Here is a 43,825-nt window from a genome sequence, read left to right as displayed (position 1 = left end):
TCGAACGTGTACGCGTAGGTGCGGTCCAGGTAGGTGCCGTGGTTGTCGGCGTCCATCGTGCGGGCGACGTCGGACGTGCGGTTGCCGTTGGCGTCGTAGCCGATGACGTGCGAGGCGACCAGGGTGCCGTCGGACTTGGTCTCTTCCTGCCGCTCGAGCAGGCCGTCGAGGAAGTACTCGTAGGCGACGGTGTTGCCGTTCGCCTTGACCTCGGTGGCGGTCTGCCCGCGCGGGGTGTATCCGAACGTGGTGACCTTCGGGTCGGGGTCGGCCGCGGTGTCGGCGTTGCTGACCTGCTCGACCAGGTCGCGGACGTCGTAGGCGTAGGTGGCGTACTGGTCGTCGTGGTCGCGGGTGAGCGGGTTGCCGTTCTCGTCGTAGGTGTAGCTGGTGGTCTTCTGGACGACCCCGGCGGCCAGCTCCTGCACCGACAAGACCTGGTTCAGCCCGGTGTAGGCGATCTGGTAGGTGTCCACCGACGCACCCGACCCGCTATCGGTCAGCGTCACCAGGTTGCCGTTGGCGTCGTAGTCGTAGGTGAAGTCCTTGGCCTCGGTGTCGGTCTGGCCGGTGGTGTCGCGGACCAGCTTGACCGCGTCGGCGAACACCATCCCAGAGGCGGACGTCCCCACCGTGACCGTGTGCGCTCCCGCTTCGGTGAAGGCGTAGCTGCCCAGGCTGACCCACTGGCCGCCGCCCTGGGCCTGGTTCACCGTCCGGGTCGTGGTGCCGCCGGCGTGGGTGATCTCGAACGGGGCGTCGGTCGCGGCGCCGCTCACCCCGGCGGGGTGTCGCACGAACACCTCGTAGGTGCCGTCGGCGGGGATCCGCAGCGTCCAGGTGAACTTGTCGGCGCCGCCGCCGTGACCGGCGGCGTGGCGGCGGTAGTCGTAGCCCTGGAACCCGGTGCCGTCGGCGAGGACGGACCAGACTCCGGTGGCCGCGGCGTTGCCGGTGTCGCTGTTGTCGGCCAGGACCACGTGTTGCCCGACGGGGACACCGTCGTCACCGCGACCGGCCAGCTTGCCGTCGGGGAAGTACACCCACGACATCGACCGCGACGACGATCCGCCGGCGCTGGTCACCGTGCGCAGTGTCTGCTGGCCGAGCTCGTTGTAGTCGTAGGTGGTGGCGATGTCCCACGCGTCGATGGTCGAGGCGACCCAGCCGTTGTCGAAGTGCGTGTACGTGGTGGTGTTGCGGACCGTCTGGTTCTCCGACGGCGGCGCGGACACCTGGGTGAGGTTGCCGACCAGGTCGTAGGCGTAGGTGACCGACTCGGGCGTGTTGTACCGGGGGTCGGCGGAGTCGTAGGGGAACACTTGCTCGATCGGCCGGTTGAGCGCGTCGTAGACGGTCTCGTGGACGAACGCCTCCGGGTCGCCGGACTCCACGCCGCGCGGGGTGATGACCCGGGTGCGGTTGCCGGCCTCGTCGTACTCGTAGCGGGTGGTCCGGTAGGTGATGCCGCCGGCGCCGTCGTCGTCGTGCGGCACCCGGACCTCGCGTTGCAGGCCGCGCTCGTCGTAGTCGACGAGGGTGGTGTTGCCCTCTTCGTCGGTGGCCTCGGTGACCAGGCCGTCCAGGTCGTACCTGGTGGACCGCGTCTCGCCGGCGGCGTCGGTCACGCTGGTCGGCCGGTGGTTGGCGTCGTAGGCGTAGGTGGTGGTGACGTCGGCGGGGTCGGCGGTCGCGTTCTTGCGCGGGTCGACCACGGTGACGAGGTTGCCGACGGCGTCGTAGCGGTAGCTGATCTGGTGCCCGTCGGCGTTCGTCACGCTGGTCAGCTGGTAGATCGGGTCGTAGCCGTAGCGGGCGACGAAGTCGTCGGGGTCCGACGGGGTCAGGGTGCCGTTGGGCTCGGTGGCGGCCAGCAGGTTGCCGACCAGGTCGTACTCGTAGCTGCTCACCCGGGCCGGGTCACCGGCCTCGTCCGCCGGCAGGGTCGTCGTGAGCATCCGGTCGGCCGGGTCGTAGGTGTACGTGGTGACCGCGCCGTTGGGAGCGGTGGCCTCGACGACGTTGTCGTTGGCGTCGTACACCGGGGCCGGGGTGACGATGTAGACGCCGGCGTCGGCGTCCTTCGGCACCTGCGACTCGCCCGGCCGGCCGAACACGTCGTAGCCCTGCGTGCTGGTGTTGTCGTTGGCGTCGGTGACGGTCAGCACGTTGCCGCGGTCGTCATAGGTGAACTCCGTCGCCCGGGTGAGCGCGTCGACGATGCGGCCGGGGAACCCGGTCGGGCCGTAGTCACGGTACTGGGTGAGGTTGCCGTTGGCGTCGGTCGCGTCCAGCAGCTGCCCGAACCCGTCGTAGGCGTACGTGGTGGTGTAGTCGCCCGCAGTGGCCGTCGCCGTGCCCGCCGGGTCGGTCACCGACGTCAGATTGCCCACGGCGTCGTAGCCGAAGCTCCACGCCCGACCCTCCGGCGACACTTTGCCGGTCAGGTCGGCGACGTGCCCGTTCAGGTCGGTGCGGTACGACAGCGTCGTGGCCGGCGTGCCGTTCGCGTTCGCCTCGGCGTCGGTGATGGACGTCGGGTAGCCGGTGTTCGGGTCGTATGTCCAGCTGCTCCTCGCCCCGTTGTCCTCCACCAGCTGTACGACGTTGTGGTCGTCGTCCCAGGTGAGCGCGGTCGTCTCGTCCTTGGCGTTGGTCGCCGTGAGCGGGCGGCCGAACCCGTCGGTCAGATACGTCGTGGCGTTGCTCTTCGCGTCGGTGACGGTGGTGGACACCTGCGCGCCCGCCGATCCGTCGGGGTCGACGTAGGCGAACGACGTGGTGCCACCGGCGCGGTCAGTCACGCTCTGCAGCAGCCACTTGGCCTTGGGATCGGTCGTCGCCTCGAAGAAGGTGAGGTCGGTGTCGTTCCCCCGGGGGTCGATCACCTCGACCAGCTTGGTGTTCTTGTTGGTGTTGTCCGCCTCATACACGAACTGGAACGTCTTCGCCTCCGGTGTGCCGTGCCCGTCGACCATGCGCGCCAGCAGGCCCTTGTCGGTGTAGGTGAACCGCACGGTCCGCCCGGAGATGTCGGTCAGCGTCTCGACCTGGTCGATGATCTTCGGGTTCGACAGGTTCGTGCCCTGCTGGATCGCGCCGGTGTCGTCGACCCAGCTGTAGGCCTGTCCCTTGGTGAAGTAGTCGACGGTCAGGGTCTGCCGGTTCGACGGGTCGGTGATGTAGCGCAGGAACTTGATCGGCTTGTTGTTGGACTTGCGCTGCTCGTAGGTGAACAGCAACTCGTTGCCGTTCTTGTCCCGCACCGCGCTCTGATAGCCGTCGGCGTCGAAGTAGAACTGGGTACGGTCCGGGCTGGTCATCACCCAGGCGCGAGTGGGATCGGTGTCGCCGGTGCGCTGCAGATACAGGTGCACCCCGGCCGGGGAGTCGTAGTCCCAGACCGCCTCGTCGCTGCTGCCGTGCTGGTTCAGCCGGAACAGGTGCGCGGTCCCGTCGCCGTCGGTCAGCGTCACCTGGGTGGGCCAGTCCTGGCCGCGCGGATGCAGGTCCAGCGGCGTCCCCATCCGCATCAGGCTCGACGTGGCCAGCGACCAGCCGTACCCCATCGCCGACGAGGACGTGTCCAGGCTGTTGTAGCTCATCCGCACGAACGTCGACACGCCCCGCGACGGGTTCGCGAACGCGTCATAGCTGAAGACGGTGTTGCCCGCGTGCACGTTCGTCATGAGTGCCGAGCCGGCACCGGTGTTGGTGCCGCTGTACTGGTAGAACTTCTCCAACCCGAGCTGGTTCGACGTCGCGTCCTCCACCTTCGCCGACTGGTCCAGCGCCGGGATGTTCTGCGTGTCGGAGATCCACTGCCCGGTGCCCCGGTTGCGCATGTCCCACCGCAGCGTGAAGTCCTCACGCTTGTTGCTCGGCTCCAGCAGCTGCGGCGCGCGGACGGTCGCGTTCAACGTCACCGTCCCCCCAGGCGCGAGGTCGGCCGGCAACGTCGTCTCCACCCGGTTGGCCGCAGTGGTGACGTCGGTCCCGTCCGGGGCGGCCCAGTGATACGACAGCACGTGGTTCGCCGCCGTCCACGTCTCCGACGTCGTGTTCGTGACGGTGACCTCGACCGTCCGCTCCTCCCCCGCCTCGGTCCGCACGGCGGTGTCCGGAGCGTAATAGGTGCTCTCCGCGGTCTTTTCCAGGTAGGTGACCTGCAGCATCGGCCGCAGCTCGGGCTCCGAGGCCAGCTCGTTGGAGGTGAACACGCTCAGCTGGTTCGCCGCCGCCTCATCACGCGCCTTGATCAGCAACCCGAAGTTGGCGGCGAGCGGGTTGTTGACCCATTGCTGGACCAGGTCCTCGACACTCCACAGCTGCCACGACGGGGCGTTCGTCATCGCCGGCACGGAGCTGATGACGGCGGGGTCGTAATCGCCGCCCGGGGTGGTCCACGGGATCCAGGTACTGGCCCGGTTCCACGTCGCGGTGGTCTCGCTCCAGGTGCGGGTCACTCGGTGCAGGTCGAACGTCGCACCGGACCCGAACGTCAACGGCTTCCACAGCCGCAGGGTCGCGAACTGCACGGTCGCGCCCGCGGGGATCGCATCTGCCAGGTCGGGAAACTTGATCAGCGCGCGCGTGTCGCCGAACGAGCCGCCGTTGTCGCCGGCGCCCAGCCACGGCTCGCCGTCGAACACGTCGAGGTTGCTGTTCGGCGCGCCGCTGGCGAGCGTAGTATCGATCGCCTGGCCTTGCAGGTATTTTACGACCCGGCCGGCCTTGGGCAGATTGGCCAGCTGCGTGCTGGACGGCACGACGGTGCCGTCCGTGGTCTTCACCGCGACCATGTAGTAGTAGGCCTTGAGGGACAGATCCTGGCTGTCGGCGGGCGTCGGCTCCGCCGTGGTGTCGGTGAACGACGTCGTCCCCGGCGGAAGCGGCGCCACCAGCGTCGCCGCCGAGGGCGTGAACCGTTGGTCGCTCGAGCGGTGCACCTGGTACTCCACCAGGTCGCTGCCGGTATACGGCTGCCACGACAGTTCGGCCCCGGTGGAGTGGAACGTCGAGATCGGGTCGACCGTGACGCCGGGCCGCCCGTAGGTGAGGACCAGCTTCGGCCGGTTCGGCGCCCGGCCGCTGAAGGCGATCTCCGACGACTCGTAGGAGGCACCGCCCTGACCCTCGGTGAACTGGTTCGCTGCCTGCAGCGCGAAGCCGTGGTTCAGTTGCGTGCCGTCCACCCAAGTCTGCACCAGGTCACGTACGGCGAAGCTGTGCCATTGGCTGCTGGTGTTGGCGCCCTTCGTCTGCTCGGCAAACTTCGTCAGCCGGACGGCGTCGGCGACCACCGTCCGAAGCTCCGCAACCGACCCGACCGTGACCCGGTGACTGGTACCGGCGTTGAAGTCCCAGCTACCGAGCATTGCCCACACGCCGTTCGTGCCGGCGGTCTGGTCCACCGCGACGGCGGTTGTTCCGCCCGCGTGGTGCACGGTGTAGGGCGCATGGGTGGTCCGCCCGGCGCTGGCGACATAGTGCGCGTCCACCCGATACCGGCCCGATTCGGCGAGCTCCGGAACCCAGGTGTAGGTGTTGCCGGTCACCGCGGTCCGGTCGTACTGGAAGTCGTCGTTGATGCCCCACTGCGACTGTGTCGTGTCGGTCATGAACGGCCACGGACCTACCTGGCTGGTCTGGCCCACGTCGCCGTTGTCGACCAGCTCTCTCGTGTAGGCCTGCCCAGGGAAGAAGTTGGGGTATCCGGACCAGGTCACCGTGGACTCGTCCCAGGCCTGCGGTGCCCTGTAGGCCTTGATCACCACGTCGTTGGCGTTCGTGTGATACGCCTGGTCATACCAGACCCGCAGCTGCGCGGAATCGATCGGCGTCCCCGCCGGCAACCACGACACGTCGAACTTCAACAGGCTCTGCGCCGCGCCAGTGCTGTCCGTGCCGACACCGAGCTGCCAGCTCGAGCCGTAGTTCGTCGTCGGCGCCGCCTCCCGGAGCATCGCGTCCTGACCCTGCCCCGCCGTCGGCTCCAACTCGATCGTCGGGTCGATCACGACGGGATACACGCGATCTGGGTTGGCCAGCCACTCCTGGTCAGCCGTGACGGTGAGCACGATGTTCGCGCCGCGCTGTTCCACCGACTGGGTGACCTCCTCTGAGCGGACCGTCCCGATCGGCTGATCGGCGGTGTCGGTGCTGTCGAACATGAACGGCTTCGGGATCTCGAACACCGCCGGCCCCTCACCACCCGGCCGGAAGAACCCGATTGAACCGTCCTCCTGCTCGCGCGCGACGACACCGCCCATCTGCAGCTCGAACGTGAAGGTGGCCTCCTCGGGCGGCTCCTCGAGGACGATCTCCTCCTTCAGCCCGGTCGGCTCGACCCGGTACACCAGATCCGCCGTGCCGAAGACGTCTGCGTACGTGACTGAATTGCCCTCGACCGCGGGGGTGAGGTCGCGGCGCTCCCCCGCCACGCCTAGGGTGAGGTTCCGGTTTCCCACCTCGAAACGGACCAGCCGATCCGAGCTGGTGCCGAAGAAGCTGCCGAAGTTGTTCGTGCTGTTTCCGTGGCTGAAACCCTCATGATCGGCGTTTCCGATTCGTGTGTCGATGTCCTGCCACTGCCGCTGTGCATCGCGGTAATGGATCGGATCGGTGGACAGCTCCGCCTCGAACCGCCCATCGGACAGTTCGAACACCTTCGCGTTGGCCGTACGTTGCTGCGTCACCTCCCGCACCCGCTCCGCCGGCGCGGCTGGCTGACGCGCCACCGGCGCCCCCTGCGCTCGTGGAAGAGCGGCCTGAGCAGCGCCTTCGCCGGTCTCTTGCGCTTCCTCAGCGGCGGCCGGCGACGGCGTCAGGACCGCGGCCGGCGTGCCCGCCCAGAGCACCGCGGCACACACAAGAAACGTGACCAGCCGATACAGGCGCGCAGACATACGCAGCATGAACCCACCACCTTGCCATCGCGGCTACGACAACAAGGGCGCGCCACCTGCGGGGTGGGAGCAGACAGACTAGCCCCCAGCCGACGGGTACATAGCTGCTACTCGTGACATAGTCGCCCTGACTGGTCGATACCATTGCATTGCGGATCACTTATCGTCAAGACCTCTCGGGTGAACTTTGATCCGACCGCCCAAATCCGCCGCCCACCTGCCCACACCAGCAGAGCCCGCACCGACCGCCCCTTCATCGCGCCGGGCCGAGGGAGCGTGGCGTGACCCCCGTCTACGAGCGGAACTGCGAGGTGGCCCAGCCGAGGTAGCGCGGTCGCAAGGTGCCTTCGGTGAGTTCGGTCGCCTGGACGATGTAGACGCCGCCGAGCCAGCCGGTGGGTTCGTCGAGGACGTCGTTGCTCAGGCAGGCCGGCCGGCAGCCGGTCCGTCGCGGGAATCACCCTCGAGTCCAAGCTCAGCAGGCGCTCGACCACCGCGTCGCACCCGGTCTCCTCGGCGACCTCCCGGATCACCGCGTCGAACGGGTCATCCGCGTGCTCGACCTTGCCGCCCGGCGGAGTCCAGTTGGCTTCGCCCTTCGGCGGCACATGACGGGCGAGCAGCGCCCGCCCGTCCTCGATAGACGGTGACGGCGACCGGCCGTTCAGCGTGCCGATTGCCCATTGGCAGCTCCGGCTGGCCCAACATCGGCAGGGACCAATTCGCCCTCATCGAATACTCTCGCTGCGCCAACAGGAGCCGTTCGCGCAAGTGTGACTGTGCGCGGCGGGGGCCACCCACTGGGCATGAGGACGAACGGTCGAGGGCAGAAGCGGTGCTGGAACTGCGGCGCGTGGTATGAGCCGGAGACCGTCACGCAGCGGTGGTGCGGCAGACCGTGTCGCCGAGCCGCTGCTCGTCAACGGGACCGAGTGCGCCGGAAGGAGCGGCCGGCCGCGGCGCAGCTGGTCGACCGGTGGTGCGCGGGCTGCCCGACGTCGTTGGCTGGGCGCCGATCCGATGCGCGCTACTGTTCGGATCGGTGTCGAGCGCGGGCGTTCAGGGCCGCGCGGGCTAAGCGTGCGGGACAGCGTGAGGCCCCTGGTGTTGCGCGGCTGCTGGTCTGCGCGATGTGCCCGACCGTGTTCCCTGCGCGGCGATCTGATGCGCGGCATTGTTCTGATCGGTGCCGAAAGCGCGCGCAGCGTGCGCGAGCTGTTGGCGAGCGCGCGTGATCTCGATCAAGGAGCTGCACGCCGGCGACGGCTACCGCTATCTGCTCCGGGGGATCGTGGCCGACAGTGACCAGATGCCGGGCGTCTCGGCAGTGACGGCGTACTACACCGAGGCCGGCAATCCGCCCGGCCGGTGGATGGGTTCTGGGCTCGCCGGCCTCGCCGCCGGTGACGGGCTGGCGCCGGGCACCCAGGTGACTGAGGAGCAGATGGAACGGCTGTACCGCTCGGGCGCAGATCCGCTCACCGGCGCCCAGTTGGGCCGCGCGTATCGAGTGCCGAAGTCGTTCGACGAACGTGTCGCTGCCCGCGTGAGTGCCTTGCCCGCGGCGATGCCGCCGACTGAGCGGAACCGGATGGTTGAGCAGATCGAGGCGGAGGAGCGGTCGCGCCGGGTCGGGCATCCGGTGTCGGGGTTCGATGTGACGTTCTCGCCGCCGAAGTCGGTCAGCGTCATGTGGGCGCTGGCCGATCACGGGGTGCGAGAGCAGATTTACGAGGCCCACCGGGCGGCCGTGGCCGATGTGATCGCCACGATCGAGCGGGAGGTCGCCCGGACCCGGATCGGGACGAACGGTGTAGCGCAGGTCGAGACGGCCGGGGTGATCGCGGCAGCGTTCGACCATTGGGACTCCCGCGCCGGCGACCCGCAGCTGCACACCCATGTGGTGATCGCAAACCGGGTCCAGGGCCCCGGACGACAAGTGGCGAACGCTCGACTCGCGCGGATCGCTGTTCCCGGCCACGGTGGCCATGTCCGAGCTCTACGACAACCTGCTCGCCGACCATGTCACGGCCCGGCTCGGCGTCGGCTGGCGGGTGCGGGGTCAGGCCGCGAAGTCGAAGAACACCGCGTGGGAGCTCGCAACGGTGTCCGATGACCTGATCGCGGCGTTCTCCACCCGGTCCTCGAAGATCGAACGAGAGGCCGACCGGCTGATCACCGATTACCGCAAGCGGCACGGCCGGTCGCCTACTGACAAGGTCAAACTGCGGTTGCGGCAGATCGCGACATTGGCCACCCGCCCGGCCAAGGAGATCCGCACTCTCAGCGAAATGGCGAACGACTGGCGCGACCGCGCAGCTGCTGTGGTCGGTCAGGACGCGCTTACCTGGATGCGGACGGCGATCGAGAAGGCGACCGCACCGTGACGTCGAGCTGTTGCGGGTCGACGACTTGGCAGTCCCCGACCATGTTTCGCCCAGCGTGCCAGGCACTGCGACGACGTCGGAGATGGAGAAGCTCGCGAGGGCCGCATACACCGAGTTGGCGACCGAACGGACCACGTGGAAGACCTGGAATATACGGGCCGCCGCAGCGCGCGCGGCGATGGAACACCGCATGGTGACCGCCGACGAGCGGGAGAAATTGATCGCCGCGGTCAGCGCGAGGGTCGCGGAGATGTCGGTCGAGCTGACCCCATCGGTGACCGCCTTCACCCCGGCAGCGTTTACCCGCGCTGACGGGACGTCGATGTTCGTGCGCACCCACGCAGGGTTGTTCACCTCCGCAGAGGTCCTGGCCGCGGAGGAACGGCTGCTGGCGGCGGCTCGCTCCGTCGACGCCGCCACTGTCAGCAGCGAGTCGGTGGAACGGGTCCTCGCAGCGCCGACAGCGGACGGATACTTCCTCACCGACGACCAGGCCGACGCTGTCCGCGACATCACCGCGAGCGGCCGACGTGTCGACGTCCTAGTGGGCCCTGCCGGTGCCGGGAAGACCACCACGCTGACCGCGCTCCGGGCGACGTGGGAACTCGAACACGGCGAGGGATCGCTGATCGGGTTGGCACCCTCCGCGGCGGCCGCGAAAGTCTTGGCCGACTCCCTGGGCGTCGCGACGGACAACGCCGCGAAGTGGTTGCACGAGGCGGCCCGGCTACCCGACACCGGCAAGGAGATCGCCCACCTGGCCGACGTGCTGCAGCTACTCGACGCGGAGGATCCGGAATGGCGTCAACGCTTGGCGCAGTCCGGCGACGTGACCGAGCGGGCCGCCGAATGGGCGGCGTTCGTCGGCGCCGACCAGGCCCACGCGTGGACGGCGGAGCGGGGCCGCACCGTCGTGGCCAAGAGGCTGGAGAAGCTCCGTGTAGACGAGCAGCGTTGGACTTTCCGTCCGGGGCAGCTAGTGGTGATCGACGAGGCATCGCTTGCCGGAACGCTCGCCGTTGACGACCTCGTTAGCCGTGCCACACATGCCGGCGCGAAGGTGCTCCTGGTCGGCGACTGGGCGCAACTGGCGTCGGTGGACGCCGGCGGCGGCTTCGGCATGCTTGTCCGCGACCGCGGCGATGGACTCGCACCAGAGCTGACCGGGGTGCGCCGGTTCACGCACAAGTGGGAGCGCATTGCCAGCATGCAGCTGCGAGTCGGGGACATCGCGGCGCTCGACGCCTACGACAAGCACGGGCGGCTGATCGGCGGTGGCGGTGAGGACATGCTGGACGCCGCCTACCGCTCGTGGCGTCGCGACGAGCTGGCCGGACTCCAGTCGCTACTGATCGCCGGCGACAGCACAACAGTGACCGACCTCAACCGCCGCGCCCGCGCGGACCGAGTCGCGACCGGTGAGGTCGAGGACGACGGCGTGAGCCTGCGCGACGGCACCATCGCCGCTGTCGGCGACCGCGTCATCACCCGGAACAACCAGCGGCGCTTGGCCGTCGGCACCGGCTGGGTGAAGAACGGCGACACCTGGCACGTTCAGGCCGTTCATCGGGACGGCTCGCTGACCGTGAGGCGAGCGAAGGGCAACGGCACGATCACGCTGCCGGCCGCGTATGTGGCCGACCACGTCGAACCGGCCTACGCGGTCACAGCGCACCGCGCCCAGGGCGCGACGGTGGACACCGCGCACGCTTTGGTGACCGGGGCAACGATGATGCGCGAGATCCTCTACGTCGCCATGACACGCGCACGGGCGAGCAACACCGCCTACGTGGTGACCGACCTCGACGAGGAAGCGCGGCACCTGCGCGACGCTGACGATCCCGCCCCGACCGCCCGCTCCGTGCTCACCACCGTCCTGCGCCGCCAGGGCGCGGCGCTCTCGGCCCGGGAGACCGCACGGCTCGAGACCGACAAGGCGCTGTCGATCGGGCAGCTCGCGGCGGAGTACGACACGCTGTATCGCGCCGCCGTCACCGACCGGCAAGCCACGCTCCTGCTGGCCTGCGGGGTACAGCCGACCGACGTCGCCGACTCAGAGCACCTCGTGGCGCTCGCCGCCGCGGTGCACCGCGCCGACGCCCACGGCCTGAAACCGGACACCGTGCTGCCTAAGCTCGCCGCCGCGAAACCGATTCCGGCCGAAGCCGACCCCGTGCGGGTGCTCGCCGCTCGGGTCGCACGGTGGACCGACCATGCCACGGAGACCGCACCCAGCATCGTCCGGCGCCAGCGTCGGCTGATCGCCGGCCTCGTACCGGCCGCCGACGGCGTCACCGACCCAGAGATACAGCGGGCACTGGGCGAGCGAGAGGCGCTGCTCGAGGAACGGGCCGCGGAGATCGCCAGACGTGCGATCAACGAGCGCGCGGCGTGGCTACGGACTCTCGGCCCGGAGCCCGCCACCGCGGCCGAGCAGACCCAGTGGCGCCGGTGCGTCGAGGTCATCGCCGCCTACCGCGAACGCCACGACATCACCGACACCGCATCCCCGATCGGCGACCCCGGCTTTGACTGGACACAGCGACACGACTACCGGCAGGCCGCAAAGGCGGTCCAAGCAGCCCAGCAGCTTGCCGGCGTGCTCAAGGACCCGCCCGCCCGGCAGCAGGCCGCGCAGCATCACCAGCCACAGCAGAGCACCGGACGGAGCTTCTGAACCGCCCTTGGACAGTCACAGACGTGTGGAGGGGCAGGGCGGGAAGCTCCCGCCCTGCCCATCTGCACGCACAAGTCAGATGGACACCGGATCGACAGGAGCAACCGCGGCACGACGTGCCGATCCTGCGGGTCTCCCAGCAGGTGGTGCTAAGCGGAAGATCGTCGTCCTGACCGCCGAATCGGATACCGATGACGAGGCCACATGCGACTGGCTGTCCGATCCGGAGCGGACAGCGCAACGTGACCGTTCCCACCCTGGTGCGCCGTGCGGGCGACCTGCTGCATCGGTGCCCTGCCGTCGACATCGTCGAAGCGATCCACGGCTCGGAACTGCAGATCGATCCCGGCATGGGCACCACATCGCCGGGGAGCTGTGGTCCGGCGCGTTACCTCCCCAGAAACAGCTCGATGACGGGGACGGCGACGTTGGGCCGCTGGATCGGTAGCTCCAGCGTGAGGTCGTCCGGTGAGGTGCGCAGCGCATGGTGGGTGCCGGCGCCCTCGTCGTGCGGGACCAGCCGGATCTCGGAGGCGTCGTTCAGCAGTTGGGCGTGGCGGACCTTGCCCGCCAGGCCGGGCAGGTGCAGGTGCTTGAACGGCCAGGAGAACACGTGCAGGTAGAGCCGGTCGCCGCGTTGGGTGTAGCGGCAGTCAGCCGGGGGCCGGTACACGCTGGCGCCGGCGTCGTGGATGGAGCGGCTGTGCAGCCGCATCCATCGGCCGATCTCGGCCAGTGTGTCCAGCGCTCGCGGCTCCAGCTCGCCGCGGCCGTTCGGGCCGACGTTGAGCAGCAGGTTGCCGTCCTTCGCGACGGTGTCGACCAGGAGCTTGATCAGCAGCTCCGGCGACTTCCAGTCGAGGTTGTCGCGGTGGTACCCCCAGCTGCCGTTCAGGGTCTGGCAGGCCTCCCACGTCACCGGGACGCCGTCGACGACGATGGGCGCCACCGGCTGGTACTGCTCAGGGGTGACGAAGTCGGCGGCCCCGGGGACGTCGAGTCGGTCGTTGATCAACGCGCGCGGCGCCAGCCGCCGCACAAGCGCGATGAGGTCGTCGGACCGCCAGTCTGCGCGCCCCTTGCCGCCCACCAGCGGCCGGCCCTGGGCGTCGCGACGGTTCGGGTAGGAGAAGTCGAACCACATGGTGTCGACCGGCGCGTATCGGGTGAGCAGCTCCTCGACCTGCCCGTGCAGGTAGTCCGCGTAGCGCGAGACGTCGCGGCCGTCCTGCTCGACGCCGTCGCGGCCCAGGTCCGGGTGGAGCCCGTCGAGCGGAAAGTCCGGCTGCTGCCAGTCCAGCAGCGAGTGGTAGAACCCGACGCCCAGCCCTTCGCGCCGGAAGGCGTCGGCGATGGGTCCGACGAGGTCCTTGCCGCAGGGCGTGGAGCGCACCGAGTAGTCGGTCAGCTCGGAGTCCCATAGGCAGAAGCCGTCGTGGTGCTTGGTGGTGAGCACCATGTACCGCATGCCCGCGTCGCGCGCGGCCCGGGCCCAGACCGACGGGTCGAACAGGTCGGGATCGAACCGGTCCAGATAGGGCTGGTACTGCTCGCGGCTGAGCCGTTCGCGGTTGCGCACCCACTCGTGCCGCGCGGCGAGGGCGTACACGCCCCAGTGGATGAACATCCCGAAGCGCTGCCGCCGGAACTCCTCCAAACGGGCCGGATCGGCTGCGGTCATGACCATCTCCTTCGGTATCGGGTTCAGTGCGCGCCGAGGACGGCGGCCTGGCGGACCAGCAGGGCGGCGTGGTCGGGCGAGACCACGCCGTCGCCGGCCGCCTCGACCGCCGCAACGTAGTCGGACAGGGCCGACGACCGCCCGGTCCGGCGGCCGCGCGACTCGTACCGCTCGGCCGAGTCGAGTGTGGTGACGAGCCGGCGGGTCAGCGCGTGGTCGGTGACGAACTCCTCGGTGTTGGCGCGCAGGACGGGGAACGACACGTCGAGGACGAATTGCTGGGACCCGCGGGTGACCCGCACGGACGAGCCGTTGGCCGCCGGGAACGCCGGGTTGCTGCCGAACTGCCAGACGTCGGTGACGCCGCCGGGCCAGGCCACCTCGGCGCCGGCGTGGTCGGAGGTGACGGTGGGCAGCGGGTCGCCCGCGCGGTGCGGGTACAGCAACACCCGGTACCGCGGCTCGACGGTGGTCGTGCGGGCCCGGAGCTTGAAGCAGCGGCCCCAATTCTGCCCGTTGTCGGTGCGGTGCCGGCGGAAACGTCTCGGCCGTCAGCGTCACCGCCGCCGGGCTGAGCACCCGGATCAGGCAGCGCGGCGCGTTCGTGGCCGCCGGCACCCGCGTCCAGCCGGCCGGCGCCGGCAGGTCGGACAGCCGCACCAGCACGCTCCCGGCGGGGAACGACGTCGGCGGCACCGGTCCCGTGGGGTCGAAGCCGTCGGGCGCGACCAGCAGCGCGGCGTGCTTGATGACGCCGCGGGGGGTGAACACCGCGGTGTGCGCACCCGCCGTCAGCGCCGTCGGGGTGTCGGCGGTGTTCATCGAGATCGGCAACCAGTGCGGCTGCGCCGCGTCGCCGCTGCTCGGGTGCTCCGCGCCACCGGCGTCGCGCGGCGCGGCGCCGTCGAGTGCCATCGACGTCTTCCAGGTGCCGTTGACCGGCGCGGTGTGCTCCCGGCCGGCCAGCACCCAGAACCGGTAGTCGCCGGCCGTCGCGACGGTGAACGGGACCGACAGCGGCTGCGCGCCGGACTCGTTGGACTGCAGGAACGGGCCGACGTCGACCTGCTCGAGCAGCCAGCTCGACGCGTCCGCCTGGGTGATCTTCGTTCCGAGCGGGACCAGCGCCTCCCACGAGTACTGGTGCGCGGCGTCGTCCTTGCGGATGTCGTCGCTGACGACGGCATAGGTGTGCGCGCCGCGGACCAGCGTCCCGGTGCGAAAGGCGCGCTGCACGGGGTTGTAGGGGTACGACCACTCGCCGTTGACCTGCACCCAGCCGGTCTCGCCGTCGGGCGGCGCGGCCTCGCACCGCCAGTCGTAGGCGTCCTTGGCGTCGCCCATGATGCCCGCGGCCCAGCCGGCGTCGTCCTGCGCGAGGACGTGGCCCTGCTGCGGGAAGTAGCCCTCGGCCTTGCCGTCGACGAAGACCAGGTTGTGGCCGGTGTCGAACGGGAACCAGGCGGCCGCGTCCATGATCCAGACGCGGCCCTTGCCGTTGAGCGTGAACGAGTTGCGGTCGGCGTGCGCATGGGACGCGCCGAACATCGCCTGGTCGCACTGGAACTGGAAGTACACGTCGTCGGTACCCCAGTCCTCGCGCAGGTAGGCCAGGCCGCTGCGCAGGAAGAACTGGCTGGGCGCCAGGCCGAGGGACGGCGCCGTGAGCGCGAGGTCGGACGGTTCCAGCTCGCTGGCCCACAGCACCGCGCTCAGGTGGTCGGCCTGCTGCGCCGGCGCCTGGACATAGTTCGTGTACACCCACCGCATGAGCGGGTCGTCCGGGAGGGCCAGCCGCAGGAAGTAGTAGACGGCCGGCACGCCGGTCCAGAAGTCGCGGGTGTCCTGCAGCGCGCCCCAGTCGCCGCCCCAGGGGTACATGTCGGCGGTCCACCACCGCGGGACCTTGCTCAGGTGCGGGTGCGTCAGGATCGGCTCGCCGCGCTTGGCCATCGCCGCTGCGAAGTAGGACCCCTGCCACATTCCGTAGGCGAAGTAGTGCAGCAGCTCCAGCGGCGCGCCCTCGGAGCCGATGCCGTGCTGGAGGAAGTCGCTCATGCTGGCGGCGGCCTTGTCGTACCACTGCTCCTTGTAGCCGGGCTCGCCCTCGATGGCGAGCGCCGCGGGCCCGAAGGCGCCCATGCCGTGCGACACCCAGTTGTCATCGCGCTGCGCGGAGGCGCCGGGCTTGAAACCGTAGACGGCGTCCTGGAGCCGGGTCTCGTAGGCGGTGACGCGGTCGACCAGCCACTGCCGGGCGGTGGCGCGCCGGGTGGCGTCCATCAGGGGCGCCAGCCAGTCGTAGGCCAGCGCGGGGCCCTGGGACGTCCGGCTGAAGTCGGGCGTGGGCGCGGGCGGGATCTTCGCCAGCCAGGTGTCGAAGGCGCGCACGGCCTTGCCGGCAATGATCTCGTCCTCGCCGACCAGAGCGACCAGAGCGGAGCCTGCGATCGCCTTGGCCAGCGTCTCCTGCTCCGCCCCCGAGAGGGTTTCGTTCTGCTCCAGCCGTTTGAGCAGGAGACTCACCCCGGTCGGAGCCGCTCCGTTCGGTGGCACGTCACCCAGCGTCGACGCGACCCGGGTCAGTGCGTCGAACGCCGCCTTGGCCCGGCCGATCGTCACTCGCTGACGCAGGTGCGGAAGCTCGGACGGGCTGATCACGATGCGCGGGTGCACGCCGTCGGCGGGCGGCGGTGCGAATCCGTACGGCGGATCGACGAGGGGGGCGCCCGCCGCGGTGCGCAGCAGGCCGGACGGGACGGCGGCAACGCCGGCGGCCGCCGCGGAGAGCTGGAGGAAACGCCGTCTGTCGAGGGGTCTCATGTTCGGTACCTCCGGGGGTGAGTGGATCAGCTGTCGAGGCGTTCGAGGGCGTCCTGGAACTCGCGGCGCATTGCGTCACCGCCGCCGGAGCGCCACCGGTCGCGCCACTCCTCCAGCTCGTCGAGCGAGCGCTGGCCGGTGACGATGCCGGTCTCGTAGTCGTTGTTGAGCTGGCCCAGCGCCGCGCCCTGGCGGATCGCGGTGTCGGAGATGAGGCCGGTGACGGGGTTCGGCGCCGACGACCGCACGACCGTCTCCATGGCGCCCTGGGCGAGCCGCGCGTCGGCCTGCGCGCCGGGGAAGTAGAACAGCGTCTCGCGCACCTGGGTGAGGTAGGGGACCGGCGCCTCGGTGGGCGCCTGGTCCGGCGGCACCGGTACCAGCTGGCCGGAGTCCTCGAACGTCACCTGCCGGCCCTCGAGGCCGTAGTTGACCAGCACGTACTCCTCACTGCCGAACGGGGCGGACCAGTAGTCGATGACGCCGAGCAGCTCGTGCAGGCGCTCGTCGTCCTTGGCCGCCTCGGCGGAGATCGCGGCCATCCCGTAGTAGCCGCGCTGTTCGTACGTGAGCGGGTCACCGCCGTCGTGGCCGGGCGGCGTCAGCGGCTGCACGTCCGAGCCGGGGTCGCCGGCCAGCGTGCCGGGACGGCGCAGCGCGAACTGCGCGTTGAGACTGCCGGCGTAGAAGCCGGTCTGGCCGGACTGGAGCAGGTCGATGGCGCGGGTGTAGGTGTCGCCGCCGATGGTGGCGTCGGGATGGTAGACGCCGGCCTTGAACTCCTCGATGTGGAACTCCAGGGCCGCGCGGTACTCGTCGCTCTCGACGTAGTGGGTGAGGGTGCCGTCCTCCTCCAGCCGCCACTCGTTGGGCACCCGGAACATCTGCCGGACGAAGCCGGCGTCGAGCACAGCCGCGCCCCAGCTCTGCCCGGAGCCGCGTGGGCTGCCCTTCGAGAACGCCGTCATCAGCTCCAGGTACTCGGCGGCGTCGGCCGGCGGCTCCGGGAAGCCCAGCGCCGCGGCCCAGTCGGCCCGGTACAGCGCGACGGAGTTGTTCAGCAGCGGGATGCCGCGCGGGACGCCGTAGAGCACGCCCTCGACGGCGCAGTTGCGCCAGGCGTAGCTCGGCAGCTGCGCGAGGTTCGGGTAGGCGCTGACGCCGTCGCCGCCGAGCACGTCGGAGAGGTCCGCGAAGGCGCCCTGCTGGAAGTAGCTGACCGCGGCCGGCACGGTCTCGGTGTTCACCCAGGTGATGTCCGGGATCGAGCCGCCGGCCAGCACGGTCGCAAGCTTGTTCTCGTAGGAGCCGATGGGCGTGTAGGTCGGCTCCAGCGTCACGTTGAGGCCGCGCTGGAACGCCTGGAACACCTCACTGCCCTGCAGGTCGTCGGGCGGCGCGGTGAACAGCGGATGCAACGAGGTGACGGTGCCGCCGCGGCCGGGCGGCTGCGCGACGCTCTTGAACGGCGGCAGCGGGAACTGCTCGTACGCCGGCAGCACGCCGGGCACGTCGCTGACGGTCGCGCCGGCCAGGTCGCGCGGCGGCGCGAAGTCGGGCAGCGTGAGGCCGCCCTCGGCGCCCGGCGTGCTGCTGGCGGGGCCGGAGCCGCCGCTGGAGCAGGCCGAGAGCAGGTACGCGCCGGCGCCGAGCCCGGCGAGACCGCCGAGGAAGCGGCGCCGGTTCAGTCCGGCGCTCGGAAGGGGTCGCGAGGTGGTCATGGTCGGTCCTTTCGCGGACGGCGTCAGCCCTTGATCGCTCCGGTGAGGACGCCCTTGGTGAAGAAGCGCTGGAGGAAGGGGTAGACGAGGAGGATGGGGACGGTGGCGACGACCACCACGGCCATCTGGATGGTCTTGGGCGCGGCCTCGACCTGGCCCGAGACGGCCATCTGGTCCAGCGGCGAGCCCTGCAGCACGTACTGCTGCAGCACCAGCTGGATGGGCCACTTCTCGCTGTCGTTGAGGTAGATCATCGCGTTGAAGAAGTCGTTCCAGTACGCGACGCCGTAGAACAGGGCGATGACGGCGATGACCGCCTTCGACAGCGGGACGACGATGCGCCAGAGGATCTGAAACTCGCTGGCGCCGTCGATGCGCGCGGAGTCGAACAACTCCTGCGGCAGGTTCATGAAGAAGTTGCGGACGACCACGAGGTTGAACGCGCTGACGGCGCCGGGCAGGATCAGCGAGGCATACGTGTCGAGCAGCCCGAGCTCCTTGACCAGCAGGTAGTTCGGGATGATGCCGGCTCCGAACAGCATGGTGAACAGCACGAGGTAGAGCACGAACTTCGAGCCGGGCACCTCCCGGGTGCGGGTCAGCCCGTAGGCCAGGGTCACGGTCATGACCACCGACAGCAGCGTGCCGACCAGCGTCACGCCGGCGCTCACCAGCAGCGCGCGGGTCACCACGTCGCCGGCGAAGATCGTGCGGTAGGCGGCCAGCGAGAACTCGGCCGGGATCAGCAGGGTGTCGCCGGAGCGTGCGGCGTCGGCCGCGGAGAAGCTGATCGCGATGACGTAGACGAACGGGTAGAGCATCACCAGCGTGATCGCGGCGATCACCAGGCCCTTGACGATGCTGGTGATGCGCCGGGGCGGCTCCTGCCAGGCCGGGCGGGCCGGGCGCGCGGGTGCGGTGCCGACGACTGCCATCAGAAGACCCCCTGTCCGCCCATGCGCTTGGCCAGCCGGTTCGCCCCGACGACCAGCACGGTGCCGATGACGCCCTTGACCAGCCCGACCGCCGCGGCCAGGCCCCAGTCGCCGCCCAGGACGCCGCGGTAGTAGGTGAAGGTGTCGACCACCTGCGCGGCGTCGGCCCCGACGGCGGGCTGTTGCAGCAGCAGCTGCTCGAACCCGACGGTGAGGACGGTGCCGAGGCGCAGGATGAGCAGCAGCACGATGACGCTGGAGATGCCCGGCAGCGTCACGTGCCACAGGCGCCGCCACGGCCCGGCGCCGTCGACCGCGGCCGACTCGTAGAGCTGCGGCGAGATCATCGTGATCGCGGCGAAGAAAATGATGGTGCCCCAGCCGACCTCCTTCCAGATCACCTGCGCGGTGATGAGGCCGGCGAAGGTGTCGGGGTCGGCCATCAGATTGAGCGGGCCGACGCCCACCGGCTCCAGCAGCCGGTTGAGCACGCCGGCGCCGCCGAAGATCTCCTGCCACAGCGACACGACGATGACCCAGCCGATGAAGTGCGGCAGGTACACGACCGACTGCACGACCCGCTTGATCCGGTCCGACAGCAGGCTGTTGAGCAGCAGCGCCAGCGCGATCGGCGCGGGGAACGCGAACACGATTTGCAGCAGCGAGAACCACAGCGTGTTCTGCAGCGCCCGGATCACCTCGGGGTCGGAGAACATCGCGGTGAAGTTGGACAGGCCGACCCAGGGCGACTCCGCGAACCCGAGGAACGGCGAGTACTGCTGGAACGCGACGACGTTCCCGGCCAGCGGGATGTAGCGGAAGACCACGAAGTAGAGCAGCCCGGGGAGGATGAAGACGTACATCCACCGCTGCCGCCAGGCCCGCGCCCACACCGAGCGCCCGGACCGGGCGGGGCGCGGCGTGCGCTGTGGCGTCTGCGGCCGTTCCAGCGTGTCGAGTCGTTGGTGCACCGTTGCCTCCTTTCCAGGTGAGGGCGCGCGTCAGCGCATGTACAGGCCGCCGTTGACGTCGAGCGTCGTGCCGGTGACGTAGCGCGCCTGCGGGCCGGCCAGGAACAGCGCCGCCGCGGCGACGTCGTCGACGGTGCCGATGCCCAGCGGGATCTGCCGCCGCAGCTCCTCGACGGTGTCGCTCCCGAGGGTGGACGCGGACAGCTCGGTGGCGATGACCCCTGGCGCGACGGCGTTGACGGTGATGCCGTACGGCGCCGCCGTGCGGGCGAGGGTGCGGGTCAGGCCGAGCAGCGCGCTCTTGCTGGCCGCGTAGTGCGCGTGGCCGTAGAGCGCGCCCTGGTGCGCGACGACGGAGCTGACCTGCACGATCCGCCCGTAGCCGGCCGGCCTCATCAGGTCGATGGCGCCGCGGGCGCAGAGGAACGCGCTGGTGAGGTTGTTGTCGAGCACCTCGTGCCAGCTCTGCAGCGTGATCTCGTGGAACGGTTCGGGGCGGGCGATGCCGGCGTTGTTGACCAGCACGTCGAGGCCGCCCAGGGCGGTGCTCGCGGTGTCGAGCACGTGCCGTGCGCCGTCCTCAGTGCTGACGTCGGCGACCGCGGCGATGCCCGTCACTCCGGCGGCGGCGACGTCGGCAGCGGTGCGGTGCGCGTCGCCGGGCCGCAGGTCGTTGACGACGACGTGCGCGCCGGCCTCGGCCAGCGCCAGCGCGATGCCGCGGCCGATGCCCTGGCCGGCGCCGGTGACCAGCGCCCGCTGGCCGTCGAGGGGACGGGTCATCGGCCGTCACTCCCTACTGCGGTGACGGCGGCGCGCATCCAGCCGAGCGAGAACGCGCGGCCGGTGTGGCCCCAGCGGGTGTCGCCGGTGACGCCGGGGGTGTGGTCGGAGACGAACGGTCCCTCGAACCCGGCGGCGCGGTAGGCGCGCAGAGCGGCGAACATGTCGAGGTCGCCCTCGTCGATGAAGACCTCCTGGTAGGCGGGCACCCGGCCCGTGACGGCGCGCAGATGCGCAAGCCGGATGCGCGGCCCGAACGCGGCGATCTGCTCGACGACGTCGACGCCCATCTCGGCGAACGTGCCCTGGCAGAACGTCAGGCCGTTGGCCTCGGCGGGCAGTTCGCGGTGGAACCGCTGCAGGCCCTCGGGGGAGGAGAAGATGCGGGCCACGCCGCGCATGACCGGGACCGGCGGGTCGTTGGGATGCATGGACAGCCGGAGGCCGGCCGCCTGCGCGGTCTCGATCAGGGGGCGGGCGAAGTACAGCGTCCGCTCCCACATCTCTTCGGCGCCGACGGTGCCGATGTCGTCGAACGGCTCGGCCGGGATCCAGCGGGCGTCGAAGGCGCGCGAGACGGCGCCGCCGCGGCCGAGTCTCGGCCGCACGCCGACCGGCTCGTCGAAGAAGAAGTCCGGCCAGAACCGCCACTCCATCATCGGCACACCGGCGGCGGCCACCGCCTCGGCGGTGCGGCAGACGTGCGCGATCTCCTCGTCGCGACCGTCGGCCCCCCGCAGCGCCCGCGGGTAGAAGTCGAGCGGCAGCATGACCGACTCGAGGGTCATGCCAGCCTCACCGCACGCCTTGACCAGCATGGCCACGTCGTCAGTGGACCAGTACGGCTTCCCGCCGCCGACGCGGTCGTGCTGCTGCAGCCGCGCCGACGGCTGGAAGACGGCGTGCCGGCAGCCCAGCTGGCGCAGCCAGGCCAGCGTGCCGGGCTCGAGGTCGTGGACGTTCTCGGACAGCTTCGGTTCCCAGGTCAGCGCCATGCCAGCACCACCGTGTCCTTCGCGCCGACGGTGACGGCGTGGCCGGCGACGGCGTCCGGGTCGCCCCAGAGGACCTCGGGCCGGCCGTCGTCCGGGCCGTCGAGGGTGACGGTGCTCGCCTCGGCGGCTGGGTTGGCGACGATGGTGACGAGGCTGCCGCCGTCGGCGCGCAGGGTCCGGACCAGCAGCGGGGTGACCCCGTCGCCGGTCTGTCGCACGCGCACGGGGAGCCGGCCCGCGAAGAGCTCGACGACGGTGGCGGCGTACCGGACGAGCGGGCCGCCGTCGCCGGTGAACGCGGCGAGGCCGACGAGCGCGGGCAGCCAGATCGCCTGGCCGCCGCCGACGCCGTCGTGCACGAGGGCCGTGACGGTGCCACCGTCCTCGGCGAGCGGGACGCCGTCGCCGACCTCGACGTCGGTGAGCCACGGCCCGGCCGGCAGCTCGCCCGTCGCCAGGCCAAGGCTGCCGCCGTCGACGACCCGCAGTTCCCGGGGTCGCCCGCCCACCACGGGGCCGAGCGGGAACTCGTCGGCGAGTGGCCAGAAGCGGCCGTCGCGGTCGTACCAGCCGGTGAGCCCACTGGCCAGCACGGTGTGCCCGGCGCGGACGTACGCGCCGATCGCCGCCGCCTGCTCGGCGGACAGCACTTCGACGTGCGGCAGGACGAGCAGCCGCGGCGGCCCTTCCGGACTCCAGTCGACGTCGTCGACGTGGACGACGCGCGGCGGGACGCCCAGGGACTGCAGCGCCTCGTACCAGCCGAGCGCCTCGAGCAGGTGCGCGTCCTTGCCGCGCGCGGGATCGCCGCCCGTGGCCCACTGGTGGTCCAGCGCCATCGACTCGACGCTCAGCACCAGCGTGACGTCGGCGGTGACCGGTTCGGCGGCGGCGAACAAATCATCGTGCTCGGCGAGCACCCGGCCGATCGACGCCACCGCACGCAGCCGGTCGGTCGGCTCGCCCCGGTAGTCCAGCAGCGCGAACTCACCCGGCTCGCGGCTGCGCCAGCGAACGTTGAGCAGCCAGAGCACGGCCCGGTCCGCGCCGGCGCCGAGCACCGTCCAGACCCGCTGGGCCAGCTCGCGCGGTTCGACGGCGTACCCGGTGGCGTGCGAGCGGATGGCCGGGCCGCCGGCCAGCTCGGTGGCCCAGACCGGACCGCCGGCCATGGCGCCGCGGAGCAGCTCGACGCAGAACGCATGGCCGAGCGTCAGCCGGTCCGGGCCGAACTCCGTCAGCGACATCGGGTAGATCGACGCGCCGACGGAGTCGAGGAAGGGCCGCCACGACGGCAGGTCGAACGAGCGGGTGGCCAGGTTGCGGCTGACGCCGTGCGGGTTGGTGTGCACCGGGTGGCCGGGGTCGAGCCGCCGGACCCGCTCGGCCACCCAGCCCAGGTACCAGGCCAGGTGCGAGCGCCAGAACTCGTGCCAGTCGAGGTTCGGCACCGGCCACAGCCCGGCGTGCGACCAGCGCGGGTCGACGGCGATCTCGTCGAACGACGCGTACGGAGCCCGGAACGACAGCATGCTCTCGCCGAACCAGGCCCGGTTGAGCGCGTCCAGCCCGTCGTAGCGCTCCCGCAGCCAGTCGCGGAAGCGCTGCTCGGCCAGCTCGGTGACGGCGGGCGGCTGGCCCGGCTCGTTCATGAGGATCCAGCTGTCCAGTGCCCGGTGCGCGGCGTAGCGGGGGACGACGGCGTCGAGGTAGGCCTCGCCGGCGGCGAGCGTGGCCGGCGTGTCCGGGACGCCGCTCAGCGCGGGCGCGGCGGCCTGCGGCCAGAGCGTCGCGGTGACGGCGACACCGTGCCGTTCCGCGGCGGCGAAGGCCGCGTCGTAAAGGGCGAAGTCCCACCGGCCCGGCGCGGGCTCGAGATGGTTGCGGACCAGGCTGACGCGCGCCAGCGGGAGGTCGTGCTCGGCCAGCACGGCGAACAGCCGGTCGAGCTGCTCGGGCCGGTCGTACTCGCCGGGGGCGAGCCACACCTGGGCACCGAGCCGGGCGCTGGTGGACGACGGCACTGACGTCCTTTCATTGGAGGGCTGATGGGCGCGTAAACGTTTAGATGAGATGGCCCACAGGATCGTCCCAAGTCGGCGACGGTGTCAAGGCATGCTTCGAAAACACGTAATTGACGTGGTCGGATGAATGGGCCGTTCGGCGGCAACCTCGTGGTGTACGATCTAAACGTTTACGTCAGAGTGGGAGGACGCAGATGTCGCAGGCCCGGCAGCGGGTGAGCATGCGGACCGTCGCCGAGCGGGCCGGAGTGAGCATCGCGACGGTCTCGTACGTGCTGAGCGCGCGCCGCGAGGTGGCGCCGTCGACCCGCCGCCGGGTGGAGCGAGCCATCGACGAGCTCGGCTACGTGCCCAACCAGGTGGCCCGTAGCATGCGCACGCAGCGCACCGACACCGTCGCGCTCATCGTGCCGAGCATTCTCAACCCGTTCTACCCGGCCGTCGCCCGCGGGCTGCAGGACGTCCTCGAGCCGCAGGGGTCCTACGGCATCGTCGTCTGCACCGACGGCGACCCCGGCACCGAGCGGCGCATGATCGAGCAGATGGTGGCCCGCCGGGTCGACGGCATCGGCCTGTCCAGCTACCTGCACCGCGGCCGGCCGTTCGAGGCCGCCGTCGAGGCCGGCATCCCTGTCGTCTTGCTCGGCTCGCACGCGCCGGAGCCTGGCGTCGACGCCGTCGGGCCCGACGACGTCGGCGGCGGCCGCCGGGCGGTGCAGTACCTGCTCGAGCGCGACCGGCGCCGCATCGGCTTCATCACCGGTCCGCAGGGTGAGGGCCCCGCCGCCAGCCGTGTCAGCGGCTACCTCGCCGCGCTGCGCGACGCGGCCGTGCCGGCGGCCGACGACCTCGTCGTCCGCGCCGACTTCAGCCGCGAGGGCGGCCGCGAGGGCATGCGCCGGTTGCTCGACCTGGCCGCGCCGCCCGACGCCGTCATCTGCACCAACGACGTCGTGGCCATCGGCGCGCTGGACGTGCTGCGCGAGCTGTCGGTGCGGGTACCCCAAGATGTCGCCGTCGTCGGCTTCGACGACATCGAGGCCGCCACGCTGGTGTCGCCGGCGCTCACTACCATCGCGAACCCGGCCCGGCAGATCGGCCAGGCGGTCGCGCGGATCCTGCTGCAGCGCATGGCCGAGGACGAGCCGCAGCCGCCGCAGGCCATCGCGTTCGGGACGCACCTGATCCAGCGCGAGTCGGCGTGACTGCGCCGCCCGTCAGGTGCGCCGTCGTCGGCACGGGGCTGATCGCGCACTCGCATGCCCGCGCCATCGCCGCGCAGGACGGCCGGGCCCGGCTGGTCGCCGCCGTCGAGGTCGACGAGGCCAGGCTGGCCGCGTTCACGGAGGACTGGCCGGTGTCGCACGCGGGCTCGTCACTCGGGTCGGCGCTGGCGAGCGGCGAGATCGACCTCGTCATCGTCTGCACGCAGCCGTCGTCGCACGTGCCGCTCGCCGTCGAGGCGTTGGCCGCGGGCGTCAATGTGCTGGTCGAGAAGCCGCCGGCGGTGTCACTGGCCGACTTCGACGTGCTGGCGCGGGCTGCTTCCGCGTCGGCGGGCGAGGCGTTCGTCGTGTCCCAGCACCGGTTCGGCTCCGCGGCGCGGCAGCTGCGCCGGCTGGCCGGCGACGGCGTGCTCGGCCGGCCGCTGGTGGCCCGATGCGAGACCACCTGGTACCGCGACGAAGCCTATTTCGCGGTGCCGTGGCGCGGGTCGTTCGAGGTCGAGGGCGGCGGGCCGACCATAGGCCACGGCGTGCACCAGACGGACCTCATGCTGTCGGTGCTCGGGCCATGGGCCGAGGTCACGGCCATGGCCGGGCGCCAATCGCGGCCCACCCGCACCGAGGACGTGTCCTGCGCCGTCGTCAGGTTCGAGAACGGCGCGCTGGCCACCGTCACCAACTCCGTGGTGCCACCCCGCGAAGCGTCGGCGCTCCGGTTCGACTGGGAGCACGCCACCGTCGAGCTCCACCACCTCTACGGCTACGGCGACGACAACTGGCAGTTCACAGCCGCTGCCGGGCGCGAGGACCTGGCGGCCCGGTGGGCGACGGGACTCGACGGCGAGCGCAGTGGCCACGCGGCCCAGCTGCGGGTGGTGCTCGACGCGCTCGCGTCGGGCGCGACGCCCCCGGTGACCCTGGCCGACGCCCGCCTGACGCTGGAGGTCGTCGCCGCCGTCTACGCGTCGGCGTTCACCGGACGCCCGGTGCGGCGCGGCGAGATCGTCCCCGGTGACCCCTTCTACACCCGCATGGACGGCACCGGCGCGCCATGGCGCGACGAGGGGATACCCGCCTGAGCCCAGCCGCCCACGGACGGGGCAGGACTCGATTGACGTCGCCTTAGGCGCTCAGCGGCTCCTACGCCCACCCGATGTCCTCAGACAGCACACGGACCCTACCGGCAAAGGACGACACCGGCACGATCTGTGACGTCTTCGATGGCCAGACGGCGACGACCAGATGAGGCCCGGCAGGAAGGTCACCCGGCCCACTCGGCACGTCCTTCAAGTCAGATGGACGCCGATGCTGTTGCCTGCGTCAGTGGTGATGCCCTCCGCCCAGCTGCGCCCGAGCGGCTTCGTTGCGCCGACGCTGCGGTGGCCGCGGCCGCGCGGTAGTCCAACCCTGCCTCGACGGCAGCGGCCACCAACGGTCCGAGATCGGTCGACCCGTTGTCGAGCGCGCGGTTGGCGGCCCAGAACAGGGCGTTGTTTCGGTTGCCTTCGAGGGCGTTGCGGACGTGATCGACCAGGTAGGGCATGCGACGGTCGGCCGCCGCATGCCCATGGAGGGGTGCTGGCGGTGGCGGTGCGGGCGGCTGGAGCAGGTCGCGGGCCGCGGCCCAGTTGAAGTCCTGGTCCCGGTCGTGGTCGCGGACCTCGATGGTCTCGTACCGGCGCGGCCCGCGGTCGGTGTCGACGATCGAAGGTGGCACCAGCGTGTAGCCGCCGGCGGCCGTAGGTCGATCTTGTGCTTGCGCAGCGAGTGGCAGCCCTCGGCGGTGCCGGCAAAGTACAGGTGCAGCCCGCCGCTGGGGGTGCGAACGGCGTGGGACCAGCCCTCGAGGAGGCCGGCCTGCTTGAGACGCCGCAGGGCTGGGTATCCGGATCCGTCGGGTTTCACGTCGACGTCGACGACGTCCCACAGCGGCGCTCCTGTGGGGACTGCGACGTTCGCTGTGGGCCACTTGCGCCACCAGTCGCGGACCTGGCCCAGATGGGTGGTCGCATCTTCGAAGCCGTGCTTGGTCAGGGGTTCCTTGGCGCCAGGCCAGCAGGGGAAGACAGGGATGCCGGCGGCCGCGAAGACCGCGGCTTCGTCGCCCATCGTCATGGCGTGCTCCTCCGGGGGTGGGTCAGTCGGGACCGGTCAGCCCGGTCAGCGACGACAGGTAGGCGTTGACCTCGGCGGACCATCCAGCCCCGTCGGGGTCGTTCAGCCAGCCCTGCGCGTCGGCGGTCCTCTCACCGGGGTGGCCCCCGAGCCGGGACACCCAGTCCTTCAACCTGATACGGGTGTTAAAGAAGGTCATGTGCCAATCGGCGGCCGCGGAGGCCGCCTGGCTTGCGTCGTAGGCGACGTCCCAGGCGCCCTTCAATGCCGACAGTTCCTCGACGAGGGCGCCGTGCTGCCACCAGTCCGCCGGCTGCGGAACCTGCTCTGCCGCTGGTCGTGAGCTCTCCTGGGCCGGAACCTCGATGCCCGCGGCACGATCGGCCTGCCGGGACCGGTCGATCGTGACCGTGACCAGCCGAGGATCGGGCGCGACCAGCCGGGCCACGATCTGGGTACCGGTGCGCTGTTCGCCACCCTGGGTCTCATAGGTGGTGAACCTGAGCTCGCCGGCGACGATCACGGGATCACCCTTCGGTAGAGCCTGGCGTACGTCTCGGCCGAACGGCCGAACACGACGACGTCATGGAAGACCGTCTGCTTGGTGATCCACTGCCCGTCCTCCTGCGCCCGGTCGTCGACCGCCAGCCGGAAGGTGAGGCGCGGGTTCGCGCCGGCGACGAGCTTCGGGTCGGTGGCGATCCGGCCAGCCGGGCTGGCCGGAAAGGCGTTACTCATGGTGGTCTCCTCCCACCTCGGGTGTTGGTCACTTGTAGGGGTGGCCCCTGCCGCGCACATTTCGGCCCGCACACGAGGACCGCCCTCCGGCGTCGCCAGCTGGTGGCGCGCCGTGCACATGCCGGTCAGAGACCGAGGGCGGGGCTGGGAGAACCGAGCTGGCTCTGCGGCCGACTCGGCCGCGGGGCCGGCCGGGAGTGGCCACGTCCTCTCCAGTGATCGCAGCGGCAACGGCGGCCATCAGGTCCCGCGCGGCAGGCGGGTGACGGCGTTTCCGGCCATCCGGACTCGCTCGCGCCGGTTGCCCTCCCAGCGGTAGCCCTCGGGGAACGCCATGCCGGCAGCGACCTCGTGGGGCTCCAGCATCCGGAACAGGCAGTCGTCGACCAGCTCGGCGGCGCGATTGATGTTGTCCGACGTTGGCCGGGTGTCCGGGTCACGGGTGAGGAGCGTCTGGTGGCCCTTGGTTGTGAGTGTCCGCAGCGCCTCCGACACCGGAGTCACATGCTCGCCGCCGTCGCCCCTGGAGCCGTTGTTCCGCATCACCAGGGCGTAGGCGTCGCGGGTGGTGAGCGCCCGCAGCGCCTCGTCCGTGGGGCGGGCGTCGTCGTTCCACGACCCGCCGGCGGGAGAGACAAGCGCGTGCCGGTCGACCGTGGTGATGGTCGACAGCGCCTCGACGATTCCGCGGGCCTGGCCTTTGCTGTAGTACGGCGCGAGCAGCGAGATGTTCCCGCCGTTGGCCGTGAGAGTACGCAGCACCTCGTCAGGGATTGTGGTGTGCCGGGCCGGGTCGCCGCCGTCGACGCCGTAGTGGCGGGTGATCAGCGCGTGGTGGTTCCCCGATGCAGTCACGGTCGCCATGGGGTCGCCCGTCGATCGCGCCCACGAGCCGCCACCGCGCAGCTCGGCGACGAACGGCATGAGCGCCAGCGCCGTCTCAGCGCGCGTCGTCATGGTTCGCAGCGGGTCGCCGGCCAGCCCGGCGTCCTTGCCGTCGCGGCCCTCGACGGGTACCAGGAGAGCCTTGCTGGCCGTCGTGTGCAACGTCCGCAACACGTCCTCGACGGACCAGGTGCGTACCCCGAGGCGCCGCTCGAAGGTGTTCCCGGCCGCTTCGGCGATGTACGGCATCCAGTACTTGGCGATGCCAGCGGCGATGCGCGCGCGGGTCTTGTCGGCCAGCGGCTTGTCCCGGTCGCCGATGCGCTGCCCCTGGATGCTCCAGTCGATCGCGGCGGCAGCGGGCAGCCAGCCGGGCTCGACGGTGTTCCCGCACGCTGCGTGGACGTGCACGTACTGGGCCCGGTAGCGGCCCACAGTGCGGCCCGGCTTCCACGCCTGCTGGGACTCCACGATGGCGACGCAAGGCGGGCAATACGCGCGCGGCCGCATGAATCGGTCGATGTCGGGGGCCCGTTCGCCCTTGCGCCAGCACACGACATACAGCCGGTCGCGGGACTGCGGCGCGGGGCTCCCCAGCGCCTGAGCGTGCATGCTGTTGAGGCTGACGACCTTGAACTGATAGCCGAGGTTCGCCAGGTCCCGCCGCCAGATCCGCCACGCGTTGCGGTACTTCGCCTGCGTGGCGATGTCCACAACGTTCTCAATGACCATCGCGCGGTAGCGGTGGTGCTCGGCGAACCGGAGCACGTCGAACATCAGCAACCGGCTGCGTGTCGCGGCGTCATCGGACAGCGGGTCCTCGAACAGGCCCTCCTCGATCGCCGGGCGGGCGGCTGCTCCAGCGGCCTGCGACCATTTCGTGCACTCCGGCGAGGCCCACAGGATGTCCGTGCGCGCGAAATTGCGGGGGTGGTCCTCGTGCAGGTCGACGTGCTTGTGCACGGTGTGCGGGTGATTCGCGTTGTGGACGTCGAGGGCAAGTTTCCAGTGGTTGGCGGCCTCGATGACCCGGATTCCGGGAACGGCCACCATGCCGGTGGAGGAGCCGCCAGCGCCGGCGAACAGGTCCGTAACGGTGAGGTTCCAGCCAGGCGTCGGGACGGCGACCCGCGGCGCGATGGGCTGGGCGAGTATCCGGTCGATGTGCCGCCTGAGTTCGAGCGTGGTCGACTGCATACGGGTCTCCTGTCGTGCGCTGAGAGGCGCAGGGAGCGGTTGGGACTCTGTCGCTCAGTGGGTGGCCCCTACCGCGCACAAGACCGGTCAGAGACCCAGGCCCGGACCGTGCTGACCGAGTTGGTTCCCGGGCGGCCGCGGCGTGCCCGGCCTGCGGCCGAGCGGCGAGGCCGGCGGTGGCTGGGTTTCCGGCGCCGGCGCCGCCGCAGCCTGGTCGGTCATGACCGCGACGATCCGGTCGAGAGCCTCGCGGGCTGCTTGCAGCGCGGCGGCGTGTTTGAACGGCGCTTCGAGCGCGGTTTCGGCGGCGTGCTGCTCGTCGACGGCGTCGGCGCGCAGCCGGTCGGTCTCGGCCAGGTCGGCCGGGATCGCGGCGACCCGGTTCTCAAGGACGCGCACGGTGCCGATGCTGTGGCCGTCGGTGATGGTGTCGACCGTCACGGACGCTTCGCTGAGCGGCACGTCACGCAGTCGCAACTCGACTCGCGCGGGCTGGCCGAGGCCGCTGCCCGGCGGCAGGTAGGTGGCTTCGATGGTGTGCCCGGCGAGTTCGCCGAGGACGCCGAGGTCGACCTGCCGGTACGGGTTGCCTGGCAGGTGCTGGGTGGCCCAGCGGGCAATTGCGGCCACGGCGTCGGTGCGCTTGGTGACCCGTGTCCCGTTGACGGTCATGGCGAAGGCGTCGCCGGTGACGGGGATGGTGCGGGCGAGGGCGGCCTCGAGCACTGGCCGCCGCTGGTCGAGTTCGCGGATCCGGGCCGCGGCGAGGTTGCATCGCTGGCGCAGGTTGTCCTGTTGGCGGTGGTGTGCACGGCGTAGCCGATCGAGGCGGGTGACTTCGGCCTGGGCGTTGGCGCGCTCCAGCACTAGTGGGTCGCCGGCGGCGAGGGCTTTCACTTCGGCGAAGGACAGCGCGTTGTCGCCGACGTCGTCGATGGCGCGGACGTCGAGGCGGCCGCGCATGATCTGGGCGATGAACTTCGCTTTGCGTTCGACGGTCTGCCAGAGGTAGCCGTCGAAGCTGCCTTCGGTGACGTACCGGTAGATCTGGATCTCGGCGTTCTGGTTGCCCTGCCGCTTGATCCGCCCGTCGCGCTGGGCCAGGTCGGCCGGCCGCCAGGGGCAGTCGACGTGGTGCAGCGCGACCGCTCGGGCCTGCACGTTGGTGCCCACGCCCATCTTCGATGTCGACCCGAGCAGCACGGCGACGTGCCCGGCGCGGGCGGCGGCGAACAGCCGGGCCTTCTCGGTGTCGTTGCGGGCCTCGTGCATGAACCTGACCTGCTCCCGCGGCAGTCCCCGGCGACCGAGCAGGTCACGCAGTTCGTCGTAGATGTTCCAGTCCTCCTGCGGGGTGCTGAGGTCGCAGAACACGATCTGCAGCGCGCCCGGCGTCGGCGAGTACTCCTCGGTGCCGGGGGTCAGGTACCGGGTGGTGCGGTGATCGGCCCAGATCCTGGCGACGTTGTCGGCGACGATGTCGAGCTTGGTCGGGCCGTCGGATGGTCGGTGGCCGGAGACCAGACGCATGTCCAGCGCGGCTTTGCGGCCGTCGGTGCTGATCTTCAGCATGTTGTCGGTGCTGCTGTCGACCTGGCGGTTCTTCACCCGTTCCGCGCGCTCGCCGAGATCGGCCACGTAGGCGGTGAGGTCGTCCGACGGCGGCACCACGATCGTGACCGGTGCTCGTTGCCCGTCGTCGCGGTGGGCGAGCGGCGGGGCGGGGAGGTTGAGGTCCTCGGCGGTTTTGACGTCGGCGAAGACGTGCCACATGCGCAGCATCTCGGGGACGTTCTGGAACTTCGCGAACCGGGTCTGCAGCCGGTAGCCGCCGGCCGGGGCCATCTCGATCTCGGTGACGGTCTGCCCGAAGGTGGCCGCCCACGAGTCGAAGTCACCCACCCCGGCCTCGTCGAGCAGGTCCGGGCGCAGGAAGCGTTGCATGACGTGCGCCTCGGTGACCGAGTTGGCGATCGGGGTGGCGGTGGCGGCGGTGATGACGCGGTCGCCGTGCTGGTCGCGCAGGTACTCGGTCTTCATGTGCAGGTCGCTGGCGCGGCGGCTGCCGATGATCGCGGCGTCGCGGATGTTGGAGACCGTGCGAAGGTTCTTGTAGTCGTGCATCTCGTCGACGACCAGGTAGTCGATGCCGGTCTGCTCGAAACTGATGCCCGGGTCGCGCGGGCCGTCGAGGCGTTCTTTCAGCCGCTCTTCGGCGGCCAGGACGGCCTTCTCCAGCCGTTTCACGCTCAGACCGTGGGAATCGCGGGAGTTGGCCAGCATCGCCCGCAGCGCGTCCATTTCGCGCTCCTGGTAGGCGGCCTCGACGTCGGGAGACACCGGGATGCGTTCGAACGCGCCGCGGGTCATGATGACGGCGTCCCAGTCGTTGGTGGCGCAGCGGGCGACGAACAACCTGCGCTGATCGCCGCGCAGGTCGTCGCTGGAGGCGGCCAGGATGCGGGCGGTCGGGTAGAGCTGCAGCCACTCGCGGGTGAACTGCTCGAGCATGTGGTTGGGCACGATCACGCAGGGTTTGCGGACCATGCCCAGGCGCCGCAGCTCCATCGCGCCCATCACCATCTCCGCGGTCTTGCCGGCGCCGACCTCGTGGAACAGCCCGACGGCGGGTTCGGCGAGCATCCGCGCCACGGCGGTGCGCTGGTGCTCCCGCGGGGTGAACGTCGCGGCCAGTCCTGGCAGGGTCAGCCGCTGACCCTCGGGGGTGTAGTCGCGCAGCACGATGGCGTTGAAACGGTCGTTGTACTCGCGCTGCAGCCGGGCCGCGCGCTCGGGGTCCTCCCACACCCACTCGGCGAACCGTTCCTGGAGCAGTCCGGCCTTCTCCTGCGCGGCCGCGGTCTCGACCGGGTTGAGCACCCGCACGCCGTCCTCGATCTCGTCGGTGACCTGGATGGGGCGCTGTTCCAGCGTCGCCTTCGCGATCGCCGTCGCGGGCATCCGCTCGGTGCCCCACTCCTGGCTGGCCGCGACCGACCACTTTTCCCCCGTACCTCCCAGATGGCGCCGCCGGGGTGCTCGACCTGGAGCGAGGATCGTTGAGCAGCTCGGACAGGAACTGCTCGTGCGTGGCGGCGTCGATCCACGCCACACCCAACCGGGCCTCGATGTCCCCGGGCCCGAGGTCCCCGGGCTGGACATTCTGCAGTGCGGCCACGTTCACCGCGTACCGATCCGGGTCGGCCTCGGCGGCCGCCGTGGCGGCGGTGAGTTTCTGCCGGACATTGCCCGACAGGTACTCCGCCGCGGTGAGCAGCTGCTTGGTCTGCGGGTCGTCGTAGACGAGTTCGCCCAGCATGGTGCGGGCCTCGTCCTCGCCGACCCCGAGCAGCCGTGCCACCTGCATCAGGTCGACGCGGCCGTGCGCGTCCAGCACCACGGCCAGCGCCTCCTGCGGGGTGTCCGCGCCCAGGACGGGCGCGCGGGGGGCGACGACGCGCTGCGTCATGATCGTGGCCGGGGTGGCGGTCTGGGAGACGTCGTCGAACACCTCCAGCCCCTTCACCAGCGCCGCGAACGGGTCGGTGCGGAAGATCCGCATCACCGGCGGCGCGACCCGTGACAGCCGCGGCTCGCCGGTGGCCGGGTCGACTCGACCGGTCGCCCGGGTGGTAAACCGATTGATCGGCCCGAACCGGTCCACGTAGCGGTGGTACTGGTCGGCCAGGTCCGCCCGCAGGGCGGCAATCTGCCCCGTGTCGTTAATGTCGGCGGCCTCCGCAGCCAGCAGCGCCCGAGCGACATCGCGCAACCCGAGCAGCGCCCGCAGCTCCCGCCGCTGGGTGGCCGGGACCGTGCGGTCCTCGAGCACGCCGTCATTCACGACGCTGAACGTGTTGTCATCGTTCGCGACCAGGTGCCCATCCCACAGACCGTCCGGGGCCAGCGCCACCGGCCGGGCCTCGCGCTGAGGGTCCGGCCGGCGCGTCGTCATCTGCACCCCGTCGCCGCGGGCCGCCTCGGCGACGCCGGCGAGCGCAACGGCCAGGCGCGCTGGCGTCTGAGCGAGATCAGCGCGCACGTGCAGGGTCCGCGCCCCGTACATACCGTGGCCAACGCCGAGGTCCCCGAGGATCCGCTCGGGGTAGTGATCGAAATAGGCGTTCACCCGGACGATCTCGCCGTCGACCTTGCGGGCGGTGACCGTCTCCCACAGCGTCGACCGCGGTGGGGTGTCGACGTCGCGGCGGCGGAACACCAGCAGGTCCGTCACCACCTCCGTACCCGCCGCGCGCCGGTGCGCCCCGGACGGCAGCCGGACCGCGGCGACCAGGTCAGCCAGGGCGTTCATCTCCCGCCGCGCGGCCGGGTTCTGTCCGTCCAGGGTGAAATGACTGGTCAACAAGGCGACGAGCCCGCCAGGGCGGGTGAAGGCGAGGGACTTGATGATGAAGTGGTTGTGCAGCGTGTGGGCGCCGGCGTTGTGACGCGGGTCGTGCAGGCGGACATCACCGAACGGGACGTTCCCGATGACGGCGTCGAAGTGCCCGTCCGGGAAGCGGGTAGCGGCGAACGACTCCGCCCGCACCTGCGCACCCGGATACAGCGCGGCCGCGATCGCGGCGCTGATCGGGTCCAACTCCACCCCGGTCACACGCGCCGCGGCGGGAGCCAGGCCGATGAACCTGCCCGCGCCGCAGCCCGGCTCCAGCACCTCCCCGCCGGCGAACCCGAGGCCGGCCAGCAGGTCCCACATCGCTTGCACGTAGGCCGGATCGGTGTAGTGGGCGTTGATCGTCGTGCGGCGCGCCGCCGCGTACGACGAGTCGCCGAGCACCGACCGCAGGTGCTCGCGCTCGGACTGCCACCCGGTATCCTGCTCGTCGAACAACTGCGGCACCGCACCCCAGCTCGACCAGCGCGCCAGCACGCGACGTTCGGCGTCGCTGGCCGGGCGTGCCTCCCGCTGGAGCCGCTGCAACACGGCGATCGCGTCGAAGTTCACCCGCACCCGCGCCCGGACGCCCGACGGCGCGAGATCGTCCTGCCGGGACGGCCGGAACGCTGCTACGTGGTCGGCTGGTCGTCGCCCTCGTTCGCCGCCCGATGAATCGCCCACAGGAACTCGTCGGTCCGGCTCGGCGAATCCGACGCGTCCTCCGAGGTCTCCAGCCACACCAGCTCGGCCAGCGCCATCTCCTCGGCCTGCAGGCGCGCCATGTTCAGTCGACCCACCTTCGCCAGATAGTCCTCGCCCGGCACGTCCGCGCCCGCCAGCTGGTCCTGCAGCTCCTGCACCCGCGTCTCCACCTGCTGACCCAACGTCGAAAAGAACGCCGTCGGATCCTCCAACTCCTCCACCCGCTGCGGGGCGACCTGCTGCCAGTGCTCCATCGCCAGCCGGCCGTACCTGTTCATCGCGCTCACTCTCCGGATCTGCCCACAACGATTCCAGACTCAACTGGCCGTCGATCTGCTCCTTGCGGCGAGCCATCGGCCCTCACGTCCCTCTCAACCAGTCGGTTCGAGAAGGGGTGGTGGCCCATGCCGCGCACAGACCTACGGCGCCGGACCGTCCCGCAGTCGGTGCAGCTCGTCGACGACGTGCCGCAGGCGCCGCTCCCCGGTGGTCCGCGGCGCCAGATTCGCAGAGTCCAGCAGATCGACCAGACACGCAGCGGCCGGAGCCGGCCGTCCGGCCACCGGGCCACTCGCGGCACCGACCACATCCGAAACGATCCGCAGCCTGACCGCCCCGGTCGGCTCCGCCTCGAGCCCGTGCGCCGCGATCACGGTGCCCGCGTCGGCCTCTCGCACGTAGGCGTCGATCCCGTCACCGGGCCGCGCAGCGAGCAGGCTTGCCGCCGCCAGGCCGCGGGCACCTCCGATGCTCACTCTGCCGTCACTGAGCAGGCGGTATGCGGCGGTCTCAGTGGCGGCGTAACGCCTGGTCACCGCTCGGCCCGCGAGCCACGACCGCCACCGATCAACATCAGGCGCGCGCCGCAGGTTCTCCACCAGCCGGCGACGGGAACCTCCGACCACGCCAGCGGCGAGATCGGCAAGCGCCCCGACTGGCGGCAGGCGCTGGCCCGAGGCAAGAGCATCTACCGCGGTGATCACCCGCCAGGCATGGGCAGGCGCTAATGGACGGCCAGGGCGAGGCGCATTGGACTCCCGTTCTCGGATCGCGGTTGCGTCCACGAGCCACACGCCGGACACGCGCTGACCGGACAAGGCACCCGAACGCAGGAGCTGACGCACGCGCGCCTCCGACCGGCCCAGGCGGCGCGCAGCCTCGCCAACACCGATCAGCTCCATGCTGCAATTCTTCCTTACGCAGAAGATTTACCGCACGAAGCTCGGCGCGTGAGCAGCGAACGTCTCGGAGTGTTGCGGTCTGCTGGGCCGCCGCGGCGCTCTTGCGGGCGAGGAGCCCCATCGGTGGGACTCTGAGCCAAGCCAGGCGCGGCCGATTGCCGCCATCACCGATCGCGGGTGACGAGGTCGCCCGCCGACCGTCACGTCGACGACCGCGTCCCACGGCTTGGTGTCGGTGGTCAGCAGGGAGGGGCCATCGAACCACCAGGTCACCGTCTGCGCGCGGTGGCACCACGCCGCCCACCGACAACCCGGTCGCCGACCAGGTCGCTACGGCGTACGTTTGGCGAGTGTCAGAATCACCGCGCCCGCGGGGCCTGTCGCACATGAGCATGACGACGACCCCCGACAGCTGCGGCCGTCAAGCGGGGAGTTCGCGGACGACGTCACGCGCGGCCTTGTCGACACGCAGACCCTTGAACGCGGGATGGCGAAGCGTGCCCTCTCGGGTCCACTCGGCGAACGCGACCTCGCACACGAGCTCCGGCCGAACGAAGTGAGCCCCTGGTTTGTCGGGCTGCTGACCGACAAACGGGCTGGTGTCGACGGCCAGTGGCTCGAGCTGCGCCCGCAGCGCGCGACGGTCCGCCAACTTCATGCCGGTGCCCACGCGGCCGGCGTACCGGAACACGCCCTTGACGTCGTAGTAGCCGACAGTCAGCGCGCCGAGGAAGCCGCGGAACGAGGCTTCGCCCTCCAACCAACCGCCAATGACGAACTCCTGACGCATCCAGTTCTTGATCTTCAACCAGTCGCCGGTGCGCCTTCCGGGCTCATACCGGCTACGCAGACGCTTGGCCACGATGCCCTCCAAGCCTTGCTGCGCCGATGCCTCGAGAAGGATGGGTCGCCGGCGTGGTGGACGACGCGGGCAGGGATGTTGATCAGGATGAACGAGTAGCCGTAGACCTGGTCGGCATCGGCGAGCTCGTCGACCCGCAGGGCCCGCTGGTCCGGGTGCAGGGTGCGGCGGCGCCTGGAGCGCGTGTCCGGCGACACCTGCTCCGCAGCGTAGGCCACGCTGCGGATCAGCAGCCGCGTGTTCGCCGGCCACCAGCCGGGACAGTACGTGGCGACCGCGACCAGCGCGCCGGTCATGTCGATCGCGTCGCCCCAGTCCTCGGCGTCGATGCCGGCCAGCAGCCGCCACAGCGGCGGCCATCCGCGTGGCGCCGATCGCGAACCCAATCCGCTCGTCGTAGCAGGCGCGGGCAGTTCACCGGCGAAGTAGCCGGCGTCCGCACGCAACCTGACGTTGCCGGCGCGCACCGGCACAGGCAACCCGCCCAGGGCGCGGCGCAGTAGCCCGACCGCGCCGGCTCACGGGTCGGCGTCGCCGGGCAGCAGGTGTCCGGAGGCCAGCGGGGTCTCGCACTCGGCCCAGGTGGCCACGTGCGCCCGCCCGCACCGCTGCCCGGCGTAGTTGTAGGCGACACCGCGCTTCTTGCGTCCGTACATCTCGAATGTCGGTGGCATCCAGGTCCACCGTCGCATCAGCGCACAGCCTCGCGCGCTGCCGCATCGGGAGCATCGCCAGCATCCGCTCGCTCACCCGCGCCAGCCCGCCCTCGGGCGCGAGCCACTGCTTCGACGTGAACCGGCGAGCCAACCCGGCCGCGGTCGTCGAGCCAGCCCCGAGCACCCGCCCGATCAGTCGCTGACCAGCTCGCAAGCCACACCATCCCAGGCCAGAGCGGCACCCACACCATCTACCGGCCCGTGTCACCCACGAACTCGCGGATTCGGGTCTGAACGACTTTGAGCACAGCGTGGCGCTAGATTCCGTAGCAATAGCCGTATGTGCCGGAATTGTTGAGCGCGCCATTTGACGTAACCAGCCACGAGCTGGTGTGCTGTCCGGTGCTGTTAGCCCTAACTATCCATTCGTACCCGTTGTACCATATCCTTTTCAAGGTGTCCGACGGGTGGTAGTGTTTTACAGTGAGAGTCCCTAGGGAACGATATGCAACCAGGTTTGCACCACAGGACGTCGTGCCGCCCTTCGACACCAGCGCGTGGGATGGAATCGCGGTAGCGACCGCAATAGCTAGCGCGGTCGCGCCCGCCAGCAGAACTCTCCGAAGCGCCATCACGTGATCCTCTCAGTAGTCACCGACCTCGCGGCCGTCCGCCCTGCTTCTAATGACTTGAGCTCGGTGTGGCACTAAATTCCGTAGCAATAGCCGTACGTCCCGATGTCGGAGAGCGCACGATCGGTCGTGACCCGCCACCCAGTGAGGTGCAAGCCGGTGCCGTTCGCCCGTATAGTCCACGTCGTCCCGTACGCGTATGAGTGCCTCAATGTGGTCGACGGCCAGTAGACCTTGACGTTCCCGGTCGCCTGGTGACGAACGGCAACCAGATTCCCGCCGCACGACGTCGAGCCGCTCTTCCACACCAGCGCGTGGGATGGAATCGCAGTAACGACCGCAATAACTAGCGCGGTCGCGCCCGCCAGCAGAACTCTCCGAAGCGCCATCACGTGATCCTCTCAGTAGTCACCGACCTCGCGGCCGTCCGCCCCTGCTTCTAATGACTAGAACTCGGTGTGGCACTAAATTCCGTAGCAATAGCCGTACGTCCCGGGGCCGAAGAGTGAACGATCGGTCGTGACCCGCCACCCAGTGAGGTGCAAGCCGGTGCCGTTCGCCCTCACTGTCCATGTCGCCCCATACGCGTATGCGTGCCGGAGCGTCGTCGACGGCCAGTAGACCTTGACGTTGCCGTTCGCTTCGTGACGAACTCCAACCAGGTTCCCGCCGCAAGACGTCGTGCCTCCCTTCGCCACCAATGCGTGGGATGGCAACGCGGTGGCAACCGCGATAGCTACTGCCGTCGCCGCAGCCAACACACCTCTTCGAAGCGCCATCAAAGGGTCCTCTCCGTAGTCAGAGGCTTCGCGACAAGCACTAGCTACCCAGGATGGTAGGTACGGTATCAACAGGGCAAGTCGTGCCGCAAGGGTCAAAACTCCCCAAATTTGGGCAATTCATCACCCGCGCACGTGGCGCGAATGTCGTACGCTGCGTCTACTCAGTCCTCCTGTTGTAAGCGAGGTGCTTTGATGAGGATCCGAAGGTCACCTGGTGTGTCCGTCGTGGTCATGCTGGGCTGTTGCATCACCCTGATGGGTTGCTCGGACCAGCCCGCCGACGACCCCGGGGTTGTCGGGACCGGGCAGGGCGTTGCCGATGAGGAGACGGCCGGCCCCGATGGTCCAGCGGGGCTGGCCGTGGATGATGCCGACATGGCGGACTACTTGGCGCAGCTGGCCGACGAGGCCGAGTCACTGGGCATCGCGGATCCACCAGAGGTTGATCCGATACGGTTCATTCGCATCGACGAATACGGCCCGACGCTGGCGGACTGCATCACGGATGAGGGCTTCCCCGCGGAAGCGGAAGGTGCTAGCGGCATCGCGTTCGGCGAGATTCCGCAGGCGCAGGCGGAGGCCTTCGCCCTAGCGCAGTACACGTGTGCTGCGCGGTACCCAGTTCATCCGCGGTACAGCAGGCCGTTCACCGATGAGCAGCTATCGGCGCTGTACGACTACTTCGTGAACGACCTCGTGCCGTGCCTGGAGCGTGAGGGGTTCGGTACGGCGAACCCGCCGTCGCGGGAGACGTTTATTGCGACCTATAGTGACCCTGAACGGGCCTGGGTTCCATACGCTGAGCTCGACGTGATAGGACAGGCGGGCGGCCCGGAGGGCGAGGCCGCGATCAACGAGACGTGCCCGCAGCATGCGCCAGATGAGGCGCTGTATGGCGAGTGATGGCGAGGCGAAGGATGAAGGGACGATGGATTCGTCGCCTCCTGCTCGTAAGTGTGGTTGTGATCGCAGCCGCAGGCGGTTGGTGGGCAGGGCAACAGACCTTGGTTGCAACCGATCCGACGTCTGCTCCGTCGCAGGACCGGGTCGTAATCTCGGTCGAAGAGGCGACCATCGGGCGTGAGCTTGTTCTGAACGCGACGGTGGTGCAGCCGCACGTGATTTTGGCAGAGAACGCGTTGAGCGGCATCGTCACATGGGTTACCGGCGAAGAGGTGTTCGACACCGGCGCCGCGGTGTACTCCGTGGCTGATGTTCCGGTGCGAGTGGTGGAAGGCGACGTACCGTTCTACCGCGACCTTGAGATGGGCTCATCCGGAACGGACGTCGCGCAACTTCAGGCGGCGCTGAGTTCAGCCGGTATCTACGACGGCGAGGCGGATGGCCGGTTCGACGCCGGCGTGCGGACCGCTCTGCGGGAGTGGCAGCGCTCGAACGGTGACGACATCACGGGTGTCGCTGTTGCAGGCACCCTCGTCGCGGTTCCATCACTGCCCGCGGCGGTCAGTGTTGGCGAGGACATCGTGAAGGGAACGCGTCTCGAAGGTGGCGAGGTCGCCGTCAGCGGCGCAAGTGGGGAGCGCCGGTTCGTCCTCACCATCGGCTCCGACCAAGAACGACTGATCCCGCCCGACGCTACGATCGACGTGACCTATGACGTCCACACCTGGCCCAGCGTGCTAGGCGAACGCTCGACCAACGCCAACGGCGAGACCGAGATCACCTTGACTTCGCCTGAAGGCGCGGCGGTCTGCGGTCAATCATGCGCGGAACTGCCAAGCGACGAACGTGTGTCCTTGAGGGCATTGGTGCACATCGTCCCGACGACGACCGGCCCAGCAGTGCCGGCAGCGGCGGTCCGGACGACCGCCAGCGGCGGTACGTATGTCCTGACTGAGGGCGGCGAATCGCGTCCGGTGACGGTCGTGGCGTCCGGCGATGGGATGGCCATAGTCGACGGCGTGACGGCGGGTGCTCGCATCGTGGTGCTAGACGCGAGTGGCGCTGCACAACCGCAGCCGAACGGCTCACCGACCGTCAGGCCGAGCGATGAGCCGGTGAACACCGACGTGCCCGACGATGAGGCGACCGATGCTGGCGGTTGAGTCGTTGCGGTTCTCCTATCGACGCAGAGATAGCGGCGACGAGCTGTTCGACGGGCTCACCCACCAGTTCACACCGGGCGCTGTTACGGCAGTACGGGGTGCGTCGGGACGGGGGAAGTCAACCCTCCTATACCTACTCGGCTTGCTGCTTACGCCGCGGGCTGGTTCGGTCACGATCGCCGGTGAACGAGTAGATGCCCTACCCGACGTCCGGCGCTCAGAGATCCGCGCCACCATGGTGGGTTTCGTCTTCCAGGCCGCGGAACTGAATCCTCGGCGCTCGGTCCTCGATTCGGTCACCGAGCCGGCTATCTACGCTGGTCACGCACTAGGCCCCGTTCGAGAACGTGCACGCGCCCTGCTCGAAGCGTTCGGCGTAGGAGAACGAGCCGATCATCGACCCGGCGAAATCTCTGGAGGCCAGGCACAAAGAGTCGCACTGACCAGGGCCCTAGTGTGCGATCCAGCGATCATCTTGGCCGATGAACCAACCGGCAACCTCGATCGAGACAACGCCCGGATCGTCATCGACGCGCTTCGCGTCACCGCCCACGGCGAACACAGTGCAGGCGGCACCGACAGACTGGGCGAGTCGCACCTGCGCACTGTTGTAATCGCCACGCACGACCCGTTCGTCGTCGACCACGCCGATGAGGTACTCGACCTGTGACTACCCACCCCCCGGGTCGGCGAAATGGTTCCTCGATAAGACTCCGGTCAATAGCCAGCGAAGCACTTTCCGCCGCCCGCTCCCAGCGCGTCGCCACGGCGATGATTGGGCTGCTCGCCGCCGGGATGTGCCTCGTGTCGCTCCTCACGGTAGGCCGCACCGCGGCCGCAGAAGCCGACGTCCTTGCCAGGCTGGACGCGGCCGGCAGTCGATCGTTCACCTTCATCGACACCGGTGGAACCGGATTCATCACCGACGCCGTCGTCGGTTCTGTCGCCTCGATGAACGTCGTCGAACGGGCCGTGGGGATAGCGCTGCCAGTTGACGTCGTCAACGGCGCAGTGGGCGAAGGAACGAAGGCACCGGCATGGAGGGTCAACGGCGATCTCGACGCCGTCGCCACGGTAATCGCAGGGCGTGATCCTGCTGCCGGCGAAGCGCTCGTCTCACATGCAGCGATGCGCGCCCTCGGACTCGACCAGCCAGTCGGCTGGATCGCAGCTGGAGACGGAACGCACCACGCCATCGTGGGATCGTTTCTCCCTCGCGCACCATTCAACGAATTCGCCACCGGCCTTGTCATCGCAGCGGCCCCGGGAGACCCGATAAGCCAGCTCCGCGTTGTGGCCCACGCCGCCAACGACGGGGACGTCCTCCAGCGCGCCGTACTCGCCACCATGAAGCCGCCAGAACCCAGCGACCTCCAGATCGAGTCACCCGCGGTCCTCGCAGATGCACAGCGCGCCATTGCCGGTGACCTGGGCACCTTTAGTCGCGGCCTCGTGCTCGGCGTCATCGCAGCCAGTGGATTATTCACCGCCGTCGTCGTCCTCGCCGACGTACTGCTGAGCCGCAGTGACCTCGGCCGACGACGAGCCCTCGGCGCTCCCCGGTGGGCGCTCGTCACCATCGTAACCGGGCGTGCCGTCCTTGCTGCCATAGTCGGAGCGACGACTGGCACCGCGGCCGGCTTGATCAGCCTGATCGTGACCACTGACCAAACTGTTCCATCCGCCTTCTCCATCGGCGTAGCGATCCTCGCAGTTCTGACCGCGGCACTGGCGGCACTCCCGTTCGCCATTATCGCTGCCTTCCAGGATCCGGTACGTGTACTCAGAACCCCGTAACCGCGACAGTGGAACCTGGCGCCGGGCGGCCGTCTCGCCGCCGCGACCAGCCGCCGCCGGGCGTTGTCCCGTGACCAGCCAGTCACCGACACGACCTGGTCGAGGACACGGCCCTTGTCCTTCTTCGACGCCTTCGCATACGCCGTCGCGTACTTCACCGTGATCTCGGCATGAGACGCCATCGACAACCCACTCCCCATACCCCCGCCACGCTCACCGCTACGCGGGCATTCCCACGTGAGGCACCGACGGCGTTTCGCGGGCTCTTTTCGTGAGTCTCGTCGGCGCATATGCCGCGCCGCCTGTGCTTGGTATCCCCCACTTACCCCCCGCTTTCACGATGAGCTGGGGTGATCATCAATGAACCCACCTGACCCGTTCTCGCAGCTCAGAGCGTCTGCAGCTGATTTCGGATGATCCCCTCATACCCCATGGAGCCTAATCAGCGGGTTCGGGGTTCGAGTCCCTGATGGCGCACTCACACCGGGTCTGACCAGCGGCGGAGCCCAGTATGGGGCCGCCGCTTCGTCGTCCTCGGGGCCGGATCCCCCACTTCCCCCCGGATTGGCTGGCCCGCGAGCAGTTGGCCAGCGGCTGTCAGCAGCGTACCGACAACGGCGCCAGCGACTGCGGTCCACGTCGCGATCTGCCTGGTGTATCTGTTCGAGCGAACCTCGCCGCG

Annotated in this window: 25 protein-coding genes and 5 pseudogenes; 9 read left to right on the top strand and 21 right to left on the bottom strand. The window is 69.9% G+C overall.

What is annotated here, in order from left to right:
• The coding region (locus tag E1262_RS25425; RefSeq protein WP_162606077.1) for a golvesin C-terminal-like domain-containing protein at nt 1–6,740 on the bottom strand (6,740 nt) is incomplete at its 3' end.
• Nucleotides 6,741–7,324: 584 nt separating this feature from the next.
• Nucleotides 7,325–7,576: pseudogene (locus tag E1262_RS32240) on the bottom strand (NUDIX domain-containing protein); the annotation flags it as partial.
• A gap of 518 nt (nt 7,577–8,094) precedes the next feature.
• Between E1262_RS32240 and mobF the strand changes: the two are divergent.
• Together mobF and E1262_RS32290 are read left to right on the top strand one after the other, a co-directional pair.
• Nucleotides 8,095–9,295 (top strand): annotated as a pseudogene (gene mobF, locus E1262_RS25415) (MobF family relaxase).
• A gap of 478 nt (nt 9,296–9,773) precedes the next feature.
• Nucleotides 9,774–11,972: pseudogene (locus E1262_RS32290) on the top strand (ATP-dependent DNA helicase); the annotation flags it as partial.
• Nucleotides 11,973–12,360: 388 nt separating this feature from the next.
• Here E1262_RS32290 and E1262_RS32225 read toward each other — a convergent pair.
• The 7 genes from E1262_RS32225 to E1262_RS25370 all read right to left on the bottom strand — a co-directional run bounded on the left by E1262_RS32225 (nt 12,361) and on the right by E1262_RS25370 (nt 23,905).
• On the bottom strand, nt 12,361–13,653 hold the full coding sequence (locus E1262_RS32225; RefSeq protein WP_132106915.1) for an alpha-L-fucosidase: 1,293 nt from the start codon (nt 13,651–13,653) through the stop codon (nt 12,361–12,363).
• A gap of 2,849 nt (nt 13,654–16,502) precedes the next feature.
• Nucleotides 16,503–18,197 carry an extracellular solute-binding protein gene (locus E1262_RS25395; RefSeq protein WP_132106903.1) on the bottom strand — a complete coding sequence of 565 codons (1,695 nt, stop codon included), beginning with the start codon at nt 18,195–18,197 and terminating at the stop codon, nt 16,503–16,505.
• Nucleotides 18,198–18,220: 23 nt separating this feature from the next.
• Nucleotides 18,221–19,132: a carbohydrate ABC transporter permease gene (locus tag E1262_RS25390; RefSeq protein ID WP_132106901.1), complete on the bottom strand. Its 912-nt coding sequence runs from the start codon at nt 19,130–19,132 to the stop codon at nt 18,221–18,223.
• Entirely contained in the window at nt 19,132–19,995 is an 864-nt protein-coding gene (locus E1262_RS25385) for an ABC transporter permease (RefSeq protein ID WP_132106913.1), read from the bottom strand. Before E1262_RS25385 ends, E1262_RS25390 begins: the two co-directional genes overlap by 1 nt.
• Nucleotides 19,996–20,133: 138 nt before the next feature.
• Nucleotides 20,134–20,886, bottom strand: coding sequence for an SDR family NAD(P)-dependent oxidoreductase (locus E1262_RS25380; protein WP_132106899.1), 753 nt, complete (start codon nt 20,884–20,886; stop codon nt 20,134–20,136).
• Nucleotides 20,883–21,881 carry a mannonate dehydratase gene (locus E1262_RS25375; protein WP_132106897.1) on the bottom strand — a complete coding sequence of 333 codons (999 nt, stop codon included), beginning with the start codon at nt 21,879–21,881 and terminating at the stop codon, nt 20,883–20,885. The genes E1262_RS25380 and E1262_RS25375 overlap by 4 nt, the downstream gene beginning before the upstream one ends.
• Nucleotides 21,872–23,905, bottom strand: a complete 2,034-nt coding sequence (locus E1262_RS25370) for a beta-galactosidase (protein WP_132106895.1) — start codon at nt 23,903–23,905, stop codon at nt 21,872–21,874. Before E1262_RS25370 ends, E1262_RS25375 begins: the two co-directional genes overlap by 10 nt.
• A gap of 194 nt (nt 23,906–24,099) precedes the next feature.
• On the opposite strand from E1262_RS25370, the gene E1262_RS25365 reads away from it, so the two are divergent.
• Nucleotides 24,100–25,110, top strand: coding sequence for a LacI family DNA-binding transcriptional regulator (locus E1262_RS25365; RefSeq protein ID WP_132106893.1), 1,011 nt, complete (start codon nt 24,100–24,102; stop codon nt 25,108–25,110).
• Entirely contained in the window at nt 25,107–26,210 is a 1,104-nt protein-coding gene (locus E1262_RS25360; protein WP_132106891.1) for a Gfo/Idh/MocA family protein, read from the top strand. Before E1262_RS25365 ends, E1262_RS25360 begins: the two co-directional genes overlap by 4 nt.
• 212 nt (nt 26,211–26,422) lie before the next feature.
• Here the strand turns inward: E1262_RS25360 and E1262_RS31530 are convergent, their stop codons facing one another.
• From E1262_RS31530 to E1262_RS31525, 6 genes and pseudogenes are all read right to left on the bottom strand, one after another.
• Nucleotides 26,423–26,848, bottom strand: a complete 426-nt coding sequence (locus E1262_RS31530) for a hypothetical protein (protein ID WP_238993054.1) — start codon at nt 26,846–26,848, stop codon at nt 26,423–26,425.
• A gap of 32 nt (nt 26,849–26,880) precedes the next feature.
• Nucleotides 26,881–27,240, bottom strand: a pseudogene (locus tag E1262_RS32220) (bifunctional DNA primase/polymerase); the annotation flags it as partial.
• Between the two features lie 28 nt (nt 27,241–27,268).
• On the bottom strand, nt 27,269–27,769 hold the full coding sequence (locus tag E1262_RS25350) for a hypothetical protein (RefSeq protein ID WP_132106887.1): 501 nt from the start codon (nt 27,767–27,769) through the stop codon (nt 27,269–27,271).
• Complete coding sequence (locus tag E1262_RS31935; protein ID WP_162606075.1) at nt 27,766–27,984, bottom strand: single-stranded DNA-binding protein; 219 nt, start codon at nt 27,982–27,984, stop codon at nt 27,766–27,768. The genes E1262_RS25350 and E1262_RS31935 overlap by 4 nt, the downstream gene beginning before the upstream one ends.
• 240 nt (nt 27,985–28,224) lie before the next feature.
• Nucleotides 28,225–30,066 carry a DNA cytosine methyltransferase gene (locus E1262_RS25340; protein ID WP_132106883.1) on the bottom strand — a complete coding sequence of 614 codons (1,842 nt, stop codon included), beginning with the start codon at nt 30,064–30,066 and terminating at the stop codon, nt 28,225–28,227.
• A gap of 87 nt (nt 30,067–30,153) precedes the next feature.
• Nucleotides 30,154–33,027 (bottom strand): helicase-related protein, encoded by a 2,874-nt coding sequence (locus E1262_RS31525; RefSeq protein ID WP_132106882.1) that lies wholly within the window; start codon nt 33,025–33,027, stop codon nt 30,154–30,156.
• 124 nt (nt 33,028–33,151) lie between these two features.
• Between E1262_RS31525 and E1262_RS31520 the strand changes: the two genes are divergently transcribed.
• The gene (locus E1262_RS31520) at nt 33,152–33,649 is read left to right on the top strand and encodes a hypothetical protein (RefSeq protein ID WP_132106880.1); all 498 of its coding nucleotides are present in this window, start codon (nt 33,152–33,154) and stop codon (nt 33,647–33,649) included.
• Nucleotides 33,650–34,615: 966 nt separating this feature from the next.
• Here the strand turns inward: E1262_RS31520 and E1262_RS32215 are convergent.
• The 6 genes and pseudogenes from E1262_RS32215 to E1262_RS30545 all read right to left on the bottom strand — a co-directional run.
• Nucleotides 34,616–34,783, bottom strand: a pseudogene (locus E1262_RS32215) (class I SAM-dependent methyltransferase); the annotation flags it as partial.
• 311 nt (nt 34,784–35,094) lie between these two features.
• A complete protein-coding gene (locus tag E1262_RS31510) occupies nt 35,095–35,445 on the bottom strand; it encodes a TnpV protein (RefSeq protein WP_132106878.1) in 351 nt (116 codons plus the stop codon).
• A 141-nt stretch (nt 35,446–35,586) separates the two neighbouring features.
• Nucleotides 35,587–36,348, bottom strand: a complete 762-nt coding sequence (locus E1262_RS25315; RefSeq protein ID WP_132106876.1) for a helix-turn-helix domain-containing protein — start codon at nt 36,346–36,348, stop codon at nt 35,587–35,589.
• Between the two features lie 421 nt (nt 36,349–36,769).
• Nucleotides 36,770–37,210: an ATP dependent DNA ligase gene (locus E1262_RS30555; protein WP_162606074.1), complete on the bottom strand. Its 441-nt coding sequence runs from the start codon at nt 37,208–37,210 to the stop codon at nt 36,770–36,772.
• A complete protein-coding gene (locus tag E1262_RS30550; protein ID WP_162606073.1) occupies nt 37,153–37,677 on the bottom strand; it encodes a hypothetical protein in 525 nt (174 codons plus the stop codon). The genes E1262_RS30555 and E1262_RS30550 overlap by 58 nt, the downstream gene beginning before the upstream one ends.
• A gap of 51 nt (nt 37,678–37,728) precedes the next feature.
• Nucleotides 37,729–37,884, bottom strand: coding sequence for a hypothetical protein (locus E1262_RS30545; RefSeq protein ID WP_162606072.1), 156 nt, complete (start codon nt 37,882–37,884; stop codon nt 37,729–37,731).
• A gap of 1,612 nt (nt 37,885–39,496) precedes the next feature.
• On the opposite strand from E1262_RS30545, the gene E1262_RS25305 reads away from it, so the two are divergent.
• From E1262_RS25305 to E1262_RS25290, 4 genes are all read left to right on the top strand, one after another.
• Nucleotides 39,497–40,183 (top strand): hypothetical protein, encoded by a 687-nt coding sequence (locus E1262_RS25305; RefSeq protein WP_132106872.1) that lies wholly within the window; start codon nt 39,497–39,499, stop codon nt 40,181–40,183.
• A gap of 53 nt (nt 40,184–40,236) precedes the next feature.
• On the top strand, nt 40,237–41,346 hold the full coding sequence (locus tag E1262_RS25300; RefSeq protein ID WP_162606071.1) for a peptidoglycan-binding domain-containing protein: 1,110 nt from the start codon (nt 40,237–40,239) through the stop codon (nt 41,344–41,346).
• Nucleotides 41,333–42,016, top strand: coding sequence for an ABC transporter ATP-binding protein (locus tag E1262_RS25295; protein ID WP_132106868.1), 684 nt, complete (start codon nt 41,333–41,335; stop codon nt 42,014–42,016). The genes E1262_RS25300 and E1262_RS25295 overlap by 14 nt, the downstream gene beginning before the upstream one ends.
• A gap of 134 nt (nt 42,017–42,150) precedes the next feature.
• Entirely contained in the window at nt 42,151–43,143 is a 993-nt protein-coding gene (locus tag E1262_RS25290; protein WP_132106866.1) for an FtsX-like permease family protein, read from the top strand.
• Nucleotides 43,144–43,825: the final 682 nt, after the last annotated feature.

This window comes from Jiangella aurantiaca, from assembly GCF_004349105.1.
GTDB lineage: Bacteria > Actinomycetota > Actinomycetes > Jiangellales > Jiangellaceae > Jiangella > Jiangella aurantiaca.
The sequence above is the reverse complement of the archived record's forward strand: the minus strand, read 5'-3'. Positions and strand labels throughout refer to the sequence as shown.

Coding starts and splice junctions, on each gene's coding strand:
- E1262_RS25365 (WP_132106893.1), top strand. CDS start 24,100: ATGTCGCAGGCCCGGCAGCGGGTGAGCATGCGGACCGTCGCCGAGCGG.
- E1262_RS25340 (WP_132106883.1), bottom strand. CDS start 30,066: ATGCAGTCGACCACGCTCGAACTCAGGCGGCACATCGACCGGATACTC.
- E1262_RS31510 (WP_132106878.1), bottom strand. CDS start 35,445: ATGAACAGGTACGGCCGGCTGGCGATGGAGCACTGGCAGCAGGTCGCC.
- E1262_RS32225 (WP_132106915.1), bottom strand. CDS start 13,653: ATGACCGCAGCCGATCCGGCCCGTTTGGAGGAGTTCCGGCGGCAGCGC.
- E1262_RS25395 (WP_132106903.1), bottom strand. CDS start 18,197: ATGACCACCTCGCGACCCCTTCCGAGCGCCGGACTGAACCGGCGCCGC.
- E1262_RS31525 (WP_132106882.1), bottom strand. CDS start 33,027: ATGCCCGCGACGGCGATCGCGAAGGCGACGCTGGAACAGCGCCCCATC.
- E1262_RS25380 (WP_132106899.1), bottom strand. CDS start 20,886: ATGACCCGTCCCCTCGACGGCCAGCGGGCGCTGGTCACCGGCGCCGGC.
- E1262_RS25295 (WP_132106868.1), top strand. CDS start 41,333: ATGCTGGCGGTTGAGTCGTTGCGGTTCTCCTATCGACGCAGAGATAGC.
- E1262_RS25385 (WP_132106913.1), bottom strand. CDS start 19,995: ATGTACGTCTTCATCCTCCCCGGGCTGCTCTACTTCGTGGTCTTCCGC.
- E1262_RS25375 (WP_132106897.1), bottom strand. CDS start 21,881: ATGGCGCTGACCTGGGAACCGAAGCTGTCCGAGAACGTCCACGACCTC.
- E1262_RS25315 (WP_132106876.1), bottom strand. CDS start 36,348: ATGGAGCTGATCGGTGTTGGCGAGGCTGCGCGCCGCCTGGGCCGGTCG.
- E1262_RS31935 (WP_162606075.1), bottom strand. CDS start 27,984: ATGAGTAACGCCTTTCCGGCCAGCCCGGCTGGCCGGATCGCCACCGAC.
- E1262_RS25390 (WP_132106901.1), bottom strand. CDS start 19,132: ATGGCAGTCGTCGGCACCGCACCCGCGCGCCCGGCCCGCCCGGCCTGG.
- E1262_RS30545 (WP_162606072.1), bottom strand. CDS start 37,884: ATGCCACCGACATTCGAGATGTACGGACGCAAGAAGCGCGGTGTCGCC.